The organism is Flavobacterium kayseriense, from assembly GCF_014305095.1.
Classification (GTDB): domain Bacteria; phylum Bacteroidota; class Bacteroidia; order Flavobacteriales; family Flavobacteriaceae; genus Flavobacterium; species Flavobacterium kayseriense.
Map to the genome: position 1 here is coordinate 419,695 of NZ_JACRUI010000001.1, position 57,671 is coordinate 477,365.

Sequence of the window (57,671 nt, forward strand, 5' to 3'; positions counted from 1 at the left end):
CACTGTTAAATTGGCAAATGTCCCACTTCCAACTCCTGTCTCCAATTGCCAGCCTGAAGCTGTAACTGCTGATCCATTAGCCGCAACTGTTGGCGCTGTTGGACTTAATGAGCCACCAGAACATAACGCCGCAGGAGCTGTAATTGCAACTATCGTAGGTACATTATTAACTGTTATAACAACCTGATTACTATTTGTTGTACCGCAACCGTTCGTTGCATAATATCTTAACTTTTTACCATTATCCGCAAAGGCAACTACATAAGGCACTGTTAAATTGGCAAATGTCCCACTTCCAACTCCCATCTCCAATTGCCAGCCTGAAGCTGTAACTGCTGATCCATTAGCCGCAACTGTTGGCGCTGTTGGATTCAATGAGCCTCCAGAACATAACGCCGCTGGAGCTGTAATTGCAGCTATCGTAGGACTTGAATTTATCGTAAACGAAGTAGCCGTTCTACAACCTGGATTTGTAGAGCAAGCTGCATAAAAAATAGTAGTGCCAGCAGTATTCGTATTAGCTAATCCAGATCCAGCAACTCCTACCGGGTTAAAAGGTGTCCCTGAACCTAAATACGTTCCTCCGCTCGCTGCAGTATACCAATCTACTGTAACAGGCATCGTATAATTCACTATTATAGTAACATTCGCAATATTTGCATCTGGATCTACACTGGCATCGTTAAACGTTTCCTTAAATTTAAATAGCCAAGTGCCAACAGGACTTGCTGTTCCCCATGTTCCAAATGTCCCGTCAGTAACGGTCCCTGCCGCCGATGATGTGGCAGAGGACTGCAAATCAGTCTTTGTACCACCCAATGCAACTGGAGGAGTGGCTTCTATTCGCAACTCATTTGTATACGAAGGAGAATTGGATGTATAGGTTATCTTAGTCGAAATTCCTGTTACAGTTGCGCCAACTGGTAAAGCAGGAAAAACTATTGAAATATTTGCATTTGTATAGGTTGTTAACTCAGATGTTCCTCCATAACCTATTGCAGTTTGAGTACCCGAAAAACTGGATCCACAACCACTTGAACTCAATGTACCTGAACTGCCGCTACAAATTGTTGTTCCAATAGTTGATGGCCCTGCACTCACATTTACTGTCACATCTAATCTAGTCACACTCTCACAGCCACTTACAGTTTGACTTGCATAATAATGTCCTGACGATAAAGATGTACTACTTGACAAAACTGTGGTACCACTTATTGACGAATACCACTTGATATTTGAACCGCTTACACTTAAATCTGAGACTTTGGGTGAATCTACTGAACAAAATGATTGAAATGAAGAACCTGTTGGCATTGCATTTGAACAAGGGGCCCATGATACAATTACTTGACCGTTTCCACCCAAACCATTTGAACTACGACCTTCACCCCCACCCCCACCTGGACTTCCACCACCAGTCGGAAAATTTCTATTCCCATCTCCACCTATACCACTAGTACCATTACCTCCAGCTCCTCCAGAAGATATATTCGCACTATTTCCATCTCCGTTATTCCCAGCAGATCCACCGCCACCACCATAAAAGCTAGCAGAGCGATAACCGTCTCCACCAGAGTATCTTACATCCCCAATACTACCTGAAACTCTTCCTCCTTGATGATAAGCATTTTGACCTCCTCCTTCAGCTTTTACTATTAGAACACTCGTAGAAGTAGATAATGCTATACTAGAATTTCCCCCTACATAACCACGAGCCCCTACTGCAATTGTATAAACGTTACCACTAGTCACGTTAAAAGTGCGCTCAGCATAGGCTCCCCCTCCCCCTCCTCCATAGTTCGTATCATTTTTACCGTCTTCACCTGCTCCCCAAGCTTGTACAGTTATACTAGTTACGCCTGTAGGCACAGTAAAAGTTCCTGATGAAGTAAATGTTTGAGTTTGTCCAAAACTGCTATAACTCAAAAGTGTTAATAGAAAGAAAATTAATAGGTTATGTATTTTTGGTAAACAAAAAAAAGTATTCTTAGAGTAAAATTTCTTCATGTGGTATTTTTTAAAAAAATGGGGCAAATTTTCTAAATATAATGGCTTCCAAAACGGTTAACTTTTTCAACCAAAAAAAATAAACCAAAATATAATTTACAATATCGATTACAAATATGAAAACAATAAAATTTAACCGATAAGACGCGTTTAAATCTGACCAAATACACTTTTAGTGGGCTTTACAAGAATCTATACTTTGTTTTTTTAATAAGCTCGCTTTCATTCATTAACATAAAATAATTTAGTTAGAAACAACATTCTAAATCTTACAACAAACTTATTTCAATAATATACGTAGCGTTTTAAATTATGGTTTTATAAAATTCAATCTAACTTAGATCATTTATACATTTCTTTATGTCGTCAAAAAAATTCGATAATAAAAAAGTGCCTATTAAAAATAGGCACTTTTAAATAAATTGTAAAATTATGTAAACTCTAATAAATTACTTTGTGAGTAACTGTTTGTCCGTCGTCTAATTTAATTTTAATAACATAAACGGTATTACCTTTACGAAGGTTGCGAATTGCAAGTTCCGTATTATTTACCTTTGTTTTGTTAAAAATTTCTTTCCCTGATAAATCATAAAGTCTAACAGCATCCATAGATAAACTTGAAGTTATTCTAATTTCTTTTTCACTAGTAGAAACCAAAATCAATTTACTGAGAGCATCAAGTGTACTCGCTACGGCACTTGCTTTTTTATTGGTATAAAATAGCACGAAACGATCATTAAAGACTCCTTTTGTAGTAGTAAAGGTGTAAGAATTATTTTTTAAATCATGTATCACATTTAGTAGTTTATCTTTTATAAATATGTTTTGATCTTTAAATAAACCATCCACTTGGTCTATAGCAATAGTAAAATCTCCTTCAATCCCAGATCTAAAACCTAAAGGTATCGTATCATTTTCATCAAATGGCAAACCTCTTCCTTGGATAACTAGGTTTTTCTCCTGATTAATACTATAAAAATCAAGAAACTCATAGCCGTCAAAACTTTCACCATCGTATCTGCCTTCTATGTCATTTGTTGCTCCTGTCACGTAACCTACAAGAGTTTGCTTAAAGGCACCAGCGGTATTAAACATGTTAAGCCAAATACGATTTTTTTCGACTAAATCTGTTTTATTACCCACTTGCATCTTAAAAAACTCTGAGTTGCTTAATGCAGCCCCATTTGCACCAACACGCATTGTGTTATCAAAAGTGACCGTTCCAGCTCCCTTCGTCGATGCAAAAAATCCTTGTCCAGAGCCAATATTACCAGAAGGAACTGTATTATTATATCCTGTTGCAGTAGCAGCCGTTCCCGTTCCTGCGGCAGCACCACCAGTCAAATTATAAGAGGCATAATCATCCCCTGAATACGCGTATACACCCGAACCAGGATTACTAACATTTGTTCCAATTGTTGTATTATGTGTCCAGAAATAAAGTGTTCCTTCTAAAACAGGGTTATCCTTGATAAACTTATCTGCATACAATGCTGAAGGATACGGGTTCCCTAACAAATAAGCGGCATCAGTACTTGCCGCAATTGCCACTTGAATTGGTCCATTATTAGGAACACCAATAAAAGGAGCATTAAAGAAGCCTACCGGAAGCGGTATTGCACCCGTTTGTGGCTCTGGTCCTCTTATAATATAACCTATTCCCGGTGCCATTACAGTAGAAGAAGGAACTTGAACCCAAGCATAACTAGCCCCATCAAAAGAATAAAACTTATCTCCTGTAAAGGGAGATACATTATATAACGTTTGTGGCGAAACGGGTGATGACCAATAAGTATAGTCAAACTTAGTTATAGGACCATTTAAAGTCCTGTTATAGGTTATATTACCAGAATTGCTAACATTATTAATTTGTACTAAGCTAGATTGACTATAAAATTCAAGAGAACCACCTGATACGGTTACCTTATTTGTCACTTTTAGACTATTTCCATTATCAAAAATAACGGTACCCGAATTTACTTGACAGGAACAAGCAACCAAATCACCCCCATTTACAGATGACCTATAATTTCCATTAAAAACTACTGCCTGAGTGCTAGTTGGCGGACCATTGGTCCAAATAGTACCATTCCAGATTGCCGGAATTGGTGCCACATTTATAGTAGAAATTTTCACTGGCGAAATACACCCATCAATATTTTTTATAAACACATTGTAAGTACCTGCTGCAAGTCCCGATTTAACATTACTCGCTTGATAATTTAACCCATTATCAAAACTGTAGGTGTCAGTTGTACTCTGAACTCTAACTGTTATTACACCCGTATTTGTGATACAATCTGGCTGAGAAATAACCACATCCGGAGTCGTTAATGATGGATAGAAAGTTAATGATCTAACTTTTGAAAAACTGCTGACACTACAACTACCACCGGTTCTATTGTAGACAACATCTACTCTATATTTACCTGATTCGGCTGGTGTACCATTAATTATATTTAAGACAGCAGTTTTCGCACCTGAAAAATGCGGTCCATCTATAACATTATTCCAAGACCCAGATGGAATTTGACTTTTCCATTGGTATGTAACTGGACCGTTTGATGGATTTGAAATTACTGCTGTATAGGAATAATTAGATCCATAACAAAGCTTCACATCTACAACAGATTGAGAAGGGCTAAGGGCAGGTGAATTTATCGCTACTATTTCATTTACTGAAAGAACAACTGTATTTGAAGTAACACCACAAATCACATTAGACACAGTTACCTGAAATTGTGTTCCATTTGGATATTGAGTACCTCCTACATTGGCTAAACTTATTTCATTATTTATTGGTGCATTTGGATAAGTTGTATTACTAACTACTCCAGAAAGCATTATAAAACTAGCATCAGTTGGTCTTTTATAAAACCAAGTATAAGTAAGATTAGTACCTACAGCTAACGCTTTAAAATTAACTGAGCTACCCTCACAATCCAATTGACTCAGTGGCTGCGTGGTAATAATAGGAGCGACATTAACAGTTATAATTCCTGTAGCATTTATAGTACCACAACCACCAGTTAACGGAATACTATAATTAAAAGTTCCAGAAGCAGTAGGAGTCCCACTAATAGTAATGGTATTTGATGTCCAAACTGCTGTTACCCCAGCAGGCAATCCTGTTACAGTTCCAATCCCTGTTGCTCCAGTTGTGCTATGGGTGATGTTAGTCATCAAAGTATTAGCACAAAGAGTAGGTGTAGACGAAGCAGCACTAACTGTATTACTCGGATTAACTGTAACCACAACTGGTTTCCTAGCTGTAGTGATCGAGCCTGTAGTTGCCTCCACATACAAGGTAGTTGTAGTTGTTAGTGTTGGTGTATTTATAGTTGTGTTGTAAGGAGCAGCGCCAGCTACAGCTGTAGAAACTGCTGTACCACCTACCAAAGTTGTAAACAATTTATATGTAGTTGAAGCAGAAGGTGCAGGAAATACAGAGACTGCAATACTACCAGCGCTTGAACTACATTGTGGACTAGACACTGTCTTTACATAATTATAACCTCCGTTTGCAACAATTTGATCAAAATCATACAACGAAGACCCTCCTTGACAAGAGGCTACTTTTACTCCTCCAACAGTTATTAAATCAGATGCACTACAACTTCCAACAGTTGAAATAGCCCCACCAGGTGTGCCACTTTCAATAACAATGGAAGAATTCGCGGGCAAAGAAAGTGTATTGTTAGTTTTGTCAGGAAAAACTAAACTAGCATTATTTCTAACAATTAATTGTATACCAGATAACCCACAGGTGGTCAAATTTAAGTCGGCATCCATCACCAAGCTCGCAGATGCAACCCCATTACCAACATAAATAATTGACACTCCTGTAAAGGTACCACAAGTCAAACTGCTAGCGTTTACATTACCTGTTATAGTATATTGACCAACGACAGTAGCTGAAGACAGCAAGAAATAAAAAACAAAAATAAAGCTAGTTTTATGTAAAAATCGCATCATAGCATCGGACTTTTTATAGATATTTTACACTAAGTAAAATCAAAAAGTAGAGGCTTCAAAAAAAATCCGATTAATCGCATTTTTTAACGTCAATCGACTAAATTTCAACATCTTAAACATGCACTATTTTACAATGATATAAATACTATAAATAAGTAAAAATATTTAATTTTGTGCTCAACCTTGAATACTCCCATGTTAACATGAAAAACATATCTTCCATAAAAGAAGCCATAAAAAAAACAGAACATTACTGCGCTTATCAAGAGCGCTGTCACGAAGAGGTAGAATCAAAATTGCGTTCTATGAAAATGGATTCTGATGAAATTGACCAAATCATTGCGCATCTTATTAAAGATAATTTCCTAAATGAAGAACGTTTTGCCTGCAGTTTCGCCAGAGGAAAACACCGTATTAAACAATGGGGAACCATACGCATAACAAATGAATTGAAGTTTAGAAAAATAAATCAACGTTTAATTACCACTGCACTTAAAGAAATTACCGCCGAGGAATATTATGGAACCTTCGAAAAATTAGCTTTGCGAACATGGGAAAATTGTAGAGAGACCAATAGCCTAAAGAAAAGAAAGAAGGTTTGTGATGCGCTTCTTCGAAAGGGTTTTGAAAGCAATCTGGTCTATGAGAAAGTTAAAGAATTAGAAAATTGTGAATCAGTGAAATAATTCGACTACACTCTAATATTGTTAGGCAGAACGCTAGTTGAACTAACCAGCAATATTTAATTATTACGGAATAGAACGCGGATAACGCAGATCTTGGCAAATAAAAACGGATTTTATCTAGTTTTTTCAAAGAATAAGTGGTGTTTTTTCTTGTAAAATCCAAAAATTACAAACTCAACAAAACACTTACTGCATTACCACCAAAACCTACTGCATTTACTAATACTTTTTTGATTGATTTATCTTGTTTTTGTGCTCCCGTAAAAGGGACACCTATAAACGTATTGTGTTGCATCATCAAGATCGCCAACTCTAAACTTAACAAACCTGAAGCGCCAAAAGTATGCCCGATTTTCCATTTATTTGTGGTTAACAAAGGTAGGCTTTCGCCAAAGACTTTTTGTATCGCTTTATATTCGGTTAAATCTCCTTTTATGGTTCCGGGAGCATGCATAACAATCACATCAACATCAGATAAGTTCGTGTCTTTTAATGCCATTTTCATAGACTTTTGAAAGCATGTCGCTTCTGCCGAAATGGATATATTGTGTTCCAAAACTTCTGTAGCGTATCCAATTCCTTCGATAAAAGCCAAAGCATTCTCTTTTTTGCCTATTTCTAAACAGCAAACTGCCGCTCCTTCACCAAGAATCATAGTATTTTGTGTTTTATCCAAATCTAAAGCGCGATTGGGATATTCCTCATTTGACCTAGAATATATTTTTAACGCACGCATTTGTGCAATGGTAAAATCGGTTAAGGGTGCTTCACTCCCACCAACCAAAAACTTATCTACCATCCCTGATTTTAACCATGCTACTCCATTTAAAACGGCGTGCAAAGCAGTAGAACAGGTGATAGAGTGCGAAATCTCTGGACCTGAGCTTTGTAAATCATGTGCAACCCAAGAAGAGATATTTCCTAAAGTGGTTGTAGGCGAAGCTAAGGTTTGCGCTTTTCCTGTTTCTAAGTATTCTTGATGGTGTTTTTCGAATAAATCAGTAGCCCCGCGAGAAGAACCAATGTTGATTCCGAAAATATCATTTGAATTCCAACCTGCTTGTTTAATGGCAGCGCGAGATGCTTCCATGGCAAACAAGACCGAATTATCTAGAAATTTATATTTGGAATCAGACTTTTTTAATGCTTCAATTTTAGCAACCGAATCATTATCTATAGGCGCCAAAAACGTTGGTGCTTTATCAATAAATTTTTGAATAAAACAATGTTGATCGTTAAGATAGTTCGCCCAAATAATTTGCGGATCATTTCCTAATGGAGAAATAGAAGATAAAGCTGTAATGGATATTATATCTGACAAGATGCTTTCAATTTAACCGCAAAGGTCGCAAAGTTTTTACAAAATGTGCAAGGTTTAGCCCCTAATAAAACACTTTATATGGCTTTGACCACTACATGGTAGTATTGGTATCCTGCGGTTCGTTATATTTTAATAAATTACAGCGAATTCTGATTAACAATCACATTATTTTTAGCCTTGATAGCAGTGAAAATCCTTTACGAGCTCCTTTCTTTAAGGAGCTCATAAAGATTGTAGCGAATAGCAGGATTAGCTACAAATTAAACTATTTCAAGCGCTGCTTCGACTACTTGATATATCTTTTTCAATTGCGCATCACTGATGATGTACGGAGGTAAAATGTAGACAATATTCCCAACTGGCCTGAGGATTACACCATTTTCTATGAAAAAATCATAGAGTTTATTTCGTAAACTTCCGTAGTAGCTCGCAGCACTATCTGTTTTTATTTCTAAAGCAAAAATAGTTCCTAGAACGCGCGTAGTTTTTACTTTAGGATGTTGCTTGATTATATTTTGAAAAGCCAAATGATTTTCATTGACCCGAACTAAATTAGCTTGCATTTCAGGCGTTTTCAACAACTCTAAACTGGCTAATGCAGCTGCGCAACCCGTAGGATTTGCCGTAAAGGTATGACCATGAAACAAGGCTTTATTGATATCTTCGTCGTAGAAAGCATCAAATATTTCTTGGGTAAAAGTTGTGATTGCCATTGGGATAGTCCCTCCAGTTAATGCTTTGGATAAGCACATCATATCGGCCATTTCGTTGACGTAATCCATAGCAAAGTTTTTACCGGTTTTACCAAAACCCGTCATCACCTCGTCCGCTATAGTCAAAACATTATTTTCTTTACATATAGCAATTAACTTTGCCAATGCTTCGGGTTCGTGCATGACCATACCGGCGGCACCTTGCACTAACGGTTCAAAGATAAAACCTGCACAATTATTGTTTTTTATTTGAATTTGTAACGCATCATAACTGTCTTGCTCCTGCCCCTTGATAGGTGCGGGAATGCGCACCACATCGATAAACATACCTTCAAAGGCTTGTGTGTAAAAGGAAATTCCGCTTGCTGCCATAGCTGCAAAAGTATCACCATGAAAAGCATTTTCGAAAGCGATAATGGTTGTACGCTTTTCGCCTTTGTTGAAGAAAAATTGCAAGGCCACTTTGATAGCTACTTCTACAGCGGTAGAACCATTATCAGAAAAAAATACTTTTTGCTGATTGCTTGGCAAAATTTCGATCAATTTTTCGCCTAGAACTATAGCCGGCTCGTGCGTAAAACCTCCAAAAAGCACATGTTCAAGCGTAGTTAATTGCTTATAAATCGCATCGGCTATGAACTTATTACTATGCCCATACGGATTCACCCACCACGAAGCAATCGCATCAATATATTCTTTGTCGTTTTCATCCCAAAGCAAAGCGCCTTTCCCTTTTTTGATTGCAATAGGAAGCGCAGCAGTTTTATGTTGTGTATAGGGATGCCAAAGGTATTGTTGGTCTCTTTCGGATAATGTCATGGTAAAATAAATTATTCAGCAAAGATACGCAGAGATGAACAGAGTGCCATGCGGAAAGGGTAAATTACATTTTGTTTACAGACTTAACAAATTCTCTCTAAATTGATCAGCGTAATCCTTAATTACATTTTGATCAAAATAAGGTTCTTGTTCAATACGTCCGATAAATTTTATTCCCGTTTTGGATAAAATTATTGATTCGGTAGCTTTATTTTCTTCTCCACTAAAAATAATTCCCGCTACTTTAATTTCACGATTTTGCAAGGCTTCAATCGTTAATAATGTATGATTGATACTTCCTAAATAATGACGAGAAACAACAATTACTTTGTAATCAGGCTGTATTAAATCGATAATGGTATCGTGGTTATTTAAGGGAACAAATAAACCGCCCGCTCCTTCGATTACCAAATGATTTTCGGTTTCCGGCACGATAATTTTGGCCAAATCTATAGCTATATTGTCTATTTCGGCTGCTAGGTGTGGACTAGCTGGCGTGTTCAACTTGTAGCTATTTGGATGAATTACCGTTTTATCATTGCTGATGTAGCGTTGTATTTTATGACTATCAGAGTTATCTAAATCTCCTGCTTGGATGGGTTTCCAGTAATCTGCCTGAAGAGATTCTGTTATAATTGATGAGGCAATTGTTTTCCCTACATCGGTTCCTATTCCGGTAATAAATAATTTCATAGTTACTAGATTTGATCACAAAAGTAAAAAACCCATCGTTAAGATGGGTGCTTTATTATTCTTCTTTTAACTCTTCAATCACTTTTTTGATCTCATTGGCATATTTTCCGTAATAGTGTTGTACCCACCACTCTGTCATTAAACCAACAAACAAAATAGCTGAAGAAATGATAATGAGTGTAGTTATCAAAACCGAATTGCTTAGTTCTGCAATTTTCAAAGCAGGCTTAGCATACAATGCAAAACCCAATAAAAACATTACCATAAATGGCGTTAACGCAAATGTAAACGTTTTATACAATTCCATATTAAGGCGTACATCAAAATACGTTTCGTACAAACTATCTTTTGTATTTAAAGTTGTTTTACTTAATCTCTTGTAAAACAAAAACAATCGTATCAGGTAATATATTGAAACTGCAGCAAACATACTGTAGACAAAATAAAAGGGAGTAATCCACTTTACTGGAAATCCATGTATCACAGGTGCAAATCCCGACAACAATACTGTTAAGCTCTGAAAAACAAGTTCGTTTTTAAGATTTTTTTTAATCTTATCTAAAGGTGTATTTGCCGTTTGTATTTTTTCTAAATTAGAAGGGAGAACAACATTTTCATTGCTGTCATTATCCCATGCTGATTGTATGTCGTTAAAATCCATATCCTTGATTTTTTATTATTTCTTTTAATTTTTCTTTAGCTCTATTTAATTTCACTCTAGCATTCCCTTCAGAAATACCTAAATTGGCTCCTATTTCCTTATGCGAAAAACCCTCGAGCTGATAAAAAATAATAGCCTTATCTATTTTTTCTAATTTTTGAACTGCTTTGTAAAAATGCTCTATTTGACTTTCTTTAACTTCTGAATCATCTGCTTCCTCTTTAATATTTTCAGATACAATCTCGTATTTATCGACTTTTCTCTTCTCTTTCTTTAAAAACACGATTGCTGTATTGATAGCCACCCTGTACATCCAAGTCGAAAATTGACTTTCGTTTCTAAAAGAGTCATACGATTTCCAAAGTTGACAAACGATCTCCTGAAACAAATCTTGTTGGTCGTCATGATTGTCCATATACATCTTGGAAACTTTATACAAAATTCCTTTGTGCTTGGCAATCCGGTTTAAAAATTCTGGTTCTCTTTCTTTCAAAATGTTACTATTTCATGATTGGTTTAACAGTGTATCCCGCTTTTCTCAATAAATTAATTACACCCAAATCTCCTCCTAAATGAGCTGCACCAACAGCAATAAAAGCACTTTGATCTTTTACTAATTGGGTAAGGTTTTGAACCCAATTAGCATTCCTCTTGTCTAGCATTTCATTTTTGGCAATTAGATTCATACTTTTTACATCCGTTAAATTGGTATAAACATCTTGAATATTTTCCTTTTTGTACTGTGAAACCAGCTTACTAGTCTCAGTAACATTCATATCATCAAACATGGCTAGTATTTCATCAATAGTGTACGCTTTTTCGATAATTCCTAGTTGTGCTTTTATCGATTCAAAACCAGCGATCTCTAAACCACGCTCCTTAGCTTTAGCAATAAACTCCATTTCATAAAATTTTAAATCCGCACAATTAAATGATTTCATTGACATCAAACTCATTACAGTGGACAAACTATAACTATTTACTTGTTGCACAGATAATCCTGCCTTTTCTTTCAAAATACCATCTAATTTAGAAAGCTGATCTGGGGTTAATGTTTTATCTAAGGTTTCTTTTCCCATAGCCATTTGTTGCATCACAGCCAGCTCAGCGGGATCCGATAAATTAACTTCTAAGACTAAATTGTTTGTCGCATCAAAAGCTTTTTTAACTTTCTCTGTCAAAAAATAATCATCGGCACATATCATATGAATCGTTCCATATAAATAAGAAGTTTTGCTTAATCCTTTTCCAGAAATTTCCCATAAAAGGGAGTTTTCAATTAGTGGTGCTGAGGCTGCTTTTTTTGCTTGTGCAAAAATGCCGTTGGAAATTAAGATTACTGCTACTACTACAATTGATTTAAATAATTTTTTCATGATGATTTGATTTTTGTTTGATGTTTGATTTGATAATTGAAACTCAGTATTTATTTTGAATATTTATTTCTGAAAAAAGAAGCTATTGCCGCTACAAAAAAGCAGCTCATCATAACTAAAAATGCTGTACTTAATTTATCGTAGACAAAATACCGTACTAATCCATAACTTAGTCCTAGGCTTGAAATAAATAATAAAATTATACTACTATTTGACTGATTTGTGGAAGTTGATTTTGCTTTCATGATTTTTGATTTATTTGATTACGACTCGTAAGTAAACAAACAATCAAAACGTTACAAAAAATTTAAATTTATTTTTTGTAACTCAACAATAGCAAACTATTACACAGCAATTTTTTTAATTACTAAACAAAATCTACCGGAAGAGAAATTTACTCAACAAAGACAGCACTTCTGCTATTTCTGCGTTAGAATTATAGCTGTGTAAACAAAAACGAAGACGTTCTTGCCCTTCAGGCACCGTTGGTGATAATATAGCTTTGGCGTCAAAACCATAATCCTGCAATTGATTGGCAATGGCTTTCACTTTGATATTACCGGGAACAATTACCGATTGTATAGCTGATTTAGATTGTACAAACATAGGTTTTAGACCTAGCAATACTTTTTGCTGATTGAAGTAAACAATGTTCGCTCTCAACAAACTCAAATTACTGTTATTGTCTAAAAATTGATAGGCAACTAAGATCGTAGCAACCGAATGAGGCGATAAACCTGTTGTATAAATAAAGCTCCGTGCAAAATTAACCAAGTATTGCTTAAGCTCTTTTGACCCTAAAATTGCAGCACCATGACAACCCAATCCCTTCCCAAAAGTCATGATTCTTGCGAAAACATGCTCTTGTAAATTTAGCATTTGAACTAAACCTTCGCCTTTATCACCGTAAACACCAAGTGCATGTGCTTCATCAATAACTAAATAACAATTGTATTTATTGGAAACGACAATCAATTCTTCTAGCATAGGCGAATCACCATCCATTGAAAAAACACTCTCGGTAACGATATAAACATTCTCGATATTGCATCGCTTTAGCTGCGATTCAAGCTCCTCAAAATCATTATGGGCATACTTATATGCTTTTGCATTAGAAAGCTTAATACCGTCTCTAATGGAGGCATGACATAGTTCATCATAAAGTATGAGATCCCCTTTTTGTGGGACACTCCCAAAAAAACCTACATTAGCATCATATCCTGAGTTAAAAAGTAGTGCAGCATCAGTATCATGAAATTGAGCTATATAATCTTCAGTGTCCTGATATAGTTTGTGATTTCCAGAAATAAGTCGGGATCCTGTGGCTCCATTTACCATCAAATTACTATCGATCAATAATTGATGTGTAGCATCAAAAATGACTACAGATTTAGAAAGTCCTAAATAATCATTAGACGCAAAATCGATTAAATCATTGCCTTCTGGCAGAAACCTAATTGCATTGTCGCTCTCACGAACAGAAAGTTTTTTAAGAAGATTTTGTGGTAATTTCATACTTTCAAAGTTAGGAAATTATGTGTTTGATGTATCAGATTGTTTTAGCCTAGATAGCAATGGAAATCCTTTTACTTTTTTTTTTAAAAAGTAAAAGATTGCAATGAATAGCTGGAATATCTACCAAATGAAAAAGCCAAACATTTCTGTTTGGCTTTTTCTAAAATTTACAATTGCATTAGTCAGCTAAAACAATTATTTTATTATCCTTCATTTCGATAGTTCCAGAAGAAATGGCTAATGTGTAATTTTGCTCATTTACTTTTGTAAACAAACCAGCTACTTCTTTACTGAACGTAAAGCTTGGAGCCACAATGCTTACAACTCCTTGTTGTAGTAAGGAAACTATAGGTGCGTGATTATTTAACATTTGGAAATTTCCATCTACTCCAGGTACAGATACTGATGTTACTTCTCCTTTAAATAATGTTGCTTCTGGTGATACTATTTCTAATAACATATTTTTGTAGTTATAGGTTTAGAATTTAAAGTTTAAAGTCACAAATGAACATTAAACTTTAAACCTTAAACTATTTTTTTAGGCTTCTGCCAACATTTTTTCTCCTGCTTCGATCGCTTCTTCGATTGTACCTTTAAGGTTAAACGCAGATTCTGGTAGGTGATCTAATTCACCATCAATAATCATGTTAAATCCTTTGATAGTATCTTTGATGTCTACTAATACTCCTTTTAATCCTGTAAACTGCTCTGCTACGTGGAAAGGTTGAGACAAGAAACGTTGTACACGACGTGCTCTAGATACAGATAATTTATCTTCTTCAGATAACTCTTCCATACCAAGGATCGCGATGATATCCTGTAATTGCTTATATTTTTGAAGAATCTCTTTTACTCTTTGTGCACAGTCGTAGTGCTCATCACCAAGAATTTGTGGTGTTAAGATACGAGAAGTAGAATCTAACGGGTCAACCGCTGGATAAATACCTAACTCAGCAATCTTACGAGACAATACTGTTGTAGCATCAAGGTGAGCAAAGGTTGTTGCTGGTGCCGGATCCGTTAAATCATCTGCAGGTACGTAAACCGCTTGTACAGATGTAATAGATCCTTTGTTAGTAGATGTGATACGCTCTTGCATCGCTCCCATCTCGGTAGCTAATGTTGGTTGGTATCCTACTGCAGATGGCATACGACCTAAAAGTGCCGAAACCTCAGAACCTGCTTGTGTAAAACGGAAGATATTATCAACAAAGAATAATACATCTTTCCCTTGGTCAGTTCCTGCTCCATCACGGAAGTACTCAGCAATAGATAATCCTGAAAGTGCTACACGAGCACGAGCTCCAGGTGGCTCATTCATTTGTCCGAAAACGAAAGTAGCTTTTGACTCTCTCATTCCTGGCATATCAACTTTAGACAAATCCCATCCTCCATTTTCCATAGAGTGCATGAATTCCTCACCGTATTTTATAATTCCTGACTCTAACATCTCACGAAGTAAGTCATTTCCTTCACGTGTTCTTTCTCCTACTCCTGCGAATACTGAAAGTCCACCGTGACCTTTTGCTATATTGTTGATCAACTCTTGAATCAATACAGTTTTACCAACACCGGCTCCACCAAACAATCCAATTTTACCCCCTTTTGAGTAAGGCTCAATTAAATCGATTACTTTAATACCTGTGAATAAAACTTCTGATGAAGTTGATAAATCTTCGAATCTTGGTGCTTGACGGTGAATTGACATTCCGTTTTCACCTGTTTTTGGTAAGTTACCTAAACCATCAATTGCATCACCAATTACGTTAAACAAACGTCCGTAAACATCTGCTCCAACTGGCATTTGAATTGGGTTTCCAGTACCTACTACTTCATAACCTCTACTCAAACCATCTGTTGAGTCCATCGAAATGGTACGAACTGTGTTTTCACCAATGTGAGATTGCACTTCAAGTACTAATAAAGTACCATCTTTTTTTGTGATTTCTAATGAATCATAAATTTTTGGAAGTTCAACATCTTTTCCGTTGAAAACAACATCAACTACTGGACCAATGATCTGCGCAACTTTTCCTATTACTTTTGACATTACTTATGTGTTTATTAAATAGCTATTTAGGTTTATGAAATGTATCCTCTCAAAAAATCAAGTTTGGATGCTTTTTTCAGAGTGCAAAGATAATTTTTTAAAATAAAAAATCAACTGTTTTTTTTATAAAAAACAACACCTGTTGTAAATACTCCTTTTTCGCATGGTAAATACCAAAATAAAAGAGGATAAAAAAACAAAACCACCCCTATTTGGGATGGTTTTATTTAACATGGTATTGTATTAGAGTGTACCAGGAAATAATATTCTGTAGTTACCTAGATCGACTCCTTTTAAGTTCGAACCGTATTTTGAATTAATCGCTTCAATAAATTTATTTGCAATAACAGCGTAGCCCCTAGGAGAAGGATGTACTCCATCTGTTGAGAAACCACCACCAGTTATAAAAGTAGCTGACACTGTAAATCCATTAGCCGAAAATCCTGTGGCAGCAATTTGAGATAACAAAGCATTAGCATCGACGAAAGCCAAGCCTTTAGCAGTAGCTACTGCTCTAATCTTAGCATTATACGCATCTGTAGCTGTTTTCAACTCTGCAACCTCATTTTTAGATAAAATCCACTTATCTGCTAATGCAACCTGCGTACCGTTTCCTAGAGGTAAAAAAGCCTGAGCACTAACACCTCCTGCTGACAAAACCACATAATCCGCTGAAGTTGTTTGCCTCAAAGAAGGCAATACTAATCCAGCTGCAGGAACATTAACAGTAGTTAAGTATTCATCAACCATAACCAAACCATTTGCGCCAGCATTAAAATTAATTGTTCTAGCGAGTCTTTCTGTCTCTAAGATCAGTCCAGCGTTTTTGGCAGCTACCAATCCACCATTATAGGTCGCATAGGCACTATTTAAAGCAGTAGCTTGCGCAGCGCTTACACCAGCTGCATTAAACGGAACTGTTGTGAAAAACGGAATTGTATTTACGTAAGGGATATTAGCAACCACACCTTTTGCTGGGATGGTCCCTGAAGTCATAGTATTAACTAAGGCATCATAAGTAGCATCAAATCCTACACCAGCAGGGCCTGCAGAAGGCGTAATTGGATTTGTTCCATCTCCACCCGTTGTTGCGTATCCTAAAACGTCATTATTTCCAATCCATAAAGAAAAGAATGTTGGTGCTTGAGCCGCAGCATATGCCACCACAGAAGTAGTACCATTAGCGGGCGCAAAACGAATATAGTACGGGTTAGCAGTTCCCGCGAATATATTTGCACCTCCAGCACCCGGGCTCCCGTACGTTGGCGATAACAAATGAAAACTTTTAGCTCCGGGAACACCGCAGTTGTTGTACGGTCCTGCAGCAGCAACAGAAGTTAAAATCTCAGTTGATGGAGTTCCTGTAACTGTAGCTGGCCCAACACCATTAAAAAATAACCTTGCTCCAGAAATTACTGTTCCTCCTACTTTATAACCACCAATGTTATCAGACATAAATGGAATCTTAAACTCTCCTCCACCAACAAGTTTAAATTGCTGTGCCATGATATTTGTATAAGACACTTTTTGACCTTCGATGAACAAAGCATTATCAGAGAAACCAGCTGTTAATGAGTTACCTAAAGCAACGTATTTTGTAAAATTAGCAGAACCAGAAGTCAAAGGTAAACCATCAGATGAATTTGTTTCAACCTGTACAGCATCTTCACTACTACATGCTACAACGGTCAAAGAAACCAATAGTAGCCATTTTAAATTTTTTATCATTTTATCTCTATTTTTTTTAATGAATACTATTAGAATTAAGGATTGATTGTCCAAGAAGCAAAATACTGTTGACCTATTAATCCCGCTCCTAATACCTGACCATATTCTTTACCTGCAATATTAGACGCCCCTAATTTTAAAGTTGATTTCAAAGACGGAATTCCGTAATTGATTTGAGCATCAATAACTGTAGCTGCATCAATCATACCGTCAACCATTGAAGACTGCCATAAGTACGAAGTATTATATCTACCACTAACATTGAAACCAAAGTTTTTAAATAATTTTTCGTTACCAAAAGAAGCTTTTGCTCTGTGTTTAGGCGTATTAAATCCGGCTTCAAAACTAGGATCCTTAGATTGGTCAAAGTTAAAATCAGCATAATTATAATTCACACTAACTTCAAAATCCCTATATACTTTACGAGACAAACCAATTCCAAAACCTAAAGATTTAATTTCTAAAGGAGTATTTGTGTACAATTGAAAAGTTCTAGTATTACCACTCGATAAAGCTTGTACTGCTTTTTGACCCTCTGCATTAGTTAATCCACCTCCATCAAGTGCTTGACCGTATAAAGGAGTAACTACATTAAGGTTTCCAATAAAATTATTATAAATATTATAATATCCATTAATATCGATTGATGTTTTATTAATGAAAGATCTATACCCTAATTCAAAAGCCTTAACCTCCTCTGGCTTAACAAGGTTTGCGTTTGTTTTTCTTAATAACGCAGGATTACTAGCTGCTGCGAAAGCAATAACCGATGAAGCTAAGTATGAGTTACCGTAAGCCCTTGTACCATCAATTGTAACGGAATTTCCACCTGCAAACCCTTGTCCTGTTGCTCCATTAATTGGCAATGTTTCTACGAAACGTGTAAGGTTGTCCGGTGCTGAACCTAATAAAATAGCACTACCAACATTAAAACCTATGTACTGATCTTGTGTAGTTGGATTCCTAAATCCTGTTTGAAACGAACCTCTAAAATTATGTCTTCTACTCTCTCCTCCAGAATACACTAGAGACACTCTTGGCGAGTAATTTCCATCAAAATTTTGTGCTTTATCATATCGAATAGAACCAGTGAATTTCAAACGGTCATCCATTAATTTTTTCGTCAATTGCGTGTAAGCACCATATTCATTATAATTTATTGGACCAGCAGCATCTGTATAGATACGACCAAACGAATTCAGTGAATACTGTCTGTAAGAACCTCCTACTTGAATTTCAGCAAATTCAATCAAATCTTTGAAGTTATAATTAGCGTCAGAGTGATATATTTTAGAATTGTCAACTAATTTTGAACCTGTTAAAACACTAGCCTCATTTGTTACAGCTGCAAAAGCTGATTTGAAAGCCTGAGAACCTGGAAGAAATCTACCCGTATCTGCAAAAGCTCTTGCTGCATTATGAGCTGCTTGAGAATTTGGAGCACCTCCTAAAGTAGCCTGAACATATGCATTCGCATACTCCCCAAACCAAGTAGCGTCTGGCTTCCACTGTCTATTTACGTTAATACCCGTAAACAACATATCATACGATTGCCCACCATCCTCAGTAGTTGTATAACCTCTTAAAAAGAAATTCTTCCCTTTGAATTCTAGCTTATGCTGTTGCATGAAAAAGTTATTTAAATAATACCTGTTCGCACCTTGATAAACCGCATTTCCGTAACCAAATTTAGACTGTACTATAACTTCTAAGTTTTCATTTCCAAAAGGTCGGTAATGCAAAGATAAATCCATCTTAGTATTACTCGCTTTATTATCTGTTAAATCAGTCTCATTGTAACCTGTTCTACTAACGTTAGAATTAGGCAGAACACTTCTAAATACATTATATTGAGCAGGTGTTATTCTTCCTGCTGCCAACAAACCATCAGAAACGTTTCTAATATTTGTAACAACTTCATCTCCATATACGTTAATACCGTCATAATTAGGATTTGACCTATCTAAACCAACTCTAGTTTTGTCATCAGTATTAGTCGCATACCAATCCGTCCCGCGTAAATAGGTAAAGTTAGCTTTCATAGCCAAATAAGGACTAAATGCTTTTGCCATACGAATTCCGTAATCAACATAATCATTATTTCCAGCAGCCTTTTGGCTAGTTTGACCAAATTTAGCATAAGCCGTAATTCCTTCACTAGCAAAAGGACTCTTACTAGTCATGAATAAAATTCCGTTAAAGGCATTGGCACCATACAAAGCAGAAGACGCCCCTGGTAACAATTCTACACTTTGAACATCAATTTCAGACACTCCTATTAAGTTACCTAGAACAAAATTTAATAATGGAGAAGAGTTATCCATACCGTCTACCAACTGCATAAAACGTGTATTAGCAACCGTAGCAAAACCACGAGTATTAACTGACTTAAAAGACAAACTACTCGTATTCATTTGAACTTCTTTCATATTCTCTAATCCATCATAAAACGAAGCAGAAGCAGTTTTTTTAATATCGGCAACACCCATTCTTTCAATGGTAACCGGAGATTCTAAAACACGTTCTGGAGTTCTAGAAGCAGACACCACAATCTCATTAAGAAGATTATCCTCGTCTTTTAAAATCACAGTAATCTTTTGATTTGCCGAAGTAACATTTACCTCTTTTGACACGAAACCAATACTCGTTACTTCAATTTTAAAAGGAAATGCCATAGTAGTACTTAATGTGAATTTCCCATCCATATCTGATACCGCTCCACCAGTACCCCCAATAACTCTAATATTGGCCCCAATAATGGGCAGTTTATTACTATCACTAATTAAACCCGTGACAGAGTTTTGCGCAAAACTAATGCAACAAAAAAAGAAAGATAAAAAAAGTAAGTGCACTCTCATTTGGTTATATTTTATTGATTTATGGAGCCAAAATACAATTAATTTTAATATTAATAAAAAAAAGTGCTTTTTTTTTAATTATCATTAATTAATTATTTAAAATATAACTAATTCATCATTATTAATTTTTGAAGTAAAACCAAAAATTAAGTTAAAATTTAGTAAAATACTATGCTTACATATAAAATTAGTTTTAAAAATGCATTAATCATAAAAATCATAATTTTATAAAATTTAACAAAAAAAAAGCAAGACCTAAGGCCTTGCTTTCATATTAGTAGTAAAACTACTTATTCTACTGTAACTGACTTTGCTAAATTTCTTGGTTGATCTACATTGCAACCTCTTAAAACAGCTATATGATAAGACAATAATTGCAGAGGAATAGTAGTAATTAAGGGCGATAAAGCGTCTGAGGTTTCAGGAACTTCGATAACATAATCGGCTAATTCCCTAACTTGAGTATCTCCTTTTGTTACAACCGCTATTATTCTACCGCTTCTCGATTTAATTTCTTGAATATTACTAACTATTTTATCGTAATGACCCATTTTAGGAGCAATTACAACTACAGGCATATGCTCATCAATTAAAGCAATTGGACCGTGTTTCATCTCTGCAGCAGGATATCCTTCTGCATGTATATAAGATATCTCTTTTAATTTCAATGCCCCTTCTAAAGCAACGGGAAAATTATATCCTCGACCTAGGTACAAACAGTTAGGTGCATCTTTAAAGGTAGCCGCTATTTCTTTTGTTACATCATTTGTTTCTAAAGCCTCTCTAACTTTCTCTGGAATTAAATCTAATTCCTGTAAGTACATATGAAAATCTGAATGAGATAAAGTACCTTTAGCTTTAGCTAAACGCAAAGCAATCATAGTCAACACAGTGATCTGTGTCGTAAATGCCTTTGTAGAAGCAACACCTATCTCTGGTCCTGCATGTGTATAAGCACCGGCGTGCGACTCTCTTGAAATAGAAGAACCTACGACATTACAAACACCAAATACAAAAGCACCATTTTCCTTAGCTAATTTAATAGCCGCCATCGTATCCGCTGTTTCTCCTGATTGAGAAATGGCGATTACAACATCTTTACTATTTATGATTGGATTTCTATATCTGAACTCAGAAGCATATTCTACCTCTACTGGAATTCTCGTAAATTCTTCAAAAATATACTCAGCAACTAAACCAGCGTGCCAAGAGGTACCGCATGCTACTATAATAATCCTATCAGCATTTAAGAATTTTTCTAAATTATCTTCAACACCTGACATTTGAACGATTCCTTCATTTGCATGTAATCTGCCTCTATACGTGTCTTTTATCACACTAGGCTGCTCATAAATCTCCTTCAACATAAAATGATCATAGCCTCCTTTTTCAATTTGCTCTAAATTCATTTGAAGCTCTTGAATATAAGGATCCACTAATGAATCGTCTTTAATATTTCTAACCTTCATAGATTTATGCAAACGAATGATTGCCATTTCACCATCTTCTAAGTAGACTGCATTAGATGTATACTCAATAAAAGGGGAAGCATCAGAAGCAATAAAATACTCTCCTTCTCCAATACCTATTGCTAAAGGACTACCTAAGCGTGCCGCTACTATTTCATCTGGATTTTTTTTATCAAAAACCGCTATAGCATAAGCTCCAACCACTTGGTTCAATGCAATCTGTACTGCCTTACCAAGCTTTATCCCTTCTTGCTTTTGGATTTCTTCAATTAGATTCACTAATACTTCTGTATCTGTATCTGAATGAAAAACATAACCTCTTTTCTTTAATTCTTCTTTTAGAGGTGCATAATTTTCTATAATACCATTATGGATGATTACTAAGTCTCCTGAATTAGAAAAGTGCGGATGTGAATTAACATCGTTAGGAACACCATGAGTAGCCCATCTAGTATGGCCTATACCGATTGTCCCATTCATTGTTAATTCCTTTGAAGCCTTTACCTCAAGGTCAGCAACTTTTCCTTTAGTTTTACAAAGTTTGATTTCCTTACCATCGTAAACCATCACTCCTGCACTATCATATCCTCTATATTCCAGCCTTTTAAGACCTTTGATAACGATAGGATAAGCCTCTCTATATCCAATATATCCTACTATTCCGCACATATTTTAATTATTAGATTTTGTATAATAAATTTCCAACTTTAATCTCTTCGTTTCATCAGTTTCCTTATTTCCATACAAAATAGTTCCTAATGGAGTGATAACTGACGCTTTTGGCACCTTCGAGAAAAGTGTTTTTGCCGTTCGCAACTTAGACGAGGTTGAATTATTGATATCTCCTGTAACAACAAGTCCCAATTTTACATTTGTAGAATCAGTATTTTTAATCAAATTTCTTATTTGATTAGTTAGCCTAATTTTATAAGTTTTTCCTCGGCCATCCGTCACAGCTTCCTTATTAATAATTCCGCTATAGATAAATTTACCATTTTGAGCTTTTGTTCCCGAACTTGCGTCAGCCTTATAATCCAAAATAGACTGACCATAGGTTAAATCATATAAATAAACTCTATTTGGCTCTTTTGACCCCGCCATAGTTGTAGCATCGATATGAAAAACTAAATTTGCTTCATTTATTAAGAACTTTTTTCCATCAGCAGGATATCTCAAATCATCTAATTCATCAGGCACACCGTTCGGCACACTTGTAGGATTCCCACTTGCATCGAATCCTCTTACATCTGTTTTTCCAAAAAGCTCAATTATCGCTAATGATCCTTCACCACCTTTAAGATATAGCTTAGCATCTCCAGTAGTAGCACTAGCTGAACTCATTGCTGTTTCATATGCAGGCTTATTCACGTCACTTAATAGATTAACTGTTGTACCTGTTAGGGTCAAAACAATCGACTTATCTACTCTTGTAGCATCAGTAGACGAGGTGTTCTCTTTGTATTTAATCGTGATTTTACCGGCTGCAAAATTAAGCATAGCCATCTGACTTTCTACTCCACTAATCTTTTCTGCTTTAAAATACAATCCTCTAAAATAATTCCTAAACACATCGTTACTTGCTAACTTCCCTGCAGCAACCGCATTGATTATTTTATTCTTAAAAAACTCTGTATCTAAATTAAGACGCATTCCTGGAGCTGTGCGTACAAATGTTTCTTTAGTATCTACTATTACAGTTTCTTTATATTCTGCTGGACTAAAAAAGAACTCATCATTTTGAGACTTATCAATATTATCATTGTTTAGACGACTCCCAACCTTAACATTATCAAAATCTGCATTTTGATTCGTATAATATCGCTGTGCTTCGAATGAATTTGTTGGGTCTAAACTACGTAAAGCATAACCAGACTCAAAAACACTTAACTTAATCTTACCCCCACCGTAAATGGAATCTAACCTGTATGTGTTATCACCAGTCGTTGCATTAGAAGCAGTTATCGTACTAAAATAAGGAATTGTTAAAACAACACTTTCAATAACAGGATTAACACCTATCGTAGGATTAATTGTTTCTAAACTGATTTGAGTAACAAAATTCGCAGTTGAAGTACCAAACGGTTCATTTTCGTAGATACCCAAGGCATTTACTGGTAAATTATTTGACTCTACAGCCCCCATTTTTTGATTATAAGCAATAACTTGAGAGGTATATTTGTCAAACTCAAATTTATTATCCCCTATCAAATCCCCGCCTATCGTATTGTATTCTTTATCACAAGAAAATAAAAGAAAAACTGTTGCGACTAGAGTAATCGTCTTAAAAAAATTATTGTACATACTAAAAGTGATAGTTAATTTTAAAGCATCTCGTTATAAAAAGCACTATACGCCTCAGCGAAAGTATCTTTGGGCACGAAAGGTAGAAAAGGTTTTCCTGAAGACTCTATAAATTTTGTTAAACTTGGAGAAACACCTTCAGAGGCAACGATCACAGCATCTGAGTGGTTAATGGTCGATTTCATAATACTTTCATAGTCCGGAGTAGCTAGAAAAGGAATTTCGTCCCCTGGCACACCGTCCATCTTGATTTTATTGATCATTTCTACATCTAAAGTTCCTTCAAAAGACTGGCTGTAAACAGAGGTAACAATTTTAGTCTCTGAAAACAACGCTTCATTTTTATAGAAATGTTTCATATAAATTGGCAGCATTGCAGCCATCCACCCGTGAACATGTATGATATCTGGAACCCAGTTTAACTTTTTAACCGTCTCAACGACTCCTTTAGCAAAAAAGATAGCACGTTCATCATTATCAGGGTACATTACCCCATCTTCATCAGCGAATGTTGCTTTCCTTTTAAAGTACTCATCGTTATCGATAAAGTAAACTTGAATTCGCTCTTTAGGTATAGACGCTACTTTAATTATCAAAGGCATATCTAAGTCATTTACAACCAAATTCATCCCCGAGAGCCTAATCACTTCATGTAATTGATGTCTTCTTTCGTTGATGTTTCCATATCTAGGCATAAAAATTCTAATTTGCCCGCCTTGATCGTTTACCATTTTTGGTACATCATAAGACATTAAAGAAACCTCATTTTCAGCCAAATAAGGCACCACCTCAGATGATACATATAATATCCTCTTATCTTTCATATTGTAATTTGCTTAATTCATTGGTAATAAAAACCACGCAAAATTACAAAAATTTATGCAGTTATTAACTAATATATTATGTTTGCAGTCAATTTTAATAAAACGACCATGCCAATTTTCTACGGAAAAGTAGCTTTAATAGAGTTTTTAGATACTGTAAAACCGCACCAATATACTACCGGTTTTGTCCCTACGATGGGAGCATTGCACGATGGTCATCTGTCGTTAATGCAGCGATCCTTGGACGAAAACGATATTACCGTCGTTAGCATTTTTGTAAATCCAACCCAATTTAATAATCCAGAAGACCTTTTAAAATACCCAAGAACACTTGATGAGGACGTAAAAAAAATAGCTGCTCTCAACCCCAATATTGTAGTTTACGCTCCATCTGTTGATGATATCTATGAAGGAAAAGTAGTATCCCAGCCTTTTAATTTTGATGGATTAGAACATCAGATGGAAGGAAAATTTAGACCAGGCCATTTTGATGGTGTAGGAACAATTGTGAAACGTCTTTTTGAAATAGTAAGTCCTACTAACGCTTATTTTGGCGAGAAGGATTTTCAGCAACTATTGATCGTTGAAAAAATGGTTGAAAAAACACAATTACCGGTACATGTCGTTGGTTGTCCAATACACCGAGAGCATAACGGTTTAGCCATGAGTTCTAGAAACGAACGACTAAGTCCGTCTGAAAGAGAAAAAGCTAGTATCATATTCGAAACTTTGACTAAAGTCAAAGAAAAATTCCACAATTCTAGCGCTCAAGAACTCTCGTTATGGGTTCAAGAAGTATTTGATACAAATAGCGATTTTGAATTAGAATATTTTCAAATTGCAGACGCAAAGACTTTAACGCCTTGCGAGAGTAAAATAGAAACAAAAAAATACCGTGCTTTCATAGCTGTATTTGTCAATAATATCAGATTGATTGATACCATTTCATTAAATTAATTTACTTTTGTAGCATGCAAATTCAAGTTTTAAAATCAAAAATTCATCGCGTAAAAGTTACAGGCGCCGATTTAAATTATATCGGTAGTATTACGATTGATGAAACATTATTAGAAGCATCTAATATAATCGAAGGTGAGAAAGTTTCCATTGTAAATATCAATAACGGAGAACGTTTTGATACTTATGCCATAAAAGGAGAGAAAAACTCAGGTGAAATCACTTTAAATGGTCCCGCTGCCAGAAGAGTTCAGAAAGATGATATCATTATCATCATTTCGTACGCCTCTATGGAGTTTGAGGAGGCTAAATCCTTCAAACCGTGGATCATTTTTCCCAATGAAAACGACAACTCTTTAACCTAATAGACTTTACAACATAACTTAATTGCTCCAATACCTAGCTTGTATTGGGGCAATTTTGCATTTAGAGCTACCGTATAACCTACATTTTTATTATCCATAATCAAAAGCCGCAGTACTTTTGGATGAAATAAATAGTATATTGCTAATCTATTTAATAGTAAGAAAAGAATCAACAAACGAGCCTAGAATCATGAAGCACACCTTTTTATTATTGTTTATATCGCTCTCAGTATTTGCCCAAAAAAGTGTCGAATCGTTTGATTCGAAAATATTGGGTGAAAAAAGACAAATTATTATTGGACTACCCAAATCCTATGAAAACAATCCAAACAAAAAATATCCAATACTGGTATTACTAGATGGTGAATATCTATTCGACCCCTTCTTTGGTGCTTTAAATTATGGTGCTTATTGGGATGATTTACCTGAAACGATAATAATAGGAATAAATCAAAACTCACCAAACACAAGGGAGTCCGACTGTGGTGTTGATCCGACGGAAGGCTTGCCAACAAAACAAGCGTCACGGTTTTTTGAATTTATTGGCGGCGAATTAATGCCCTATATTCAAAACAAATACAGAACAGCACCTTTTAAAATGATCGCTGGTCATGATACCACAGCAGGATTTATAAACTTTTATCTTTATAAGGAAAACCCATTATTTAATGCTTACATCTCTCTAAGTCCAGAGTTGGCTTCAGGGATGGAAAGTCAAATCGCTACTAGTTTAGCAGCCACTAAAAAGCAACTGTTTTATTATCAATCATCTGCTGATGGTGACATTAAACCAATACGAGAGACCGTTGAGCAATTAGACAGCAATATAAAAAGCATCATTAATCCACTTCTTGATTATAAATCCAGCTCGTTTCCTAATGCATCGCATTACTCGCTAGTACTGTACTCTATTCCTGATGCTTTGTATCAAATATTCGCTTCTTACAAACCTATTTCTTCCACCGAATTTACAGATAAAATAGTAGTTTTAAAGGAAGGTTATGTTGACTATTTGAAAAAAAAATATCAAATTATTTCAGATAAACTCAACCTTCAAACCTCTATTCGAATTAATGATTTCAAAGCGATCGAAGCGGCTATATTAAAAAACAAAGCTTATGACGAACTAGAAAATCTAGCAGAGCTTGCTGATAAAAATTATCCTAAATCAATGCTCGCTTCCTATGAATTGGGCTTAATGTATGAAAAAAGAGGTGATCCTAAAAAAGCCGCAAGCAAATACCTACGCGCCTCACAATTAGATGAGATAGGCGATTTAACAAAAGAAATGATGTACAATAAATATGACGATATGAAAAGTCAAACAATCAAAAAATAATGGCAAAGTTGAAAACAACTTTTTTCTGTCAAAGCTGCGGAACATCATATGCAAAATGGCAAGGACAATGTAATGCTTGTAAAGAATGGAATACTATAGCCGAGGAAATTATTCAAAAACAAGAAAAAGTAGCGTGGAAAAGTGAACCCACACCTTCCAATCGCGTTCCCAAACCATTGAAAATAACCGAAATTGATTCGACAGAAGAAATCCGAATGGATACCACTGACGGAGAACTTAATCGCGTTTTAGGCGGTGGAATAGTCCCTGGCTCCATGATTTTGTTGGGAGGAGAACCTGGTATAGGTAAGAGTACGTTATGTTTGCAAATATCACTGAATCTGCCCTATCGCACTTTGTACGTATCAGGAGAAGAGAGTCAGAAACAAATAAAAATGCGTGCAGAACGCATTACGACTTCTAGCGAAAACTGTTATATTTTGACAGAAACAAAAACACAAAACATTTTTAAACAAATCGAAACAATACAGCCCGAAATTGTAATCATCGATTCTATTCAGACCTTACATACTGATTATATTGAGTCCACCGCAGGAAGTATTTCTCAAATTAGAGAAACAACTGCAGAGCTTATCAAGTTTGCTAAGGAAACTAATATTCCTGTTATACTAATTGGTCATATTACCAAAGACGGAACTATTGCTGGACCAAAAATACTAGAACACATGGTCGATACAGTTTTACAATTCGAAGGTGATCGCAATCACGTTTATCGTATTTTGAGGTCGCTAAAAAACCGATTTGGTTCTACTGCTGAAATAGGGATCTATGAAATGTTAGGCAGCGGGTTGCGTGAAGTTTCTAATCCTTCGGAAATACTAATATCACATAAAGACGAGGAGCTATCTGGGACAGCAATAGCATCAACCCTAGAAGGAATGCGCCCGCTAATGCTAGAGATTCAAGCATTAGTTAGTACTGCAGTATATGGAACTCCGCAGCGAAGCACAACAGGTTACAACGCCAAGAGATTAAATATGATTTTAGCTGTTCTTGAAAAAAGAGCTGGTTTTAGGCTTGGCGCCAAAGACGTATTCCTGAATATCACAGGAGGAATCTCAGTAGACGATCCAGCTATTGATCTCGCAGTTGTAGCCGCTATTTTATCATCAAACGAAGACATTCCTGTTAATAAAGATTTTTGTTTTGCAGGCGAAGTGGGGCTATCTGGAGAAATTCGTCCCGTTAATAGAGTAGACCAACGAATTCAGGAAGCAGAAAAACTTGGTTTCTCTACTATTTTTGTCTCAAAATACAATAAAATTGCACTAAAGAACACCGGTATTAAAATAGAATTAGTTGCCAAAATCGAAGATGTCGCCAATATTCTTTTTGAATAGAAGGATAACCTATCGCAGTATTGATAATCAAATCTTTTTTAAATTTGTAAGTGCAAAAAGAATATCACCATTAAGACATCGCTAAAATAATGTTTGTTTTAGCGATGTTTCTTTATCTATACCGCACTACGTTTACTAAACTCACGACCTGGATGTGATATTAATTCAATTTATTGAAAAGTCATCAGACACCTTATAAGTGTTCCAAATACAATTCCTTTTGCATGATAGACTAAAACCTATTCAGCCTATACAAATTCTATAAAAACACGTATTAGACTACAGTTTAACAATCACAAATACCTACTATACAATTATTTATATTTACTTTAACAGTGATTCATGTTTGAAAATTGTATATTGTAGATGTGAAACACATGAGGTCTAAATTAGTAAATACAAGTAGAAAAAAATGTAAAAAAATTCTGAAATTTACAATAGTAAGAACCCTATGAAACACTTTTAATTTAATTTAAATCTATCAAAAAATGAAAAAGCAAACTGGCATATGGATTGACTCTACTAAAGCAATTATAGTAACCCTTGAAAACGGGAAGGAAGTCATGAACGAAATACTCTCTGATCTTGAAAATAGTGTTTATGACAAAGAAGGTGAAGCAGGAAGCTTTTTTGGGAACCAACATGTGAATTCAGAAAAAACATTTGATGAAAGGAAAAAAAATCACATGAAAACCTATTTGACAGAAATCATAGAATTTGTTCATGAATCAGATGAACTTTATATTTTTGGCCCTGCTGAGGCTAAAACAAAATTAGAGCAAAGAATAAATGACGAAAATTCAACTATCGCTGCTAAACTAAAAGCAGTTGAAACTTCAGACAGCATGACATCCAATCAAATAGTAGCTCAAGTAAAAAAATTCTATAATGCATAACATAGATTTCAATAAAAAACTACAACTAATCTTGTACTTTTTTTATTAGTGATTCATAGAAAGCTAGGGAAACCCTAAACTTTAGTCTTACGTTTTCTATATACTAGAAAAAGTTACTATTTTAGCTCCATCCCAAATTGAATTCCATTTCATGAAAACCTACAAAAAGACCTTACGCATAGCTCTCTCAGTAGTATGCTTAATTATAATTATTTCTACAGCTAGTTATTTTGTTTTCAGAGACTCCATTTTAGAGTCAGCTATATCAAGAACTTCTAGTAAAATCAAAAGCGACTACAACAGCACGTTTTCTGTAAAAAGAGCTTCTTTTGACGGCATATCAGGGATTTATTTAAATGAAATAACACTAGCCCCAAAAAATGCTGATACCCTCTTCAAAATCCAAAGAATAAGAACTTCTCTTAATGTTGGGAGATTATTAGTAGGAGATATTCAATTAGGCACATTAGAGATCGAAAACGGCTACGTCCAACTTACCAAAAAAGGGAGTGTAAAAAACTTTGCTGCCTTTTTAAAAAGAGATAGAAACGAGCCAACCACAAGTAACAAAAAAGATTATGCTGACTTTACATACCGTTTAATATCGAAAGTTCTAAACCTTATTCCTACAGACATGAGAATAGAAAATCTAACTTTCAAATTAGATGATAACGGTAAAAAGGCTACGATTGCTATTCAAAAATTAGTCCTCGCTAATAAAGAGCTTGAAACTGCCATTAATGTGCAAACCAATACTTTTACACAACGATGGAGAATAAACGGATTTGCTGACCCTAGAAACAAAAAAGCTGATATTCAATTTTTTAACATTGATACTAACGCCATTAAAGTCCCCTATTTTGATGAGCGTTATAACTTAATCTCTAGTTTTGATTCTATTCGATTAAATATTGAAAATATAGATAAAAGTAGAGGTCAGTTGCATATCGATGGTTTTGCCTCGATAGCTAACTTAAAATTAAACCATAAAAGATTAGCTAGTAAAGATGTACTTATCAAAAATGCACGCTTTGACTACCGGTTGTTACTTGGTTCCAACTTTATTTCAGTTGATAGTAGTTCGACTATACAATTCAATAAGGTGAAATTTCATCCGTATTTAGCCTACGAAACCGAAAAAGATACTGTTTACAAACTTAAAGTAAAAATCCCGAAAACAAAAGCGCAAGATTTTATCACCTCTCTACCAGATGGACTGTTTTCTAATTTTCAAGGTATGGAGGCCGAAGGAAACTTTGCATACAAAATAGAATTTGAATACAATCAAAACAAACCAGATGCAATTATATTTGACAGTAGCCTACAAAAAGAAAATTTAAAAGTAATAAAGTATGGCGCTGCAAACCTTGTAAAGCTCAACAGCGAATTCATATATCGAGCTATCATAGATAACGTAGCGCAACGTCCCGTTTTAATAGGCAATGCCAATCCTAATTATACTACAATGGATGAAATAGCGCCTTCTTTAAAAAAATGTGTTTTAACCACTGAAGACCCCTCTTTTTTCTCTCATCAAGGTTTCATCAACGAGGCTTTTAAGCAATCGATTGTAAAAAACATTAAAACAAGGAAATTTTCAAGAGGCGCAAGTACTATTAGTATGCAACTCATTAAAAATGTTTTCTTAACGAGAGAAAAAACTTTGTCTAGAAAACTAGAAGAAATTTTATTGGTATACATTCTCGAGAACAACCGCATTACAACTAAGGAGCGAATGCTCGAAGTTTATTTTAACATTATTGAATGGGGCCCAAATATTTACGGTATTGGCGAGGCAAGTCAATATTATTTTCAAAAGCGTCCAATTGACTTGAACCTTAACGAATGCTTGTTTTTAGCACGAATTATACCTAGCCCAAAAAAGTTCATGTACCAGTTTAACGATCAAGGTCTTTTAAGAGATTTTGCTTCCAAACAAGTGTCTTTTCTAACAAACTTGATGATAAAAAGAGGCTTACTACCTATAGAAGATACCATTTACAAATCACAGCCTCTGTACATAACTGGTCCAGCAAAATCATTAATTAAAGTTAGTGCAAGAGATACCACAGCTATAGATTCTCTGGACTTAAATGATGAGTTTAATTTTTAATAAACTACAATACAAATTCTCAACAAAAAAAATGCTCCTTTACAAGATAGTAAAGGAGCATTATATTTAAAACCGAATCAATTTAAGGTGCTGGGTCAGGAATTATTGCTTGTACTTCATTTATAGCTTTTAGAACATCATTAGATAAAGTAACATTAATGGTATCGATATTTTCCTTTAATTGCTCTAAAGAAGTAGCCCCAATGATTGTGCTGGTTAAAAAAGGCTGTTGCTCAATAAAAGCAAGTGACAATTCCGTCAGAGTTAAACCGTTTTTCACTGCAATATCATGGTATAATTTGGTTGCTTCTTGTGACTGCTGGCTACTGTATCGCGAGTATTGTGGAAATAAATTAAGCCGCGCTTTAGGGTGACTTTCACCTGTTAGGAATTTACCAGACAAAACCCCAAATCCCATTGGAGAATACGCCAACAAGCCTACATTCTCTCGGGCACAAATCTCAGAACTTGCATTCTCAAATAATCGATTTAAAAGTGAGTATGGATTTTGAATGGTTTTTACTCTAGGCAAATTATGGTATTTGTTCTCCTCTAAAAAACGCATAATTCCCCATGCATTTTCATTAGATAGACCAATATGCTTGATCTTCCCTTCTTTAATAAAACCATCTAAAGTGGTTAATACTTCGTGAATGTTATCTTCCCACTCATCATCTTGCAAAGTAAAGGTACGCTGACCAAAAGTATTGGTTTTTCGCTCCGGCCAATGCAGCTGATACAAATCCAGATAATCCGTTTGCAAACGTTTTAAGCTGTTATCTAGCGCATACTGAATACTTTTAGGCGAGAAATCAATAGTATCCCTCATGTATGAGAAGTTGGGATTAGGACCAGCAATTTTTGAAGCTATAACAACTTGCTCTCGTTTACCCGACTTCTTCAACCAAGTACCTATAATTTTCTCTGTACTACCGTAGGTTTTTTCGTTGGCAGGTATCGAATACATCTCGGCAGTATCAAAAAAATTGACACCTCTTTCAAAAGCGTAATCCATTTGAGCGTGTCCTTCAGCCTCGGTATTTTGTTGCCCATAAGTCATGGTACCCAGACAAATTTTACTGACTTTTATATCTGTATTAGGTAATGTAGTATATTTCATTAGTGTAATTTCAAATGATTAAAAACCCAAATTTACAAAGGTTCAGCAGAACTATTAAATAAAAAAAGGTTCAAAGTAGTACTTTGAACCTTTTTAACTTTTATTTAAAGAATGTCTAGTCGATATCGTTTAACATTTCGGCAATTTCATCTAATCTTGGAGTCAAGATAATTTCGATTCTGCGGTTCTTCGCTTTGCCCTCAGCTGTTTCGTTTCCAGCTAATGGAGAAAACTGACCACGACCTGCAGCAGTTAAATTCTTTTTATTAATAGCTTTGTTTTCGCTTAAAATGCTAACAATTGCAGTAGCTCTTTTTGTAGATAAATCCCAGTTATCCGCTATTGGTCCTGATCCTGCATAAGGGTCATTATCGGTATGACCTTCAATTAAAACGGCAATATCTGGATTTTCGCCTAATACTTTACCTAATTCTACTACGGCTTTTTTACCCTCAGGTCCTACCGACCAACTACCAGAGTTGAAAAGCAACTTGTTTTCCATCGAAACATATACTTTACCATTTTTTTGTTCTACAGTAAGTCCTTTACCTTCAAAGCCGTTTAATGCGTTGGATAAAGTTTCTTTTAACTTTCTCATGGTAGCTTCCTTGGCAGCAATCAAATTTTCTAATTCTTGTAATCGTTGTGCACTTTTACTCAAACGTTCCTGCTCAATGGCTAACGCTTTTGCTTTTGCGTCTAACTGAGAAAGTAAATCACGGTTTTTATTCATATTAGCCTGCAACGCTTCGCCACTATTTTTTTCTAAAGCAGCATAAGAATCTTGCAATACATTCATTTTATCTCGTAATGCAGCGTTCTCAGCAAGTACTTTTTCACGTTCTGACTTTACTTTAGCTAATTCACTCTTAAGCGCATCTCTATCTAGCTCTAATTGATTTTTAGCTTTTTGTAAGTTAGTGTTTTCGTCAGCGACGCTTCGTGTTTCTTTTTTTAGATCAGCATACTTGCTTTCTAAATCATTGTATATTTTTTTTGAAACACACGATGTACTAAGTGCCATTACAAGCAATCCTAGGGAAATTTTCTTTATCATTTTATTATTTTAAATATGAATTCGTACTACTCTACTTCTACAAGAACGGGACAATGATCTGAATGTTTTGCTTCGGGCAAAATAAGGGCTCTTTTTATCTTATTCTTTAAGGGTTCACTTACCAAACAGTAATCGATACGCCATCCTTTATTATTAATTCTTGCCGATGGAAAACGCATCGTCCACCACGTATAATTGTCAGGTTCTTTATTTAGAAAACGAAAGCTATCGATAAAACCATTATTTAAAAAAGTATCTAACCATGCTCGTTCCTCCGGTAAAAAACCAGATGTTTTTTTATTCCTAACGGGATCATGAATATCTATGGCTTCATGGCAAATATTGTAATCACCACAAATTACTAAATTTGGAGTCTCTTTTTTCAAATCAGTAATGTAATTTTGAAAATCATCCATATACATGAACTTGTGTCCTAATCGCTCTGCGTTCGTTCCTGACGGAAGGTACAGACTCATAACAGATAGATCATCAAAATCGACTCTTAGATTACGTCCTTCAAAATCCATATGCTCGATACCGGTTCCATAAACAACATTATTTGGTTTAATCTTAGACAATATTGCGGTTCCACTATATCCTTTTTTTGTGGCAGGAAACCAATAATGATACGGATATCCGGCCAACTCGAAATCCAATAACGGAATCTGCTCCGGTGTAGCCTTAATTTCCTGAAGGCAAATGACATCAGGATTTGCTTGTTGCAGCCAAGAAATAAATCCTTTGGAAATCGCTGCTCGAATTCCGTTAACGTTATAAGAGATAATCCGCATTTTAATATAATTTTTAATCCCAAAAGTAATAAAAATTAAAAAGTTATTGGCATAAAAGCATTAAAATCCAAGCCTACAATAGCCAAAGCATAGAGATTTTTTCTATCTTTGTTTTTCGCTCAAAAAATAAGAATAAATGGGTTTAGTTACCGCCAAAGAAGTTGCCAAAGCAATAAATGCTGAGAAATATGGGGTTTTCGGAACCTTTTCGGGTTGGTTATTAATGAAAGTTCTGAAGATATCTACGCTCAATAAATTTTACGATAGAAACAAACATCTTAAAGACATCGATTTTCTTAATGCTATCGTAGATGATCTACAAATAAAATTTGAAATCCCAGAAGAAGATTTAAAAAGATTGCCAAAAGAAGGCGCATATATCACCATCTCTAACCATCCTCTTGGGGGCATTGACGGTGTTTTGTTATTGAAATTAATGCTTGAAAGAGAGCCTAATTTTAAAATCATTGCTAATTTTCTTTTACATAGAATCGCGCCTTTAAAAAAATACATTATGCCGGTCAATCCTTTTGAAAACCACAAGGATGCCAAATCTAGCGTGGTGGGAATTAAGGAAACTTTACGCCATTTGAGCGATGGAAAACCATTAGGGATGTTTCCTGCTGGAGAAGTTTCTAGTTACAAAGACGGAAAACTTATGGTGGATAAACCATGGGAAGAAGGCGCTATCAAAGTAATTAGAAAAGCACAAGTTCCTGTTGTCCCTATTTATTTTCACGCGAAAAATAGTCGCTTATTTTATTTATTATCTAAAATTAATGGCACTTTGCGCACTGCAAAATTACCTTCAGAGGTATTTAGCCAAAAAAATCGAGTGATTAAGGTGCGTATTGGAAAACCCATCTCTGTAGCCGAACAAAATGAGCATGTTTCCCTTGAAAGCTATTCTGAATTTTTGAGGAAAAAAACTTATATGCTGGCAAATCCTTTCGAAAAAGAGAGTAAATTATTAACAACACCGAGTTTAAAACTCCCAAAAAGCCCTAAAGAAATTGCGACCCCGGCTAATGTTGATAAAATGACAGCCGAAGTAAATGCCTTGCGAGATACCGACTGTAGACTACTACAAAGTAAAAACTACGAGGTGTTTTTTGCAGCAGCAAATAAAATCCCTAATGTGTTACATGAAATCGGTCGATTACGTGAAATTACGTTTAGAGAGGTAGGTGAAGGAACCAATGAATCCATAGATCTAGACAAATTTGACCAATATTATCATCATTTATTCCTTTGGGATGAAGATGCGAAAAGAATTGCAGGCGCTTACCGCATGGGATTAGGCTCAGAGATTTATCCAAAATATGGTATCGACGGGTTTTACCTCAACGAACTGTTCCGTTTTGAACCTGAGCTTCATGATATGATGCACAACTCGATCGAGATGGGACGCGCTTTTATCATTAAGGAATACCAACAAAAGCCCATGCCTTTGTTTCTATTATGGAAAGGAATTATACATACCACATTGCGTTTCCCAGAGCACAAATTTCTACTTGGAGGTGTAAGCATAAGCAATCAATTTTCTGATTTCTCAAAATCATTAATGATTGAGTTCATGAAATCAAATTATTACGATCCTTACATTGCGCAATACATTCATCCCAAAAAAGAATATAAAGTAAAACTAAAGGACGCCGACAAAGATTTTATTTTTAATGAAACCGAAGCTGATTTAAATAAGTTTGATAAAATAATAGACGAACTAGAGCCTGGAGTACTGCGCTTGCCCGTATTAATTAAAAAATACATCAAACAAAATGCTAGAGTAGTAGCTTTTAATGTAGACCCTTTGTTTAATAATGCAGTAGACGGCTTAATGTACATTAGAATTGCCGATATCCCTGAAAGCACAATGAAACCCGTTATGGAGGAGTTTCAAGCGGAGTTAGAACGAAAGTTGTCTGAAAAAGAAGATTAATTAATAATCACTAATTAAAATGAAAAAGTCTCGAATAAATCGAGACTTTTTTTATGTTTTAAAACCAAGCTTTTTTATTGACTTGATAAGTTTGATAAAATTCTTCATCCGATTTAGTCAAATATATAATTCCTTCTATCAACCCTAATAATGAGGTTACAATACCACAAGTAAGAACACTAATAACTAGCCAAATAATTCCTTCTTTAGTATAGCCCAAATAGAATTTATGAATTCCAAAAGCTGCTAAAAGTATCGCTAATATACCCGCAGCTAATTTTTTGTTATCTACTGGTGGCTGAGAATTATTCCAATGTTCCGTCTTAATGTTGTCCATTTTTAAGTTAGTTTATTTGATTAAAAAACGATAAATATAGGAATTTTATTTACAAAATAACATCGCCTGGTTCCCAAAGCTCAATTTTGTTCCCTTCAAGATCTAAAATCCAACCAAATTTTCCGTAATCATACGATTCCACTTCACCAACAACTGCAACACCTTCTTCCTTTAAGGTAATCAACAAATTTTCTAAATTTTCGACTCTAAAATTCTGCATAAACTCTTTTTCGCTTGGAGCAAAATACGAAGTATCTTGTACAAAAGGCGACCATTGTGTCGAGCAATCAGCACCTTTTTCATCTGTCCAGCGAAAAGTAGAGCCATAAGCATCTGTTATTAAACCAAGATGTTTACCGTACCAATTCACTAATTCTTTTGGATTTTTAGACTTAAAGAAAAAACCTCCTATTCCCGTAACTCGCTTATCAACTGTGTTGTGCTTAGAGTTACCAAAATATTTAATTTTAATTTTATCTACAATTACTTGAGCTAATCTTTCGTGACTTTCAAAAGTCCAACCAGCTACGTGTGGGCTTAAAATGACATTACTAGCATCTAGTAAGTACTGAAAAGCTTTAGGCGTACTTTGCTCTTGAAAAAGTGTTTCAAACGACAGTTTTTCGTATTCCAGAACATCTAACCCTGCTCCTAGTATCTTGCCTGTTTTCATGGCAGCAACGAGATCAGCAGTAACAATATTTTTCCCTCTTGAAGTATTAAGGATCCAAAAAGATTTTGCGAATGCATTAATGAAATTTGCATCCACCATTTTATTTGTTTCCGGTGTCCATGGCAAATGTAAACTTAACACATCTGCCCTCTGCTGAAGTTCCATTAAGGAAACTTGTTTAGCATTAGCATCTCCTAGATTTTCTAAAATATCGTAGCATAATACTTGCGTATCAAAACCTCTCAGTTTTTTCGCAAATGCTTTTCCCATATTACCGTAGCCTATAATTCCAACGGTTTTCCCATCTAATTCATGACCTCGATTACTTTCACGGTTCCACTGTCCTGATCGTATTTCTCTATCTGCAGTGTTTAGGTTATTAAAAAGAGAAAGTAGCATTCCTAAACTATGCTCGGCTACTGCGTTCTTATTCCCTTCAGGAGCCGCTATGAGACTGATGTTTTTAGCATTTGCATAATCACAATCGATACTTTCAAGACCCGCTCCTACTCGCGCTATAAATTGCAACTTAGAAGCTTTGTCTAAAAATTGTTTATCAATCTTAAATCGACTGCGAATCACGATACCTTGATAATCATGAATTTTAGTCTCAATCTCCTCTTTAGTTGAAGTGTAGTCAACTTCATTTGTAAATCCAAGCTCCTTTAGTTGCTCCATTAATACAGGATTATTACTGTCGATATGAAGAATTTTTATTGTTTCTGGTTTCAAAGTATTAGTTTTTGAGTGGATTATTTATCAAAGTTACAAATCTTCAAGCTAGTAAGAAAAACGTTAGCCAGATTCCTTTCTTAATGTAGTTAAAGAATACTATTTTAAAGTATGCCCCGATTGATTATTCAAATAAATAAGCAAATGATTTACATTAATCTTAGCATCAAAAAATAGTTAAAAATTCGATAAAAAATGTAAAGCTACAGAACACAATAAAGCATAAAAAAACCCATTTTGAAAACAAAAGTTTCTAAAAATGGGTCATTCTACAAATTAATAAGTGGTGTATTTTTGCATCATACTATTTGTTTTATTTAGCAATTTATTGCTGTTATATTTATAGTCTTGAAATGCTTTGACCGCCAAATAAAAAATTTGAAATTGAATCGTAAATACTGTCAAATAACTTTTTCATGATAATAGTTTTTAATTGTTTGTAATTTAATTAAAACATTAACTATTAAGATATAAGGTAAACTTGAAGGCACCACTAATGTACGACTAATTTCTAAATTTTAAAAACGATTTAACACTTTCTATGAATACATGATTTCATCGACAAAAAACCATTTTTAACATATTTAATACAACTTAACCTATTTACCTTCAATACATAAAAGAGAAATTGCGTGGTTAAAAACTACAAATTAAAATAACAACGTATTGCATTATCCTTTAATCTGATGTAAAGACGTTTTTATACCTCTAATCAATGAAGAACTAAATCCATGCATTTCCATCTCGTTCAATCCTGCAATAGTACACCCTTTTGGTGTTGTAACACGATCTATCAACTGTTCAGGATGCACTTGTTCTTCCATTATCATAGCGGCAGCACCTTTTACCGTTTGTGCAGAGATAGCTAATGCTGTTTGCCAATCAAACCCAATCTCGATACCTGCCTGCATAGAAGCACGAATATAACGTAATGCAAATGCGGTGCCGCTTGCAGCAAGTACAGTAGCAGCGTCCATTAATTTTTCATCAATAATTGGTGCTGTCCCTAAATCCTGAAACAAGGTCACCAGTTTTTGACCTTGCTCTGCATGATTTTCTTGAAAAGAAATGCATGTAGCCGACTCTCCGAACTGTGCAGCAATATTAGGCATGATACGTATTGCCTGATTGGCTGCGCCTATCTTATTTTGCAGCGATTCTATAGATAAACCACTAACAGCCGAGGCGATTGTTTTGTTTGTAATACTTGGTAAAATTTCAGCTAATACCAAATCTACCTGATACGGCTTAATTGTCAAAATAATAATATCTGCATCTTTTATTCCCTGAGTATTATCTGTAGAAAGTGTAACTCCCAAAGTTTCTAGATGCTGAATCTTATTTATATTACGCCTTGTAACAGTAATTTTATGGTCCCTTGAAAATTTTGCAATTCCCATAGCTACAGAAGCACCTAAATTACCGCCCCCTATAATGTGAATATTCATTTTTGTAGTTGTTTTAGTTGGTTGTAATAGTTCAATAGTCTCTAATCATTTTAAAAACCTAGTATCATCTTTGCGATAGAAAAATAAATTAAAATACCGCAAATATCATTGCTTGTTGTAATAAATGGTCCAGTAGCCAATGCAGGATCTATACCAAATTTATCAAGTAATAAAGGAACAAATGTTCCTATTAGAGAAGCAATGATAATTACTGATACAAGAGCTGAGCAAATTACAATTCCAATAATAGGTGGTTCATCTAATAAAAAATAACTACCTAGAAATAAGATAACAGATAAAATCGCTCCGTTTAGTAAGCTTAAGGATATTTCCTTTATTAAGCGATTGAACAATGAACCACTTAAGGTATTATTAGCTAAACCTTGTACAATAATTGCTGACGATTGCACCCCAACATTTCCTGCCATTGCAGCAATTAGCGGTGTGAAAAAGAACAAATTTCCGTGCTCGAGCATAGCACCTTCAAATAAGCCAAGAACTCTAACGGTGATAAAACCACCTAAAAGAGCTAAAACTAGCCATGGTAAACGCGCTTTAGTTAATTCTAGAATACTATCATCTGCTTCAACGTCTTGTGAGATACCTGCCGCTAATTGGTAATCCTTATCGGCTTCATCTCTAATCACGTCAATAATGTCATCAATGGTGATACGTCCCACTAACCTACCCATAGCATCTACAACTGGAATGGCTTCTAGATCGTATTTTTGCATGATACGAGCTACCTCAACATCCTCGGCATCTACGTTAACAAATGTCACTTTTTTAATATAGATATCAGCTATTTGTGTTTTTGTAGAAGTAGTAAGCAAGTCCTTAAGAGACAATCGTCCCTTGAGCCTATTTTCGTCATCGACAACATAAATTGAATGTACTCGAGATACATTTTCGGCTTGAGCGCGCATTTCCTTTACACAAGTAAGTACGCTCCAGTTTTCATTAACCTTTACTAACTCCTTACCCATTAATCCCCCAGCAGAATCCTCATCATAGCGCAATAAGTCAATAATGTCCTTTGCGTGCTCTAAATCATCTAACTCGGAGATTACCTCCTCTTTTTTAGATTGCGAAAGTTCTGCGATAATATCCGCAGCATCATCCGTATTCAATTCATCTAACTCCTCTGCAATCTCTTTTGCAGATAATCTTTTAAGGATGTTTTCCCTTAGGTCATCTTCTAGCTCAAGAAGTATTTCAGAAGTTTTCTCTGAATCCAACACCTTAAAGATGTACGTTGCTTCGTCAAAATCAAGTTCATCCAGAATCTCTGCTATATCAGCATGGTGCATGTCATGAAGCAGGCGTTCTAAATCCCTGTCATTTTTGTTGACAATGTGCTGTTCTAATTCGAGTATTAAGTCTTTACTGATTTTAAATTCCATCGGCTTCTATCTTTTGTGTCAGTGCAATAAATTCGGCTACATTTAGCTGTTCTGGTCTAAGATTAAAAACAAGATCTTCTCGTAAAGCATCCGAAAGATTTAAGGTTTTTAAACTATTACGCAACGTTTTTCTGCGTTGCTGAAAGGCGGTTTTTACTACTGTATAAAATAATTTTTCACTGCAAGGCAAACTAAAATCTTCTTTCCTACGCATGCGCATCACCCCTGATTTTACTTTAGGAGGTGGAATAAACACATTTTCATCTACAGTAAATAAATACTCAACATCGTAAAAGGCTTGTGCTAATACAGAGAGAATTCCGTATGCCTTACTCCCTTTTTTCTCACAAATACGTTCCGCGACTTCCTTTTGAAACATTCCTGCAAACTCCGGAATCTGATGTTTGAGCTCTAACGTTTTAAAGACAATTTGAGTTGATATATTGTATGGGAAATTTCCAATAATAGCAAACTGTTTTCCTTGGAACACTTCATTGATATCGTAGCGTAAGAAATCTTTAGAGATAATTTTATCCTTTAACTTGGGATAATTAGCATCTAGGTAATCTACTGATTCCGTATCTATTTCAATAACATAAGTGGTAATGGGTTTGTCTAACAAATATTTTGTTAGCACTCCCATTCCTGGACCTATCTCTAAAACATCGGCATAACCTTCTAGATTGATGGTATCTGCAATTGCTTTCGCAATGCTTTCGTCCTTCAAAAAATGTTGCCCTAAATGTTTTTTAGCTTTTACTTTTTCCATTTTCTTTTTTTAAACACAAGAGCGCATTGGCACTATTGTAATTATCATTCTATCACCTACTTTAGCTTACAAATAAAAATAGGTCTTGAGCATTTATACCAATAGTTGCTTTTAATGATCAGAAATCACTTGTAACTCCGTTCTAAATGCCAATACTTTTTCTCCAAAAAGTTTTTCAATCTCAGAACGAAAGCCTGGTGCATCTTCTTGGTAATATCTTTCCAGCGTTTCTTTACTGTCAGTAGTATATTGAGCGGAATAGGTTACTCCACCCATTTCCTCTTCGATTAAAACACGAACTAATCTAGCAGAAACGAATTTTCCCGTTGCTAATATTTCTGGAATATGTTTATGCTGCATCCAAATCATCCATTGATCGTGAATACTTTCATGCACATTGCTGGTAACGTTATATATAATCATCTTAATTATTTTTCTTTGTCTATTTATTTTTCTTTGTATTCTACACTAGAAACAACCAACTCCTGTTAAATATTAGTGTCGCCTCTAGCTTGCCTATACTTTTTCCTCGCTTCAATAAAATAGATACTATCTTCGTGATTGAAAATAATTTTCTCGTACAGTAGTTTCGCCTTTTCCGGTTCTTGTAATTTATTGTTGTAAATCTCTGCAGAAAAGAATAAGGCTTCGTCACTGTAAATACCATCATTATGATTAGCTATAATGTTTTGATATTGGCTTAAAGCCAAATTATATTCGCCTATTTTTTCATAAACGATTCCCAATCTAAGCAACGTAACACTTTCTATCTCTTGTCCTTTAAATTTTTGTAAAATCGACTGAAATAGCGCTATTGCTTCTGTATTTCTATTTTGATACAATAGATAATCACCTTTGGCAAAGATAGCTAAAGCTGTTTGAGTAGAATCAGCTACCGTGTTATCATTGATCAGTAAAAAATATTCTAAAGCATCATTAGCTATCAATTGGGTATTGGCCGACTTAAGCTCTTTGAACTGTTTTAACGCCCAATCAAAATCGGCTTTAAAATAACTCGTCTTAGCCGCTTTTAAAGTTGCTTCATGGGCAACAGCATCATTTTTCAAATCCATTTCGATTTGAGAATAGTAGATCAATGCTTGATTAAATTTTTCCTCAAAAAGTAAAACATCAGCCAATTCCATTTTTACTTGAGCTTGCTCGTAACTATTTAAATTAAGTTCTAATGCCTTTTTTAATACGGACTTTGCTTCTTCTGGTTTATTTAAATTAAATGCAACAAAATGAGCCTGAATAAGCTGCAAAGATAAGGTAAAAGGTGTTACTTCATATTCGTTTAACAACGCATTGATAGCTGATGCAACTGCTGGATACTCCTTTTGCGAAGCCTTTTCAATTTGGATTTTTAATAAGTAAGAATGTGCTTGAACCAATAACCGTAAATCTTTACTGTTTTCTAAAACAAATCCTAAAACCATAGTAGCAGTTTCTTGATCGCCTTCTTGAATAGCAAGTTGTGCTAAATTAATTATATTAGATAGTGATTCTGGAACTCGTTTGTAAATGGCTTTTTCCTGAATAAATGCTTTACCAAGTTCTTTTTCCTGAACATAAAACCAACTCAAATAATGGTTCCAGAATAGGTCTTGTGATTTTTGAACTCGAACAATTAATGCTTTTCGCAATGCATCGCTAAAACTTGCGTCACTACCATCAGCCATAAACCTTGTAAACTGATTTTGAATTACAATAGAGTTTTCTGGATTTGCTTCGGCTTCGGCTAGAAATGCTTCAATCATCATATCCGTTTTACCTAATTGACCATACAGTAAACCTTTTTGATAATTAAAACTATAATCCGAAAGCTTACCCGTAGCAAGATCATAGCATTGCAAAGCATACTCTAACAATACTTTTTTTTCAAAAGCATTAGAAATAGCAAAAACTTCGTTGGGTGTTTTTTGGATTTTATCAAGAGCTTGTTCGTAGTACTGGTTGGCCTTCAAATCCTTTTTTTGCAATTGGTAATTGTAGCCTAACTCAACCATCAAATTACCTTGATGGTATTTATCGATCCGTGCCTGCAAGGCTTTTTCTGCGAGATCATACTGTTGTAATTGTTGATAACAATCTACAACTCTTAGAAAATATTGTGTGTTTTGAGGAACATTAAGAAGTAGCTCTTCATAACTTAATTTCGCTTTTTCAAAGTCTCCTTTTTCATAAAAGTATTGCGCCAATTGTTCGTTTTGCGCAAACGAAAATAACGAGAATAACATTGTAAAATAAAGAAAGAGCTTTTTCATAACTACTTGAGGGTTTAGAATTAAATTTGAAAAATTTCTTATTTCTTAAACCTAATAAAAAATTAAGAAACAACTCTGATGTCGTTTCTTAATCTCTCATTATAGAAATCACTGTATTGACCAATAACTGATCTAATTTATTATATCAAATCCGCAATACGGACGAAGCACTTCTGGAATTACTATTCCTTCTGGCGTTTGGTAATTTTCAAGAATACCAGCTAACACTCTTGGCAAAGCTAGTGAGCTACCATTAAGCGTATGTGCTAATTGATTTTTACCGTCTTTATCTTTAAAACGCAACTTCAAACGATTAGCTTGAAACGTCTCAAAGTTGGATACCGAAGAAATTTCCAACCATCTATCTTGTGCTGTAGAGAAAACCTCAAAATCATAGGTTAATGCAGAAGCGAAACCCATATCGCCACCACAAAGACGTAAAATTCGGTAAGGCAATTTAAGCTCATCTAGGATATGTTTAACATGCTCTACCATTCCGTCTAGTGCTTCATAGGACTTATCCGGATGCTCCACTCGAACGATTTCGACTTTATCGAATTGGTGTAAACGATTTAACCCACGTACGTGTGCGCCATATGAACCCGCCTCACGACGAAAACATGGTGTATATGCCGTAGTTAAAACCGGTAATTCATTTTCGCTTAGAATAACATCTCTAAACAAATTAGTAACAGGCACCTCTGCAGTTGGAATCAAATACAAATCATCCGTTGCATCATGATACATCTGACCTTCTTTGTCAGGTAACTGCCCTGTACCGTAAGCTGACGCTTCATTTACAAGATGCGGTACTTGAACTTCATTGTAGCCAGCACTTACATTTTTATCTAGAAAATAATTGATTAAAGCACGTTGCAATCGAGCTCCTTTGCCCTTATAGACGGGAAAGCCAGCACCTGCAATTTTGTTTCCTAACTCAAAATCGATTATATCATATTTTTTTACTAATTCCCAATGCGGCTCGGCTCCTTCATGTAGCACTGGAACTTCACCTGCTTCGAATATATTTAAGTTTTCTTCTGGAGTTTTACCCACAGGAACAATAGCTGCAGGAAGATTAGGCAAGCTATAAAGCTTCTCCGTAAGCTCAGCTACAAAAGCATCTGCTTGCTCGGCTAACTTTTTACTTTTTTCCTTATTAATTACTGTTTTTTCTTTTAGAATAGCTGCCTTTGCTTTCTCTCCAGCTTTCATTAAAGCACCAATGTCTTTGGACAATTTATTAGATTCGGCTAGAATGTTGTCTAATTCAACTTGAGTAGCACGACGTTTTTCGTCTAGTTCAACTACCTCCTCTACCACAGTCTTGGCATCCATATTCTTTTTAGCCAAAGCTTGGATTACCTTTTCCTGATTCTCTCTAATAAATGCAATTTGTAACATAGCGTAATTTTTATAACTATTATATTCCTTATAACGGAAGCAAATTTAAGTAATTGTTTGCTACTAATAAGACAAAGTACACACGAAAAGTTAGAATGCAACGTTGATTAAAACAAAAAGTAAATTAACTATTGCTTTTTACATCAATTCCTTGTTTTTTCATTAAAAAAAGTAAATTTGCCGATCATCCATTATATACTTAGTCATAAATCATGAAAAGCATTCAACTCCTACTCGCATTTCTCTTTTTTGTTACTGCAAACGCTCAAGAATACAGAGGAGATTACCAAGAGTGGTCTGTAGAGATTAACGCGGGTTTGAACAAACCGTATAATACAATGACAGAGGGCTATTTAACTTCAAACCCCAGTTTTTACCATATAGATTTAGGTACTAGATATACTTTTAATCCATACATCGGTATTAAGGCTGACATCGGTTTTGATAAATTCCAAAACAGCAACGACTCACAAGTGTTTGAAAGCAATTATAAAAGAATTAGTGTTCAAGCCGTTACTGATGTAGGCTATGCCCTTGGTTTGTATAATAGACCAGATCCAGTGGGCATCCTAATTCATGCAGGAGCGGGGTTTTCTCAATTTGATAATGATGTAAATGAGATAAAAGACAAGATGATTAACGTAATTTACGGTATTACTGGAACGTTAAAACTTTCTAGAAAAGTATATTTAAGTGCTGATATTTCAAGTTTATTGCATGGTAAACAAACCTTGAGTTTTGATGGGAGAACTGAACTGAGTCCAAAATCAGGTTTGAAAAGTAATTTGCTAAATTCCTCAGTTGGCATTATCTACTTTTTAAGGCGCTAAGCATTAAATTAGGTACTCACTAATGCTTTCTCTTCTGATTACGTAAAAGAATGTAAGGTCAACTGCAAAGAACTAAATTCTTTTTTGAGCTCAATACTTTACATTATCTGGGGCTTCTATCGTACTTATAATTATGTACAATAAAAGACGTAAATTCTCAAAATCAGAACCATTTGATCCTGTAATTTTAATCAGTTTTGAACTTTAAAATTACATCATTCAAAATTATTAATTCAAATTCAAAATAGTTTGAGTCCAAAACCAGGGCATTTTAATGTTAGTTGATTTATTAAATACCAACCTTACGCAGAACTCGTCGTCAGAGGCGAATCTTCCCCTTTATCACAATTTGAATTTCTCATTTAAAACCGTCTTTTTTTCTTAATTTGTATTTAATACACTTGTTTAATTAAATTATATACATATATTTGGAAAACCAAATTGGTGAACCAATTCCTTGTTGAAAAGCTTTAAATCTGAAGACACTTTAATTACCTTGATTCATTAGCATAGACATAAAGTTAGTACGATACGGAAAAGTCATTCCTATAATTTTACCATCATTTTCTAAAAAACCAGAATATGACAACAAGAAGAGAATTCCTTACAAAGACTGCCTGTTTTACGGGAGCACTCTCCTTGTCTAGCTTTTCGTTACCTATTTTTAACCATGAATACGAAACTGACTCACTTGATATTAATCTATTTTCAAAACATTTACAGTTTTTAGATTATCATGAAACTGGCGCGATCGCAGCTGAAATGGGTTTTAATGGTATAGACTTAACAGTTCGCCCTAACGGACACGTGCTTCCAGAACGCGTAAAAACAGATTTACCTTTAGCGGTAACTGCCATTAAAAAGAGCGGTATTAATTGCAATATTATAACTACGGCAGTAGAAAGTATTTCAAACACCTTGGATGTTGATGTACTACAAACCGCTGCAGACTGCAACATTCAACACTATCGAACAAATTGGTTTAAATACAAAGAAGGGCTTTCTATGGAAGAGTCCTTACTTTTTTATCAAGAGGAGGTAAAAAAACTAGGGGTATTAAATATGGAACTAGGTCTTATTGGCTCATATCAAAATGTGGACAGTTTAGCTGTAGGAAGTTCATTTTGGGAAGTAAAAAAAATATTAGAAACGGTAGACCCTATCTATTTTGGTTCCCAATATGACATTCGCCACGCTATGGTCGAAGGAGGAAATTCTTGGGAAAATGGTTTTCGACTCTTAAAAGAAAATATAAAAATAATCGTTCTAAAAGATTATAAATGGGGAAAGACAAACGGGAAATGGGAAACTATAAACGTTCCTATTGGCGAAGGAATGGTTGATTTTGATGCCTATTTTAAATTGCTAAAAAGAAACCAACTCAAACCACCTGTTTCCCTTCATATAGAATACGACCTTGGTGGTGCCGAGCAAGGAAAACGAAAGATTACTGTTGACGAAAAAATAGTATTCGACGCAATAAAAAAGGATTTAAATACAGTACAGAAATTATGGCGAAACGCCTAATAATTGACAGCAATAACAATTAAACTTAAATTTAAATAATTCAATAATGAAAAGAATTGTAACAATAGTGAGTTTACTCATTATACTAATTTCATGTAGTCAACTAGCAACGGCTAGTAGCAGTACGCCGCCAACAAGCACGAAGGTTACTACTATGCAAGAACTTAAAAATGCTATAAAAAATAGCGTCGCAGGGGATCACATTATACTTGCTAACGGTATCTGGAAAAATGCAGAAATAAATTTTTACGGAAAAGGTACTAAAGAAAAACCAATTGTTTTGAGAGCCGAGACTGCCGGAAAAGTATTCATTGAAGGTGTCTCAAACCTGAAGTTAGCCGGAAGCTACCTTGAAGTAAGAGACTTATATTTTAAAAATGGGTACACTCCATCAAAAAGCTTAATTCAGTTTAAAATAAGTAACGACTCAATCGCAAATAACTGTAAAGTAACACAATGCGTAATCGAAGAATTTACACAACCTGACCGCGATGTAAGTGACCACTGGATTGAATTTTGGGGTAGAAATAATGAATTGAGTAATTGCTACATTACAGGTAAATCTAACTTTGGGCCTACCGTGAGAGTTTTCCTCGATGGTAATGAACACATTAACAATTACCATCAAATTGTAAACAATCATTTTGGACCAAGACCAAGAAAAGGTGGGCCGCACGGAGAAACGATTCAAATAGGTGATAGCGAAACTTCAATGACGCCATCCTACACTAATGTATACAATAACTTATTTGACCGTTGTAACGGTGAAGTGGAAATTATTTCTAGCAAGTCAAACTTTAACCAATTTAAAAATAATGTCTTCTTTGAAAGTGAAGGTTCGTTGGTTTTACGCCACGGGAACTACGCCATGATTGACAGCAATGTTTTTATAGGAAATGACAATTCAGACCAAATGGGCGGAATCAGAGTCATTAACACTGGGCATTGGATTACCAACAATTACTTCTATAAAATTAAAGGAGAAGCTTTTAGAAGCGCAATAGCCATCATGAATGGAATACCAAAATCATCTTTAAACAGATACAATCAGGTTACAGATGTAGTTATAGCCCACAATTCTTTTATAGATTGTATATCACCTTGGCAGTTTAGCGTAGGATCTAACGTTAGCCAAAAAGCAGTATTACCTGCCTCAGAAATTAGATCGGCCAGGCCAGAAAGGGTTGTAATAGCCAATAATTTAATTTACAATCAAGTTACCAATACTAAGCCCATCGTTAATTTTGACAAAGTGGATGGCGTTGATTTCAACAACAATATTACAAATAACGAAAATAAAAGTGAAGTAAAGCCCGATGGTTTGATAACTTCTAACTTTGAAATGAATAAAATTGGAACCAATTTGTTCGTTAAAAAAGAAAATAGTACCAATCTGTACGCTGGCTTTGACTTTGAGACTATTACAAAGGACCTATTTGGATCGAGTAGAACGGCGACCTCTAATAATGTGGGTGCAATTGTTAATCCTGTTAAGACAAACCCTGTTTTGATTGACAAAACAAGATTTGGCACCACTTGGTTCAATGCTGAAAAAACTGAAACTGTAGCAAACACAATAACTGTGTCTTCTTCATCAGAATTAGTAAATCAAATTGCCAAAGTAAATTCAGGATCTACCATTTTACTAAAAAAAGGAACCTACAAATTAAACACAACTCTTGCGATAAATAAAGAACTAACCATCGCATCAAGTGACAAAAACAATAAAGCAACACTAGTTTTCACTGCTTCAAAAACTGCATTTGAATTGCAACCAAAAGCAAACTTGACAATAAAAAATCTAATCATCACAGGTACTAAATCACAAAACGCATTTACAACATTAGACAAATTAATGAGCAAAGCGTACGATTTATCAATAGAAAATTCAGAAATATCAAACTTCAAAAATGTTTTAGACGTCTCTAAAGGATCTTTTGCAGACACTATTTCGGTTGTCAATTCTAAAATCAGCAACTGTGCAAACGGGTTTTTGTTAAACAAAGAGACGAATGACGGAGGAGATTATAATGCTGAATTTGTAACTTTTACCAGCTCTAAATTTGAATCAATTGAGGGAAGTGTTTTGGATTATTATCGCGGTGGATACGACGAGTCTACTATTGGTGGAAACCTAAAAATAGAAGGAAACACATTTAAGGACTGTGGAAAGATGCAACCTGAAAACATACTAATCAAAAACAAAGGAATTGTTTATGTTACTATTGCAAACAATACATTTGAAAACAACCCTGTAAAAATCATTGCTATTTTATGGGGAGCAAAAGGTCAAGCGCCAGGAAACAATACGATAGTAAATTCGGGTAAGTTTGAAGTGGTTCAAAACTTAGAACTAAAATTAATGTACTAATAAGAAGCTACGATGAAGTATTCACAAATAATTTTGATAGCGTTTTATGGTCTCTTTTCGGTTTCGATTAGTTCGCAAAATATTCCCACTGATAAAATTATTGCCAATAATGAATTAGTAAACTTCCTAACACCGGAAGCGATCAAGGAATTAGAAGGAGGCAAGACGAATTCGACTTCTCAACTTGCACATTATTTTCGAGAAAAATTCTCTGAAAGATATTTTTACGATTATAAAACTTCAGATACTCGTTTTAAGACCTACGGACAGCTGTACCCAGATGTAAAAAGCGGACATATCGAGCGTGCGGTGGACCATCTGTCAAAATTTGCGGCGACAGCACCTTGGAAACTTCCGTTCAATTACTTGAATGGAGAACCCGTAAATGCTTATGCAATGAGACACCTTGCGAGACAACATAAAATGGTGGATATTGCATTTTACTATCGCTATGAAGGCAAGAAAGTGGAGTATCTAAGCTATTTTAAAAATCAAGTACGCTCCTTGAATACTGCATTAGCAGCAAACAAATACGAAACCATCGAAGACGGCAACGGAGTTTATGAAGCTTTTCGATCCGGTTACCGTGTATTAAACTGGTTGCACATTCATAACCAATTTCTTGGCGAATCAGCTTACACTGATGAGGACCAGCTACTAACGATTGCGACATTACTGCAACACGCTTCAAGTTTATATGAAGCTAATCCTGAATTCGTTCCTGGCAACCATCAAACAAGGGGAATGTCAGCATTGGCAATGCTTTCTATTTTATTTCGAGACTTTAAAGATGCTGATAAATGGAACGCTCGTGCTATGGGATTGTTAGAACAGCATTTATCTAAAGAGATAAACAAGGATGGCTTTCAGTTTGAGCGCTCTGTACATTATCATATTAGTGATATTGACAATTATTATTATGTATACCAACTTGCTAAGAATAGCAAAATCGCTGTTCCGCCTTTTTGGGAAAACAAATTAAAATCGCTTTTTGAGACATTAACAAAAATTGCCTACCCGGATAAGTCAGCGCCCGTCTTCTCTGATGACACCAATGAAGTTTGGGCTGAAAAAAATGATATTTCGGGAGCGCTAACACTAGGTTACTTACTATTTAATGACCCACAGATGGGGTACTTTGCTAACAATAAAGTGGCATCAGATATGTTTTGGTATCTAAACAATTCTCAATTAAAGATGCTAGATCAAATTAAAGCGAAAAAACCAGAATTTAAGTCGATTACGTTCCCAGAAACAGGTTATTATATTATGCGTGAAGGATGGGACAAAGACGATGCCGTAATGGCTATTTCTAACGGTTTAGATCCAGAAAAACCAGATCATCAGCATGGAGACATGCTGGGAATTCAAGCCATGGCTAATGGCCAAATTGTACTTCCAAATTATCAGGTTCGTTACTCCCTTAAAGACTACGAATTATTCAAAAACTCCATGGTCAAAAACGTTGCTCTAGTTGATAATGAGATGCAAGGAAAAGGATATGAGGGTAACCAAGGAGGTAGTGGTTTTGGAAAATTTAAAGTATTACCGCAGCCTAAAACTATTACATGGAAAACGAATAATCAGCTCGATTTGTATGTTGGATCTCATGATGGATTCGAAAATAAAGGTGTTACCTACTCGAGACAAATTATCTACTTAAATCACGATTTTTGGATCGTTAAGGATAATTTTAAATCAATTAATTCCCATACATACAAACAAGTTTGGCAAGGGCATTATAGTTACGAAAAAGCACCCAACTTGCTACGCTCAAGCTTTAACGATGGCTCAGGATTAGACATATTTCAACTTGTTGCAACAGAGTCCGTTTCTAAATCAGGTAAAAATGGAAAAGAGTGGTCAGTGGTAACTAAACAAGCAAATAACAATTTCAGTTTCATAACCGCATTGGTTCCTTTCAAAAAGTTTGATGATCGCATCAATGACGAAAATGAAATACCTGCTTTAAAAGGATGGGAACAAAATCAATCGAAGTGGACCTCTGACGGATCGCAAACCACAACTCTAAGTAAAGGAGATGCTACTTTGTTTTTCTCAGCAAGAACATTAAAATACAATACCATTGGGATTTTTTTGGAGTCAGAAGGAGATCTATACATTTCTGAAAACGAAAGTACATTTACGATTCAATCGCTGAGCGATGCAGCTGTACAAATGACCGTTACTACCAAGAAATCTAAAAATAAATTTGTACTTGAGCCCGGCGAAACTTATCACTTTAAAATACAATAGTCCTATTACACAAACAACATCATGCCTAAATAAGGCTATTCAACTTATTTATTGTAAATCCCATAACAAGTGTAGCAAGTTATGGGATTTTTTAATGGTACAAGAATACACGTTTAGCCTATTTTATTAAATTTCTTCACGATAGCTTTTGCATGAGCCAAATTATGGAAATATTGCAAACAGATCAGAATGTTGAAACTCCGTGAGAGCCGCATTATCACGTGATGAAATGAGCTTCATTAAATACAATTTTACTTAGTAGCTGTTTTGCAGTCTAGCTTTCATTTTGCGGCATAGCAAACCAAAAGAAATTAAAGTGATCATCCAATTGCAAATTAGCTGTATTTTTTATTTTGTGAATTCTTTGTAGTACAAAATTGACGTACAACTTTTACCTCAATTGGTTAACCAGATGACGATTTTTAACTTTATTTTCAGAAAAAAAATTGTAATCATGTAATTATTAACACAAAAATGGGACGATAAACGGAAAAATGTTAAAGAAAAATTTAAAAAATGATGAAGATAAATGAGCTAAGTATTTATTTGAATATAAATAATTTAATAAAATACTTAAAAAATAACATAATATGTTTTTTATTGCCATTGTATTAATTTTTACATTATTTCCTGTTTTTAATTGGTGAAAAAAAATTATGTTTGTTAAGTTGATTGGTTAACCACTTTGGTTATTTAGTTCTTGTATCTAAATCTCCAAATTTTTTTATCATAAAACTCAAACGATGTAGTAATACGCTCGTATTAACTCTCGAAACCAAAAAGTAACTAACAAAAGGATTAAATTATGAAAAAAACGATTTTAATGTTTCTCCTAGTTTTTTCTACTATTGTGAACGCTCAAACTGATAAAATTAAAATATCAGGAAAAGTAGTTGATAATAGTGGTCTAGCTATACCTAACGCATCAGTATCTGTTGATGGAAACAATACAGTAACAGATATAGACGGAAAATATACAGTAGTAGCAAATAGTGCTAAATCAATTATCAAATTCTCCTTCGTAGGATTTGAGGACAAGTCAGCTACTGTCGGGAAAAACACGGTTATTAACATCACTTTAGCTGAAGCAAATAATCAGCTGAATGAGATCGTTGTAGTAGGGTACGGAACACAAAAACGTTCAAGTGTTACTGGATCTGTTGCTAAACTAAAAAGTGATCGAATTGAAAATGCTCCGGTATCTCGATTAGATCAAGCAATTCAAGGAAAAATAGCAGGGGTTAGAGTACAAAACGTTTCATCAGAAGCTGGTTCTGACACGAAAATAAACATTAGAGGTGTTAGTTCTGTAAACGCAGGTTCGGGACCTTTAGTGGTGGTAGATGGACAACCTACACCTGACGGATTAAGCGCTGTTAACAACGCTGATGTTGAATCAGTTGAAGTTCTAAAAGATGCCGCTTCGTCAGCAATCTACGGATCAAGAGGTGCTGGTGGGGTTATTTTAATCACAACAAAAAAAGGAAAAGAAGGAAAAACTAAATTTAAATTTAGTAGCTTAACAGGTATCAAAAGTGCCTACGAAACATATAAAGTACAGAGTACGACAGAATATGTTACGCAATTATATAATGAATCTGTTTTAAGAATTGCAGACCCTAACTTTTTTGTGCTCAACTCTGCGGGAGTTCCTCAAACAAAAACAACTGCAAACACAATTGGATCTTATGGTAAATTCCAAAGTCAATATGCTATCGAAAGAGACCTATTAGGTGGTAAAGGTACTGATTGGCAAGACGAAGTATTAAGAGATGCAGTTTACCAAGATATACAGTTCAGTGCTTCAGGAGGTAGTGCAAAAAATAAATTTAGATTGTCGCTTGGGTATCAAAGCGACCAAGGTTTAATGCTAAAGAGTGATTTCAAAAAATTAAATTTCAGATTTAATTTTGACTCACAATTGACGGATAAAATCAAATTAGATGTTAATTTAAATCCATCAAACAACAAAACTGTACGACCAGCTGTTGGTTATATTGACTTTGCTAGGTTTCCTAGTTTCATGCCAGTATATCACACACAAACTACTGTAGATTATATTTTAAGCCAAAATCCAAACTCAACTATTAAAGTAGGTGATTTTACAGATGATGACGATTTTTCATTAATACCTTACACTAGTGTTGATCCGCAAGGAAATCCTTATACAGTTACAAATGCAGCTGGAAACAGACCTTTTAATACTACAAATACAAACCCAATGCGTGCATTGACGCAGCAAGACGATAGCACCAATCAATTTCGTTTTCAAGGTAATGCAGGACTAACATTTGATTTAGCAGAAGGGCTATCGTTTAGAACTTCACAGAGTCTTTATTTTAGAAATACGGCCAGAACACAAACTGGAGAAACTGATGCAGCAAGATTAGGAAATCCCAATTATGCTACTTACACTAATAATAATTATTTTGATTTCTTAACAGAAAACACATTAAATTATACCAAAACGGTGGGAGATCATAACTTTACAGCCTTGGGAGGATTTACCTACCAGACGACTGATATTAAACAATTAATTACATCTGGAAATACATTCTCTAGTACCTCCATCAAAAATTTGAATTTTGCAACTGTAGTTTTACAACCTGTTCAATTTTATGAAACTAGAGTACTTGCATCATTTTTAGGAAGAGTGAACTACGACTATAAAAACAAATACTTATTAACTGCCAGCTACCGTAGAGATGGAAGTTCGCTATTTGACGTGGGTAAAAAATGGGGTGGCTTCCCAGCCGTTTCATTAGGATGGGTTGTTTCTAAAGAAGACTTTCTTGCTGATGTAGCTTCTATTAACAGATTAGCGTTTAGAGCTAGTTATGGCGCAGTAGGAAACAACTCTATAAACTCATTTTTATACCAAGAAACTTTAGATAGCTCGAATTACGTCAATGGAGCAGGAAACGGAACTGTTAGTTCGGGATTAGCAAACTTGGCGAGCGTATACAGTAATGAAAACATTACTTGGGAACGTACATTTCAAACTAACTTAGGTTTTGATTTAGCTATGTTTAGAAACAGAGTAAATCTAAATATCGATGTATTTCAATCAAATACAGAAAAATTATTACTTGAAAATTCGGCACCTTTAATTACAGGGTCAAAAACACAAATTACCAACGCTGGAAGTTTACGTAATAGAGGCTTTGAAGTTGAATTATCTACTGTAAATGTAAAAACTAAAGATTTCTCATGGTCATCAAACATTAACCTGTCTCAATTCAAAAATAAAATTACCGAACTTGGAGATAAAACATCTTTGATCTCTCCAACAATAGACGGAAGACCAGGTTTAAATAACTATGCTATCGTAGGACAACCTTTAATTAGTTTTTATGGTTATAAAACAGATGGTGTATGGAATAGTAGAGCAGATATTGCAGCATCAGGTTTAACATCTACCTTAGCGGGTGACCTAGTTGAAGGTGGGCTAAGAATTGTTGATATTAGTGGTAACGGAAGCATTGGAACAGAAGATTTAACAATACTAGGTAACCCCTACCCAGACTACACATGGGGATTCACTAACAACTTTACCTATAAAAAACTAGACTTAAATTTCACTTTGCAAGGAGTAATTGGTGGAGACTTAATTAATGGAGACATTAACTATAACGAAATGAAAGAAAGAGTACTAGCATACACTGCTAACAGATGGGTAAGTCCAAGTAATCCAGGAGATGGTAAAACACCCTATTTAACAAATGGAGTAAACCCTTTATTTACAGATAATGCAGTAGAAGACGCTACTTACTTTACTTTAAGAGAAGTTGCATTAGGTTATAATTTTAATGCAAAAAACATGAAATTATCAACATTAAGACTTTCACTTACTGGACAAAATTTATTATTTGTTAACAACAAAGGCTACAGAGGTATCAACATTGAAGCAAGAACTGCGCAAACGAGTCCATTGAACGATGGATATCAAAGAGGTGCTTTCCCTATTCAGAGAACAATTCTCTTTGGACTAGAAGTTGGTTTTTAATACTAAAAAATAAAATCTTCCCTATTTTCTTTAGGGAAGGTTAATAAACTTAATAAATACTAAAATGAAAAATTATAAAAACATAAGCAAAGTCTTTCTTTTATTTTCTCTATTTGCCTTGACAAGCTGCGAAGATAATCTAGACGTTGAAAACTTAAACAAACCACAAGCGGACACCTTTTACATTACATCAAGTGACTTTAATGTTGGTTTAAACGGATGTTACAGCACTCTTAGAGCACCTATAGCTTTTGAATGGATGCTTACAGAAACACGCTCTGATAATACCTATTTAAATAATTACGGAACGACAAACCCACAAAATTTACAGGTTATAAGTAACGACGTATTTGAAGCCCCTACATTTGATTTTTTTATTGAGCAATATTGGGCGACAACCTACACAAGTATACGCAGTATAAACGGTCTAGCAACAGCACTGAACACGGTGTATAATCCAACAACTGGAACAATAGATTATGTCACCCCAACAACACCATTACAAATAACTGATGCCGTTAGAAAAAACACTTCTGGACAAGCATCATTCCTCAGAGCGTATCACTATTTCAACTTAGTTAGAACCTATGGAGGTGTGTTTTTAATTGATAAAGTAGTAACACCAGATCAAGCATTAGAAATTCCGAGATCAAGCGTTCAAGATATTTATAAATTCATTATAGCTGACTTACAAAATGCGGTAGCAAATTGTAG

At 35.0% G+C, this 57,671-nt stretch carries 40 protein-coding genes and 1 pseudogene (1 of these 41 running past the window's edge); 14 read left to right on the forward strand and 27 right to left on the reverse strand.

All coding sequences use genetic code 11. The annotated features are described in order from the left end of the window. Together H8R22_RS01740 and H8R22_RS01745 are read right to left on the reverse strand one after the other, a co-directional pair. Window positions 1–2,007 (reverse strand): glycine-rich domain-containing protein (locus H8R22_RS01740; RefSeq protein ID WP_187016527.1); only part of this gene is annotated, 2,007 nt, incomplete at its 3' end. A gap of 441 nt (window positions 2,008–2,448) precedes the next feature. Continuing rightward, window positions 2,449–5,982 carry a T9SS sorting signal type C domain-containing protein gene (locus H8R22_RS01745; RefSeq protein WP_187009241.1) on the reverse strand — a complete coding sequence of 1,178 codons (3,534 nt, stop codon included), beginning with the start codon at window positions 5,980–5,982 and terminating at the stop codon, window positions 2,449–2,451. A gap of 203 nt (window positions 5,983–6,185) precedes the next feature. On the opposite strand from H8R22_RS01745, the gene H8R22_RS01750 reads away from it, so the two are divergent. Further along, window positions 6,186–6,668 (forward strand): regulatory protein RecX, encoded by a 483-nt coding sequence (locus tag H8R22_RS01750; protein ID WP_187009240.1) that lies wholly within the window; start codon window positions 6,186–6,188, stop codon window positions 6,666–6,668. A gap of 166 nt (window positions 6,669–6,834) precedes the next feature. Here the strand turns inward: H8R22_RS01750 and H8R22_RS01755 are convergent, their stop codons facing one another. From H8R22_RS01755 to H8R22_RS01820, 14 genes are all read right to left on the reverse strand, one after another. Further along, a complete protein-coding gene (locus tag H8R22_RS01755) occupies window positions 6,835–7,989 on the reverse strand; it encodes a beta-ketoacyl synthase N-terminal-like domain-containing protein (RefSeq protein WP_187009239.1) in 1,155 nt (384 codons plus the stop codon). Between the two features lie 260 nt (window positions 7,990–8,249). After that, entirely contained in the window at window positions 8,250–9,521 is a 1,272-nt protein-coding gene (bioA, locus tag H8R22_RS01760; RefSeq protein WP_187009238.1) for an adenosylmethionine--8-amino-7-oxononanoate transaminase, read from the reverse strand. 75 nt (window positions 9,522–9,596) lie between these two features. Then, window positions 9,597–10,214, reverse strand: coding sequence for a dethiobiotin synthase (gene bioD, locus H8R22_RS01765; RefSeq protein WP_187009237.1), 618 nt, complete (start codon window positions 10,212–10,214; stop codon window positions 9,597–9,599). 55 nt (window positions 10,215–10,269) lie between these two features. Then, complete coding sequence (locus H8R22_RS01770) at window positions 10,270–10,875, reverse strand: hypothetical protein (RefSeq protein ID WP_187009236.1); 606 nt, start codon at window positions 10,873–10,875, stop codon at window positions 10,270–10,272. Continuing rightward, on the reverse strand, window positions 10,865–11,296 hold the full coding sequence (locus H8R22_RS01775; RefSeq protein ID WP_394368132.1) for an RNA polymerase sigma factor: 432 nt from the start codon (window positions 11,294–11,296) through the stop codon (window positions 10,865–10,867). The genes H8R22_RS01770 and H8R22_RS01775 overlap by 11 nt, the downstream gene beginning before the upstream one ends. Window positions 11,297–11,375: 79 nt before the next feature. Further along, entirely contained in the window at window positions 11,376–12,251 is an 876-nt protein-coding gene (locus H8R22_RS01780; protein ID WP_187009234.1) for a TraB/GumN family protein, read from the reverse strand. Between the two features lie 378 nt (window positions 12,252–12,629). Then, window positions 12,630–13,766 carry an aminotransferase class I/II-fold pyridoxal phosphate-dependent enzyme gene (locus H8R22_RS01785; protein WP_187009233.1) on the reverse strand — a complete coding sequence of 379 codons (1,137 nt, stop codon included), beginning with the start codon at window positions 13,764–13,766 and terminating at the stop codon, window positions 12,630–12,632. A gap of 178 nt (window positions 13,767–13,944) precedes the next feature. Then, the gene (locus tag H8R22_RS01790; RefSeq protein WP_187009232.1) at window positions 13,945–14,226 is read right to left on the reverse strand and encodes a FoF1 ATP synthase subunit delta/epsilon; all 282 of its coding nucleotides are present in this window, start codon (window positions 14,224–14,226) and stop codon (window positions 13,945–13,947) included. A 78-nt stretch (window positions 14,227–14,304) separates the two neighbouring features. Further along, the gene (gene atpD, locus H8R22_RS01795) at window positions 14,305–15,816 is read right to left on the reverse strand and encodes a F0F1 ATP synthase subunit beta (RefSeq protein WP_187009231.1); all 1,512 of its coding nucleotides are present in this window, start codon (window positions 15,814–15,816) and stop codon (window positions 14,305–14,307) included. A gap of 243 nt (window positions 15,817–16,059) precedes the next feature. Next, window positions 16,060–17,544 carry an SGNH/GDSL hydrolase family protein gene (locus H8R22_RS01800; RefSeq protein ID WP_187009230.1) on the reverse strand — a complete coding sequence of 495 codons (1,485 nt, stop codon included), beginning with the start codon at window positions 17,542–17,544 and terminating at the stop codon, window positions 16,060–16,062. A gap of 35 nt (window positions 17,545–17,579) precedes the next feature. Then, window positions 17,580–20,402 (reverse strand): TonB-dependent receptor domain-containing protein, encoded by a 2,823-nt coding sequence (locus tag H8R22_RS01805; protein ID WP_187009229.1) that lies wholly within the window; start codon window positions 20,400–20,402, stop codon window positions 17,580–17,582. Window positions 20,403–20,692: 290 nt separating this feature from the next. After that, on the reverse strand, window positions 20,693–22,540 hold the full coding sequence (gene glmS / locus H8R22_RS01810; protein ID WP_187009228.1) for a glutamine--fructose-6-phosphate transaminase (isomerizing): 1,848 nt from the start codon (window positions 22,538–22,540) through the stop codon (window positions 20,693–20,695). 3 nt (window positions 22,541–22,543) lie between these two features. After that, window positions 22,544–24,172, reverse strand: a complete 1,629-nt coding sequence (locus H8R22_RS01815; RefSeq protein WP_187009227.1) for a DUF4270 domain-containing protein — start codon at window positions 24,170–24,172, stop codon at window positions 22,544–22,546. 20 nt (window positions 24,173–24,192) lie between these two features. After that, window positions 24,193–24,996: a glycogen/starch synthase gene (locus tag H8R22_RS01820; protein WP_187009226.1), complete on the reverse strand. Its 804-nt coding sequence runs from the start codon at window positions 24,994–24,996 to the stop codon at window positions 24,193–24,195. A 78-nt stretch (window positions 24,997–25,074) separates the two neighbouring features. Between H8R22_RS01820 and panC the strand changes: the two genes are divergently transcribed. From panC to H8R22_RS01850, 6 genes are all read left to right on the forward strand, one after another. Beyond that, window positions 25,075–25,953 carry a pantoate--beta-alanine ligase gene (panC, locus tag H8R22_RS01825; RefSeq protein WP_187009225.1) on the forward strand — a complete coding sequence of 293 codons (879 nt, stop codon included), beginning with the start codon at window positions 25,075–25,077 and terminating at the stop codon, window positions 25,951–25,953. Between the two features lie 14 nt (window positions 25,954–25,967). Next, entirely contained in the window at window positions 25,968–26,318 is a 351-nt protein-coding gene (gene panD / locus H8R22_RS01830) for an aspartate 1-decarboxylase (protein WP_187009224.1), read from the forward strand. A gap of 190 nt (window positions 26,319–26,508) precedes the next feature. After that, window positions 26,509–27,657 carry an alpha/beta hydrolase gene (locus tag H8R22_RS01835; protein ID WP_187009223.1) on the forward strand — a complete coding sequence of 383 codons (1,149 nt, stop codon included), beginning with the start codon at window positions 26,509–26,511 and terminating at the stop codon, window positions 27,655–27,657. After that, window positions 27,657–29,018 (forward strand): DNA repair protein RadA, encoded by a 1,362-nt coding sequence (gene radA, locus H8R22_RS01840; protein ID WP_187009222.1) that lies wholly within the window; start codon window positions 27,657–27,659, stop codon window positions 29,016–29,018. The genes H8R22_RS01835 and radA overlap by 1 nt, the downstream gene beginning before the upstream one ends. Before the next feature lie 488 nt (window positions 29,019–29,506). Continuing rightward, a complete protein-coding gene (locus tag H8R22_RS01845) occupies window positions 29,507–29,914 on the forward strand; it encodes a hypothetical protein (RefSeq protein ID WP_187009221.1) in 408 nt (135 codons plus the stop codon). A 151-nt stretch (window positions 29,915–30,065) separates the two neighbouring features. Beyond that, window positions 30,066–32,027, forward strand: a complete 1,962-nt coding sequence (locus H8R22_RS01850; protein WP_187009220.1) for a transglycosylase domain-containing protein — start codon at window positions 30,066–30,068, stop codon at window positions 32,025–32,027. An 82-nt stretch (window positions 32,028–32,109) separates the two neighbouring features. On the opposite strand, the gene H8R22_RS01855 is transcribed toward H8R22_RS01850, so the two are convergent. The 3 genes from H8R22_RS01855 to H8R22_RS01865 all read right to left on the reverse strand — a co-directional run bounded on the left by H8R22_RS01855 (window position 32,110) and on the right by H8R22_RS01865 (window position 34,995). Beyond that, window positions 32,110–33,147 (reverse strand): aldo/keto reductase, encoded by a 1,038-nt coding sequence (locus H8R22_RS01855; RefSeq protein WP_187009219.1) that lies wholly within the window; start codon window positions 33,145–33,147, stop codon window positions 32,110–32,112. A 115-nt stretch (window positions 33,148–33,262) separates the two neighbouring features. Beyond that, window positions 33,263–34,204 carry an OmpA/MotB family protein gene (locus H8R22_RS01860; protein ID WP_187009218.1) on the reverse strand — a complete coding sequence of 314 codons (942 nt, stop codon included), beginning with the start codon at window positions 34,202–34,204 and terminating at the stop codon, window positions 33,263–33,265. 26 nt (window positions 34,205–34,230) lie between these two features. Continuing rightward, window positions 34,231–34,995 (reverse strand): exodeoxyribonuclease III, encoded by a 765-nt coding sequence (locus tag H8R22_RS01865; protein ID WP_187009217.1) that lies wholly within the window; start codon window positions 34,993–34,995, stop codon window positions 34,231–34,233. 136 nt (window positions 34,996–35,131) lie between these two features. Between H8R22_RS01865 and H8R22_RS01870 the strand changes: the two genes are divergently transcribed. Next, on the forward strand, window positions 35,132–36,934 hold the full coding sequence (locus H8R22_RS01870; RefSeq protein WP_187009216.1) for a GNAT family N-acyltransferase: 1,803 nt from the start codon (window positions 35,132–35,134) through the stop codon (window positions 36,932–36,934). 58 nt (window positions 36,935–36,992) lie between these two features. On the opposite strand, the gene H8R22_RS01875 is transcribed toward H8R22_RS01870, so the two are convergent. From H8R22_RS01875 to serS, 8 genes and pseudogenes are all read right to left on the reverse strand, one after another. Beyond that, complete coding sequence (locus H8R22_RS01875) at window positions 36,993–37,271, reverse strand: TM2 domain-containing protein (RefSeq protein ID WP_187009215.1); 279 nt, start codon at window positions 37,269–37,271, stop codon at window positions 36,993–36,995. Between the two features lie 457 nt (window positions 37,272–37,728). Then, window positions 37,729–38,622: pseudogene (locus H8R22_RS01880) on the reverse strand (2-hydroxyacid dehydrogenase); the annotation flags it as partial. Between the two features lie 725 nt (window positions 38,623–39,347). After that, entirely contained in the window at window positions 39,348–40,124 is a 777-nt protein-coding gene (proC, locus tag H8R22_RS01885) for a pyrroline-5-carboxylate reductase (RefSeq protein WP_187009214.1), read from the reverse strand. Window positions 40,125–40,174: 50 nt separating this feature from the next. Further along, window positions 40,175–41,527 (reverse strand): magnesium transporter, encoded by a 1,353-nt coding sequence (gene mgtE / locus H8R22_RS01890; RefSeq protein ID WP_187009213.1) that lies wholly within the window; start codon window positions 41,525–41,527, stop codon window positions 40,175–40,177. Then, complete coding sequence (gene rsmA, locus H8R22_RS01895) at window positions 41,517–42,296, reverse strand: 16S rRNA (adenine(1518)-N(6)/adenine(1519)-N(6))-dimethyltransferase RsmA (RefSeq protein WP_187009212.1); 780 nt, start codon at window positions 42,294–42,296, stop codon at window positions 41,517–41,519. The genes mgtE and rsmA overlap by 11 nt, the downstream gene beginning before the upstream one ends. Before the next feature lie 111 nt (window positions 42,297–42,407). Next, window positions 42,408–42,719 (reverse strand): DUF4286 family protein, encoded by a 312-nt coding sequence (locus H8R22_RS01900; RefSeq protein WP_187009211.1) that lies wholly within the window; start codon window positions 42,717–42,719, stop codon window positions 42,408–42,410. Window positions 42,720–42,784: 65 nt separating this feature from the next. Further along, the gene (locus tag H8R22_RS01905; RefSeq protein WP_187009210.1) at window positions 42,785–44,563 is read right to left on the reverse strand and encodes a tetratricopeptide repeat protein; all 1,779 of its coding nucleotides are present in this window, start codon (window positions 44,561–44,563) and stop codon (window positions 42,785–42,787) included. Window positions 44,564–44,695: 132 nt separating this feature from the next. Continuing rightward, entirely contained in the window at window positions 44,696–45,967 is a 1,272-nt protein-coding gene (serS, locus tag H8R22_RS01910; protein ID WP_187009209.1) for a serine--tRNA ligase, read from the reverse strand. Window positions 45,968–46,179: 212 nt separating this feature from the next. Between serS and H8R22_RS01915 the strand changes: the two genes are divergently transcribed. From H8R22_RS01915 to H8R22_RS01940, 6 genes are all read left to right on the forward strand, one after another. Then, window positions 46,180–46,797, forward strand: coding sequence for an outer membrane beta-barrel protein (locus H8R22_RS01915; protein ID WP_187009208.1), 618 nt, complete (start codon window positions 46,180–46,182; stop codon window positions 46,795–46,797). Window positions 46,798–47,379: 582 nt separating this feature from the next. Next, the gene (locus tag H8R22_RS01920) at window positions 47,380–48,324 is read left to right on the forward strand and encodes a sugar phosphate isomerase/epimerase family protein (protein WP_187009207.1); all 945 of its coding nucleotides are present in this window, start codon (window positions 47,380–47,382) and stop codon (window positions 48,322–48,324) included. Window positions 48,325–48,370: 46 nt separating this feature from the next. Next, window positions 48,371–50,695, forward strand: a complete 2,325-nt coding sequence (locus H8R22_RS01925; RefSeq protein ID WP_187009206.1) for a chondroitinase-B domain-containing protein — start codon at window positions 48,371–48,373, stop codon at window positions 50,693–50,695. A 12-nt stretch (window positions 50,696–50,707) separates the two neighbouring features. After that, the gene (locus tag H8R22_RS01930) at window positions 50,708–52,951 is read left to right on the forward strand and encodes a heparinase II/III family protein (protein ID WP_187009205.1); all 2,244 of its coding nucleotides are present in this window, start codon (window positions 50,708–50,710) and stop codon (window positions 52,949–52,951) included. Between the two features lie 805 nt (window positions 52,952–53,756). Continuing rightward, a complete protein-coding gene (locus H8R22_RS01935) occupies window positions 53,757–56,957 on the forward strand; it encodes a SusC/RagA family TonB-linked outer membrane protein (protein WP_187009204.1) in 3,201 nt (1,066 codons plus the stop codon). A gap of 64 nt (window positions 56,958–57,021) precedes the next feature. After that, window positions 57,022–57,671: the 5' portion of a RagB/SusD family nutrient uptake outer membrane protein gene (locus H8R22_RS01940; RefSeq protein WP_187009203.1), read on the forward strand. It continues 964 nt past the right edge of the window; only the first 650 of its 1,614 coding nucleotides appear in the window; its start codon is at window positions 57,022–57,024; its stop codon lies beyond the right edge, outside the window.

Coding starts and splice junctions, on each gene's coding strand:
- H8R22_RS01745 (WP_187009241.1), bottom strand. CDS start 5,982: ATGATGCGATTTTTACATAAAACTAGCTTTATTTTTGTTTTTTATTTC.
- mgtE (WP_187009213.1), bottom strand. CDS start 41,527: ATGGAATTTAAAATCAGTAAAGACTTAATACTCGAATTAGAACAGCAC.
- H8R22_RS01815 (WP_187009227.1), bottom strand. CDS start 24,172: ATGTACAATAATTTTTTTAAGACGATTACTCTAGTCGCAACAGTTTTT.
- H8R22_RS01935 (WP_187009204.1), top strand. CDS start 53,757: ATGAAAAAAACGATTTTAATGTTTCTCCTAGTTTTTTCTACTATTGTG.
- glmS (WP_187009228.1), bottom strand. CDS start 22,540: ATGTGCGGAATAGTAGGATATATTGGATATAGAGAGGCTTATCCTATC.
- H8R22_RS01780 (WP_187009234.1), bottom strand. CDS start 12,251: ATGAAAAAATTATTTAAATCAATTGTAGTAGTAGCAGTAATCTTAATT.
- H8R22_RS01750 (WP_187009240.1), top strand. CDS start 6,186: ATGAAAAACATATCTTCCATAAAAGAAGCCATAAAAAAAACAGAACAT.
- atpD (WP_187009231.1), bottom strand. CDS start 15,816: ATGTCAAAAGTAATAGGAAAAGTTGCGCAGATCATTGGTCCAGTAGTT.
- H8R22_RS01850 (WP_187009220.1), top strand. CDS start 30,066: ATGAAAACCTACAAAAAGACCTTACGCATAGCTCTCTCAGTAGTATGC.
- proC (WP_187009214.1), bottom strand. CDS start 40,124: ATGAATATTCACATTATAGGGGGCGGTAATTTAGGTGCTTCTGTAGCT.
- H8R22_RS01925 (WP_187009206.1), top strand. CDS start 48,371: ATGAAAAGAATTGTAACAATAGTGAGTTTACTCATTATACTAATTTCA.
- rsmA (WP_187009212.1), bottom strand. CDS start 42,296: ATGGAAAAAGTAAAAGCTAAAAAACATTTAGGGCAACATTTTTTGAAG.
- H8R22_RS01915 (WP_187009208.1), top strand. CDS start 46,180: ATGAAAAGCATTCAACTCCTACTCGCATTTCTCTTTTTTGTTACTGCA.
- serS (WP_187009209.1), bottom strand. CDS start 45,967: ATGTTACAAATTGCATTTATTAGAGAGAATCAGGAAAAGGTAATCCAA.
- H8R22_RS01875 (WP_187009215.1), bottom strand. CDS start 37,271: ATGGACAACATTAAGACGGAACATTGGAATAATTCTCAGCCACCAGTA.
- H8R22_RS01855 (WP_187009219.1), bottom strand. CDS start 33,147: ATGAAATATACTACATTACCTAATACAGATATAAAAGTCAGTAAAATT.
- H8R22_RS01870 (WP_187009216.1), top strand. CDS start 35,132: ATGGGTTTAGTTACCGCCAAAGAAGTTGCCAAAGCAATAAATGCTGAG.
- H8R22_RS01800 (WP_187009230.1), bottom strand. CDS start 17,544: ATGATAAAAAATTTAAAATGGCTACTATTGGTTTCTTTGACCGTTGTA.
- radA (WP_187009222.1), top strand. CDS start 27,657: ATGGCAAAGTTGAAAACAACTTTTTTCTGTCAAAGCTGCGGAACATCA.
- H8R22_RS01860 (WP_187009218.1), bottom strand. CDS start 34,204: ATGATAAAGAAAATTTCCCTAGGATTGCTTGTAATGGCACTTAGTACA.
- panD (WP_187009224.1), top strand. CDS start 25,968: ATGCAAATTCAAGTTTTAAAATCAAAAATTCATCGCGTAAAAGTTACA.
- bioA (WP_187009238.1), bottom strand. CDS start 9,521: ATGACATTATCCGAAAGAGACCAACAATACCTTTGGCATCCCTATACA.
- panC (WP_187009225.1), top strand. CDS start 25,075: ATGTTTGCAGTCAATTTTAATAAAACGACCATGCCAATTTTCTACGGA.
- H8R22_RS01775 (WP_394368132.1), bottom strand. CDS start 11,296: ATGTATATGGACAATCATGACGACCAACAAGATTTGTTTCAGGAGATC.
- H8R22_RS01820 (WP_187009226.1), bottom strand. CDS start 24,996: ATGAAAGATAAGAGGATATTATATGTATCATCTGAGGTGGTGCCTTAT.
- H8R22_RS01835 (WP_187009223.1), top strand. CDS start 26,509: ATGAAGCACACCTTTTTATTATTGTTTATATCGCTCTCAGTATTTGCC.
- H8R22_RS01785 (WP_187009233.1), bottom strand. CDS start 13,766: ATGAAATTACCACAAAATCTTCTTAAAAAACTTTCTGTTCGTGAGAGC.
- H8R22_RS01805 (WP_187009229.1), bottom strand. CDS start 20,402: ATGAGAGTGCACTTACTTTTTTTATCTTTCTTTTTTTGTTGCATTAGT.
- H8R22_RS01920 (WP_187009207.1), top strand. CDS start 47,380: ATGACAACAAGAAGAGAATTCCTTACAAAGACTGCCTGTTTTACGGGA.
- H8R22_RS01900 (WP_187009211.1), bottom strand. CDS start 42,719: ATGATTATATATAACGTTACCAGCAATGTGCATGAAAGTATTCACGAT.
- H8R22_RS01930 (WP_187009205.1), top strand. CDS start 50,708: ATGAAGTATTCACAAATAATTTTGATAGCGTTTTATGGTCTCTTTTCG.
- H8R22_RS01845 (WP_187009221.1), top strand. CDS start 29,507: ATGAAAAAGCAAACTGGCATATGGATTGACTCTACTAAAGCAATTATA.
- H8R22_RS01770 (WP_187009236.1), bottom strand. CDS start 10,875: ATGGATTTTAACGACATACAATCAGCATGGGATAATGACAGCAATGAA.
- H8R22_RS01905 (WP_187009210.1), bottom strand. CDS start 44,563: ATGAAAAAGCTCTTTCTTTATTTTACAATGTTATTCTCGTTATTTTCG.
- bioD (WP_187009237.1), bottom strand. CDS start 10,214: ATGAAATTATTTATTACCGGAATAGGAACCGATGTAGGGAAAACAATT.
- H8R22_RS01790 (WP_187009232.1), bottom strand. CDS start 14,226: ATGTTATTAGAAATAGTATCACCAGAAGCAACATTATTTAAAGGAGAA.
- H8R22_RS01865 (WP_187009217.1), bottom strand. CDS start 34,995: ATGCGGATTATCTCTTATAACGTTAACGGAATTCGAGCAGCGATTTCC.